This is a genomic window from Microtetraspora niveoalba (genome assembly GCF_001570405.1).
In the GTDB taxonomy this organism is placed as follows: domain Bacteria; phylum Actinomycetota; class Actinomycetes; order Streptosporangiales; family Streptosporangiaceae; genus Microtetraspora; species Microtetraspora niveoalba.
The window spans coordinates 171,745-228,909 of record NZ_BBYM01000011.1; the positions used below are offsets into that span (position 1 = coordinate 171,745).

The 57,165-nt window shown below is 72.0% G+C and carries 41 protein-coding genes (1 of these 41 only partly in view); 13 read left to right on the plus strand and 28 right to left on the minus strand.

Annotated elements, in window-relative coordinates:
- Positions 1 to 50: the final stretch of a uracil-DNA glycosylase gene (locus tag AWQ70_RS12065; RefSeq protein WP_067174360.1), read on the plus strand. Its footprint begins 628 nt before the window's first position; 50 of the gene's 678 nt are visible here — the last part of the coding sequence; its start codon lies off the left edge, out of view; it ends in the stop codon at positions 48 to 50.
- A 24-nt stretch (positions 51 to 74) separates the two neighbouring features.
- Complete coding sequence (locus AWQ70_RS12070; protein ID WP_067174363.1) at positions 75 to 413, plus strand: hypothetical protein; 339 nt, start codon at positions 75 to 77, stop codon at positions 411 to 413.
- Positions 414 to 719: 306 nt separating this feature from the next.
- Here the strand turns inward: AWQ70_RS12070 and AWQ70_RS12075 are convergent, their stop codons facing one another.
- From AWQ70_RS12075 to AWQ70_RS12140, 15 genes are all read right to left on the minus strand, one after another.
- Positions 720 to 1,652, minus strand: coding sequence for a hypothetical protein (locus AWQ70_RS12075; protein WP_067174366.1), 933 nt, complete (start codon positions 1,650 to 1,652; stop codon positions 720 to 722).
- Between the two features lie 139 nt (positions 1,653 to 1,791).
- Entirely contained in the window at positions 1,792 to 2,880 is a 1,089-nt protein-coding gene (locus AWQ70_RS12080) for a hypothetical protein (RefSeq protein WP_067174370.1), read from the minus strand.
- A 402-nt stretch (positions 2,881 to 3,282) separates the two neighbouring features.
- The gene (locus tag AWQ70_RS12085) at positions 3,283 to 4,512 is read right to left on the minus strand and encodes a PqqD family protein (RefSeq protein WP_157530020.1); all 1,230 of its coding nucleotides are present in this window, start codon (positions 4,510 to 4,512) and stop codon (positions 3,283 to 3,285) included.
- A 200-nt stretch (positions 4,513 to 4,712) separates the two neighbouring features.
- Positions 4,713 to 5,816 (minus strand): HesA/MoeB/ThiF family protein, encoded by a 1,104-nt coding sequence (locus AWQ70_RS12090; protein WP_084516890.1) that lies wholly within the window; start codon positions 5,814 to 5,816, stop codon positions 4,713 to 4,715.
- A gap of 362 nt (positions 5,817 to 6,178) precedes the next feature.
- A complete protein-coding gene (locus AWQ70_RS41975) occupies positions 6,179 to 6,313 on the minus strand; it encodes a hypothetical protein (protein ID WP_281196900.1) in 135 nt (44 codons plus the stop codon).
- Between the two features lie 129 nt (positions 6,314 to 6,442).
- Complete coding sequence (locus tag AWQ70_RS12095) at positions 6,443 to 7,678, minus strand: MFS transporter (RefSeq protein WP_169808651.1); 1,236 nt, start codon at positions 7,676 to 7,678, stop codon at positions 6,443 to 6,445.
- Between the two features lie 331 nt (positions 7,679 to 8,009).
- Positions 8,010 to 8,801: a lysoplasmalogenase gene (locus AWQ70_RS12100; protein ID WP_067174382.1), complete on the minus strand. Its 792-nt coding sequence runs from the start codon at positions 8,799 to 8,801 to the stop codon at positions 8,010 to 8,012.
- 268 nt (positions 8,802 to 9,069) lie between these two features.
- Complete coding sequence (locus tag AWQ70_RS12105; protein WP_067174385.1) at positions 9,070 to 10,878, minus strand: vWA domain-containing protein; 1,809 nt, start codon at positions 10,876 to 10,878, stop codon at positions 9,070 to 9,072.
- A gap of 1 nt (position 10,879) precedes the next feature.
- On the minus strand, positions 10,880 to 11,941 hold the full coding sequence (locus AWQ70_RS12110; RefSeq protein ID WP_067174387.1) for an ATP-binding protein: 1,062 nt from the start codon (positions 11,939 to 11,941) through the stop codon (positions 10,880 to 10,882).
- Between the two features lie 124 nt (positions 11,942 to 12,065).
- A complete protein-coding gene (treZ, locus tag AWQ70_RS12115) occupies positions 12,066 to 13,769 on the minus strand; it encodes a malto-oligosyltrehalose trehalohydrolase (protein ID WP_067174390.1) in 1,704 nt (567 codons plus the stop codon).
- A gap of 42 nt (positions 13,770 to 13,811) precedes the next feature.
- Positions 13,812 to 16,136 (minus strand): malto-oligosyltrehalose synthase, encoded by a 2,325-nt coding sequence (treY, locus tag AWQ70_RS12120; RefSeq protein ID WP_067174530.1) that lies wholly within the window; start codon positions 16,134 to 16,136, stop codon positions 13,812 to 13,814.
- A gap of 206 nt (positions 16,137 to 16,342) precedes the next feature.
- Positions 16,343 to 18,460: a glycogen debranching protein GlgX gene (gene glgX / locus AWQ70_RS12125; RefSeq protein WP_245646921.1), complete on the minus strand. Its 2,118-nt coding sequence runs from the start codon at positions 18,458 to 18,460 to the stop codon at positions 16,343 to 16,345.
- Positions 18,461 to 18,591: 131 nt separating this feature from the next.
- Positions 18,592 to 19,839, minus strand: a complete 1,248-nt coding sequence (locus tag AWQ70_RS12130; RefSeq protein ID WP_067174395.1) for an alkyl sulfatase dimerization domain-containing protein — start codon at positions 19,837 to 19,839, stop codon at positions 18,592 to 18,594.
- Between the two features lie 204 nt (positions 19,840 to 20,043).
- Complete coding sequence (locus tag AWQ70_RS12135; RefSeq protein WP_157530021.1) at positions 20,044 to 23,277, minus strand: ATP-binding protein; 3,234 nt, start codon at positions 23,275 to 23,277, stop codon at positions 20,044 to 20,046.
- A 163-nt stretch (positions 23,278 to 23,440) separates the two neighbouring features.
- Positions 23,441 to 24,136 (minus strand): DUF305 domain-containing protein, encoded by a 696-nt coding sequence (locus AWQ70_RS12140; RefSeq protein WP_067174401.1) that lies wholly within the window; start codon positions 24,134 to 24,136, stop codon positions 23,441 to 23,443.
- A gap of 380 nt (positions 24,137 to 24,516) precedes the next feature.
- Between AWQ70_RS12140 and AWQ70_RS12145 the strand changes: the two genes are divergently transcribed.
- Together AWQ70_RS12145 and AWQ70_RS12150 are read left to right on the plus strand one after the other, a co-directional pair.
- The gene (locus tag AWQ70_RS12145) at positions 24,517 to 25,521 is read left to right on the plus strand and encodes a LacI family DNA-binding transcriptional regulator (RefSeq protein ID WP_067174403.1); all 1,005 of its coding nucleotides are present in this window, start codon (positions 24,517 to 24,519) and stop codon (positions 25,519 to 25,521) included.
- The gene (locus AWQ70_RS12150) at positions 25,508 to 27,328 is read left to right on the plus strand and encodes a serine/threonine-protein kinase (RefSeq protein ID WP_157530022.1); all 1,821 of its coding nucleotides are present in this window, start codon (positions 25,508 to 25,510) and stop codon (positions 27,326 to 27,328) included. Before AWQ70_RS12145 ends, AWQ70_RS12150 begins: the two co-directional genes overlap by 14 nt.
- 22 nt (positions 27,329 to 27,350) lie before the next feature.
- Here the strand turns inward: AWQ70_RS12150 and AWQ70_RS12155 are convergent, their stop codons facing one another.
- Entirely contained in the window at positions 27,351 to 28,979 is a 1,629-nt protein-coding gene (locus AWQ70_RS12155) for a glycosyl hydrolase family 8 (RefSeq protein WP_084516896.1), read from the minus strand.
- 301 nt (positions 28,980 to 29,280) lie between these two features.
- Here AWQ70_RS12155 and mscL point away from each other — a divergent pair, with 301 nt between their 5' ends.
- A complete protein-coding gene (gene mscL, locus AWQ70_RS12160) occupies positions 29,281 to 29,703 on the plus strand; it encodes a large conductance mechanosensitive channel protein MscL (RefSeq protein ID WP_067174409.1) in 423 nt (140 codons plus the stop codon).
- 196 nt (positions 29,704 to 29,899) lie between these two features.
- On the opposite strand, the gene AWQ70_RS12165 is transcribed toward mscL, so the two are convergent.
- The 6 genes from AWQ70_RS12165 to AWQ70_RS12190 form a co-directional block, all read right to left on the minus strand.
- A complete protein-coding gene (locus AWQ70_RS12165; RefSeq protein ID WP_067174411.1) occupies positions 29,900 to 31,540 on the minus strand; it encodes a glycoside hydrolase family 13 protein in 1,641 nt (546 codons plus the stop codon).
- Between the two features lie 57 nt (positions 31,541 to 31,597).
- Positions 31,598 to 32,596 carry a carbohydrate ABC transporter permease gene (locus AWQ70_RS12170; protein WP_084516899.1) on the minus strand — a complete coding sequence of 333 codons (999 nt, stop codon included), beginning with the start codon at positions 32,594 to 32,596 and terminating at the stop codon, positions 31,598 to 31,600.
- 15 nt (positions 32,597 to 32,611) lie between these two features.
- Positions 32,612 to 33,538: a carbohydrate ABC transporter permease gene (locus AWQ70_RS12175; RefSeq protein WP_067174414.1), complete on the minus strand. Its 927-nt coding sequence runs from the start codon at positions 33,536 to 33,538 to the stop codon at positions 32,612 to 32,614.
- A 205-nt stretch (positions 33,539 to 33,743) separates the two neighbouring features.
- On the minus strand, positions 33,744 to 35,117 hold the full coding sequence (locus tag AWQ70_RS12180; protein WP_067174416.1) for an ABC transporter substrate-binding protein: 1,374 nt from the start codon (positions 35,115 to 35,117) through the stop codon (positions 33,744 to 33,746).
- Between the two features lie 312 nt (positions 35,118 to 35,429).
- Positions 35,430 to 36,446 (minus strand): LacI family DNA-binding transcriptional regulator, encoded by a 1,017-nt coding sequence (locus AWQ70_RS12185; RefSeq protein ID WP_067174539.1) that lies wholly within the window; start codon positions 36,444 to 36,446, stop codon positions 35,430 to 35,432.
- Positions 36,447 to 36,651: 205 nt separating this feature from the next.
- On the minus strand, positions 36,652 to 37,656 hold the full coding sequence (locus AWQ70_RS12190) for a LacI family DNA-binding transcriptional regulator (protein WP_444543111.1): 1,005 nt from the start codon (positions 37,654 to 37,656) through the stop codon (positions 36,652 to 36,654).
- A gap of 115 nt (positions 37,657 to 37,771) precedes the next feature.
- On the opposite strand from AWQ70_RS12190, the gene AWQ70_RS12195 reads away from it, so the two are divergent.
- A complete protein-coding gene (locus AWQ70_RS12195; RefSeq protein WP_067174419.1) occupies positions 37,772 to 38,149 on the plus strand; it encodes a DUF8711 family protein in 378 nt (125 codons plus the stop codon).
- A 184-nt stretch (positions 38,150 to 38,333) separates the two neighbouring features.
- Here AWQ70_RS12195 and AWQ70_RS12200 read toward each other — a convergent pair whose 3' ends face one another.
- From AWQ70_RS12200 to AWQ70_RS12210, 3 genes are read right to left on the minus strand one after another with little or no spacing between them, the layout of a single operon-like run.
- Positions 38,334 to 38,642, minus strand: coding sequence for a helix-turn-helix domain-containing protein (locus AWQ70_RS12200; protein WP_067174422.1), 309 nt, complete (start codon positions 38,640 to 38,642; stop codon positions 38,334 to 38,336).
- 6 nt (positions 38,643 to 38,648) lie between these two features.
- Positions 38,649 to 38,879 (minus strand): DUF6158 family protein, encoded by a 231-nt coding sequence (locus tag AWQ70_RS12205; RefSeq protein WP_067174426.1) that lies wholly within the window; start codon positions 38,877 to 38,879, stop codon positions 38,649 to 38,651.
- Between the two features lie 10 nt (positions 38,880 to 38,889).
- Positions 38,890 to 39,102, minus strand: coding sequence for a hypothetical protein (locus tag AWQ70_RS12210; RefSeq protein WP_067174428.1), 213 nt, complete (start codon positions 39,100 to 39,102; stop codon positions 38,890 to 38,892).
- A 120-nt stretch (positions 39,103 to 39,222) separates the two neighbouring features.
- Between AWQ70_RS12210 and AWQ70_RS38775 the strand changes: the two genes are divergently transcribed.
- The 7 genes from AWQ70_RS38775 (at position 39,223) to AWQ70_RS12250 (ending at position 48,851) form a co-directional block, all read left to right on the plus strand.
- Positions 39,223 to 39,372 carry a hypothetical protein gene (locus AWQ70_RS38775; protein WP_157530023.1) on the plus strand — a complete coding sequence of 50 codons (150 nt, stop codon included), beginning with the start codon at positions 39,223 to 39,225 and terminating at the stop codon, positions 39,370 to 39,372.
- Between the two features lie 128 nt (positions 39,373 to 39,500).
- The gene (locus AWQ70_RS38780) at positions 39,501 to 42,914 is read left to right on the plus strand and encodes a S41 family peptidase (RefSeq protein ID WP_157530024.1); all 3,414 of its coding nucleotides are present in this window, start codon (positions 39,501 to 39,503) and stop codon (positions 42,912 to 42,914) included.
- A gap of 69 nt (positions 42,915 to 42,983) precedes the next feature.
- Positions 42,984 to 43,481 carry a PH domain-containing protein gene (locus AWQ70_RS12230; RefSeq protein ID WP_218004504.1) on the plus strand — a complete coding sequence of 166 codons (498 nt, stop codon included), beginning with the start codon at positions 42,984 to 42,986 and terminating at the stop codon, positions 43,479 to 43,481.
- The gene (locus AWQ70_RS12235; protein ID WP_067174437.1) at positions 43,478 to 45,463 is read left to right on the plus strand and encodes a PH domain-containing protein; all 1,986 of its coding nucleotides are present in this window, start codon (positions 43,478 to 43,480) and stop codon (positions 45,461 to 45,463) included. The genes AWQ70_RS12230 and AWQ70_RS12235 overlap by 4 nt, the downstream gene beginning before the upstream one ends.
- Before the next feature lie 16 nt (positions 45,464 to 45,479).
- Complete coding sequence (gene speB / locus AWQ70_RS12240; protein ID WP_067174440.1) at positions 45,480 to 46,505, plus strand: agmatinase; 1,026 nt, start codon at positions 45,480 to 45,482, stop codon at positions 46,503 to 46,505.
- 296 nt (positions 46,506 to 46,801) lie between these two features.
- Positions 46,802 to 47,665, plus strand: coding sequence for a D-alanyl-D-alanine carboxypeptidase family protein (locus AWQ70_RS12245; protein WP_218004505.1), 864 nt, complete (start codon positions 46,802 to 46,804; stop codon positions 47,663 to 47,665).
- A 106-nt stretch (positions 47,666 to 47,771) separates the two neighbouring features.
- Positions 47,772 to 48,851 (plus strand): DUF2293 domain-containing protein, encoded by a 1,080-nt coding sequence (locus AWQ70_RS12250; RefSeq protein WP_245646923.1) that lies wholly within the window; start codon positions 47,772 to 47,774, stop codon positions 48,849 to 48,851.
- 21 nt (positions 48,852 to 48,872) lie between these two features.
- Here the strand turns inward: AWQ70_RS12250 and AWQ70_RS12255 are convergent, their stop codons facing one another.
- Genes AWQ70_RS12255 through AWQ70_RS12265 form a run of 3 tightly spaced genes read right to left on the minus strand, consistent with a single transcriptional unit; the run spans position 48,873 to position 56,941 of the window.
- The gene (locus AWQ70_RS12255) at positions 48,873 to 54,137 is read right to left on the minus strand and encodes a DNA repair ATPase (protein ID WP_245646924.1); all 5,265 of its coding nucleotides are present in this window, start codon (positions 54,135 to 54,137) and stop codon (positions 48,873 to 48,875) included.
- 37 nt (positions 54,138 to 54,174) lie between these two features.
- On the minus strand, positions 54,175 to 56,367 hold the full coding sequence (locus AWQ70_RS12260) for a flotillin family protein (protein ID WP_084516905.1): 2,193 nt from the start codon (positions 56,365 to 56,367) through the stop codon (positions 54,175 to 54,177).
- Between the two features lie 13 nt (positions 56,368 to 56,380).
- Positions 56,381 to 56,941: a hypothetical protein gene (locus tag AWQ70_RS12265; RefSeq protein ID WP_067174442.1), complete on the minus strand. Its 561-nt coding sequence runs from the start codon at positions 56,939 to 56,941 to the stop codon at positions 56,381 to 56,383.
- Between the last annotated feature and the right edge of the window lie 224 nt (positions 56,942 to 57,165).

A 57,165-nucleotide genomic window follows, 5' to 3' on the forward strand; every position in this document is an offset into this window, starting at 1 on the left:
AGCTCCTCGTACAGCAGGGCGCCGCCCCTGTCGAGTGGAAGCTTCCCTGACCTCTGCCACTAGGATCAACCACCATGAGCGATGAAACGGATACCGGACGCTACCTCCGTCTGACGGTCGACCTTGTCGTCGAGGTCCAGGATGTCAAGGCGTTGCAGGCGGCGGCTCTGGCGGAGATCCGCCACCCGGACGCCGAGTTGGACGAGGACGAGCGCCGCGAGCAGATCGAGTTGGTCAACGCGGACGACACCGGGGCGGCGGCCCTCCAGTGGCTGATCGAGCCCGACCACGTCCTCGGCCTGGTCGAGCACGTCAGTGATGTGGAGCCCCGCGAGGCGATGCTCGGCGTCGAACCGTCTGACGGCATCCTCGAAGACGAGGACGAGCACGACCACGACGACCACTCGCACTGAGAACTCACCCAGAACCACCCGAAAACCCCGGCGCACCGGTCGCCGTCGGATCTCCGGCACACCCGTAGCCGTCAGATCCCCGGCACCGGTCCCCGTCGGCCAGCCGCATCGCATCCGTGCGTGCGCACCGGCACCGCCTCCCGGGCACCCGTCCCGGGACGCAACCCCGGCGGACCCAGGCTCGCTGTGCAGGTCCGGGTCCCCCGGCGCACAAGCAGCCGGCGGACCCCAGGGAGCCCGCACAGGTGGGGCCGGCGAGTCTGAACAGAGGTGCGAACAGCAGCGCGAACGGTGCGCCGAAGACGATCAGGCTCCGAGAAGGTTCTCACGACGGGCGGCGAGGGCTTCCCGTTGCCGTGCCAGCTCCTCGCATTGAGCGGCGAGCCGGCCGAGCACGCCGTCGATCCAGCGGGCCACCTCCTGGACCTCCTGTCCGGTCCGCATGATCTTCTGATGCTTGTACATGTCGAAAATGACGTTGTCGAAGATCATGTCGGCGAACCAGCGCGTGTCCACTTTGGGAAGCTGAGGATTCGCCGCCACCCCCACGTCGGCGAGCTCCCGGGAGAACGCGTCGAGCGCACGCTGCGCCTGCCAGGCGGCCTGATCGGCGTCCCGGAGGTGGCCGTGCTCGATCATGTCGGCGATCCCACCCCCGCCGAACACGTCCCAGGTCGACGCTCCGCGCGCCCCGCCGAGGGACCGCAGAACCTGCCCGACGGCGTTGGCCGCCACCATCCCGGCCTGCCGCGCTTCCCCGTGCTCGCGCAGATCGGCGTCGACATGCGCGAGTCTCTCGGCGATCTCGGCGAGCTCCCTGCCACGAGGGTCGTCGGAGTCGAGCAGCATCCGCTCCTTGCGTGCGAGGAGCGCGGCCAACTCTCCGTCGGCGTTCGCCACCTCGGCCAGGCTCGCGTCGGTGGAGCGAAGATCGGTCGCCAGCCACTCCAGCCGAGTCCGCTGGCCGTGGACACGTTGCCGTACGGCTTCCGCCTCGGCGCGCTCCCGGGCGAGCCGCTCTTCCTTGGTGCCGAAGAGCGAGGCGAAGAATCCGCCCCGCTCCAGCTTGACGACGTCGTGATCTTCCTTGGCCAGCTCTCGCTCCAGCTCGGCGAGCAGCTTGCGGACCTCGTCGAGCTGCCCGGTCAGGGTGGCGCGCTGCCTGCTCAGCCGCTCCCGGCGACGCGCCCGGTCCCTGGCGTCACGGATCTCTTCGTCAAGGGCGTCAAATGCGGTCACACTTCACAAGACGTGCAAGCGACGGTCAACGTTCCCCCACGCTCAAGGCGACCCGTTCTCCCGAGGCCTCCGGCTCTCGAAGCCACGCGCTCTCCCAGCACGCACTCTTGAGGCACCCGCTCTCGACGCCACCCACGGCTCAGGCGGCGAGTAAGCCGGGGGTGCGGCAGAGCCAGTCGTTGAGGGTGCCGGTGAAGCCGATCGGCGGGCCGACGCTGAGGCAGGAGCCATCGGCGGCACGGCTGCCGAGCCGTACACAGAATGGGCGTTGATCGAGATCAGGGATTCCTGAGTCTCGGGGCACATGACCATCGTGGTCGGGGATTCCTGCCCCTCGGGACACGTGGCCATCGTGGTCGGAGGTTCCTGAGCCTTGGGAGACGTGGCGATCGTGGTCGGGGATTCCTGCCCCTCGGGACACGTGGCGATCGTGGTCCGGGGTCCCGGACACTCGCGACGGACGGTGATCGAGGTCAGGCGGGCCGGAGGCGCACACAGGCGCGCCCTCGCCTGTCGTCCCTCCTATCCACAGGTGCTCGCCGATCGTGCGGCGCCTCGCCTCCGGACTCGCGGCGCTCCATGCGAGGTGCCCGGCGAGCAGGCGCCCCGCGACGGCGCGGAGCAGGGAGACCGTGCAGAGGCCGTGCGCACAGGCGGCTCCCTCCAGCATGACCTCGGGCAGGCCGAACCGTCTGAGGCCGCGAGTCGTGACGGTGAGGCAGGTGCAGGCATCGGTCGCCGCCGGATCCCACGGCGGGCAGGAGCCCTCGGAGCCGATCTCCGTGCTCCAGCCGAGCCAGTCGTCCTCTAGCCGGAACTCCACCGGCTCCGTCTGGCACCCGGATTGATGAGGGACGATGCCGCCGGTGAGCACATCGACGATCACGCCCCGGCAGGCGTCGGCGACGCCGCGCGCCACGGCCCTGGCGACCTGCGCGGCCTCGGGCTGCTCGGCGAGGGACGCGGTGGCGGTGACCACGACATGGTGGCGGGCCCCGCGCACCGCGTCCCGTCCCTCGTCGCCGAGGCTGACCCGCCGCCATGGCGACTGGGCGGCGGGAAACACCCGCATGCCCAGCCGAGGCGTGCCGAGCGCCCGCGCGGCGGCCCTCCTGTGCGGCCCGCTCATCCGCCAGGGAACGATCGAGTCCAGCTCAGCCGGCGGGCGTTCGGCCGCGACGACGAACACCGAGGTGGTCTCGGCCGGGACGGGATAGGTGATCTTCATGGGTCCTCCTGTCGGTCCTGGGCTGTCCGGCGTGCCGTGACGCGGCGGCACGGCCTGCGGCGTGAACCCAAGCCTGGGGTCAGAGCCGGCCGTCCCGCTGCACCGAACGCCACTCTGTGGATAACCCTGCTTGTCCACACCCTGACGGCCCCTTATCCCGGCCCCCTCAGCCCTCGACGGCCGGTCACCCGCCGCCGGCTCGGCGCACCTGGCGTCACCCACCCTTCCCATCCCCGTCAACAGCCCCGAATGCCGGAGGCCGACACCCGCCGACCAGCGCGCCCGGCGTCGACGAACCCGCCCCGGGACGTGTAGGGCCCCGGCAGGCGAACCCCCGCATGCTCGATGTCCTGCTCCGCCCGTCCCCGGTCAGGCGGAGCCGCGACAAGTACGGGCGAGCCGTCACCCGCCCCGTACGGCGCCGCTCAGGAGCGCGGCGGCCGAGGCGGACCACCGCCTGACCTTGGGCCCGTGCCTGCGCCACCAGGTCCGCACCCAGAGCCCCTGTACGCCCGCCAGCACCGCGACCACTATCGCCGCGTCGACGACCGCCGGCGCGTCGCCGCCGTTCAGCAGGGTGGCGAACGCCGGCAGCGCGATGGCCGCGAGGGCGGGGATCACGATCGTCCCCGCGACCGCCAGACACACCGCCGTCCCCAGCACGAGCAGCAACGTGTACAGCCGCACCGCCGAACGCTCACGCCGGGAGAAGCGCGCCAGCGGGCTCACGCCGCCCCTGCCCGTGAGGCGCCCGATCAGGAACCGTCCGTACGCCACGCCGTCGCCGTACAGGTTCCTGCATCCGGCGAGATCCTGGGCGACGAAGTAGAGGTCGGTCCGCATGAAGATGAGGAGTTGGAAGCTCATCGCGTCGATCTGGGTCAGCACGACGATGGAGAGGGCGGTGTGGACGCCACCGCCCGGAGGAACGACGCACAGCAGGACGAACCCGGCAGCCGCGATGGCGGCGTCCAGGGTCATGCCGGCGAGGTAGACGGTCATCCGGACGTGCTTCTCCTCGCCCCAGACGCCGGATACGTCGGTCTGCACCACGAGGAACTGCAGGCGCGATCCAAGGGTGATCCGTCCGGGCACGCCGGCGGCCCGTGCGGTGCACAGATGCGCGAGCTCGTGCAGCATGACCAGGGACCAGGTGATGGCGATCTGGGTGAGCAGCGAGACGGTGCCGAAGCGGCTCCACGCCATGACGCTCGGGCTGGGCATGATCTCGGGCCGTACGGCGAGGGCGGCCAGCCCGCAGAGGATGAGCGCCACCAGCCCGGCGCGCACCCCCGGACGCAGGGTCCAGCGGACGTGACGGGGTTTCAACCAGGGAAGCGACGGGCTTTCCCTCCCGTCGTCGCCGGTCGGCCTGCCGTCGATCTCGGCGACGAAACCCACGCCCATGAGCGCCGCCACGAAGTCGGCCACGTCGACGTCCGTCCCGGTCTCGGCGGTGAGGCGTTCCGCGACACCGTCGACGGGGCGTCCCTCGGCCAGCAGCTCGATGACCCGCTTGCCGATGTCCGGGAAGGCGACGAACTCTCCCGTCTCCACCCGTCCGACGATCCAGTCGGAGCCGTCGCGGCGCGTACGGAGCGGGTGAAGCCGCACCCGCGACGTCCCGGTCACGACGTGCATACGAGGCCCCCCGCTTCGCCTCGCCGCAACGAGATCCCCGCCATAAGGCACATATGAGGCACCCGACTGCGCCGCGCGCGGACGACGCCTCCCTCGAAGCACACATGCGAGGAACCCCGCTTCACCACGCGGGCCCCCTCACGGCGCACCTGTACGGCCTCCCGTTCCACCGTGTGGAAAGGGCGTGCCGGTCACACCGCGCATGTGCGACATCCGGCTTCGCCTCGGGGGAACTCGGCATATATCGGCTGCTGCGGGGCGATGAGGTTGGTGCCCTGGATGAAACCGGCGATGATCGCGGGGACGCCGGTGATGACGCGGAGAACGCCGTGGGCGACCAGGTTGCCGCACAGTCCCGCCGACGTGGCGATCGCGCCGCCCCCTCCGAGATCGACCGGACGGTTCGGGGCGCCGGTCCGCCGGTCCCCGGGCGGGATCCGCTTCCGGTCCTCGATGCGCTGCATGCACTCGTAGCAGGCTCCGCGTCCCGGAACGAAGACACCGGTGGTGACGAGCGGCCCGCTGTAGCCACCGCCCACCCACGGGATCCCGGCGTCGAAGCAGGCCCGGCTGGCCCACACCCGGATGCCGTCCTCTCCCTTGGGCTCGTCGGCGCACAGGGCCAGCACGTCGAACCCCGGCAGCAGGTCGGCCAGCTCATGCTCGCTCCGGACGCGCGACGAGGCGCCGGTCACCTCGATGTCGGAGTTCAGTGCTTTCAGCCTCTCCACGGCGGCGTCCACCTTGGGACGGCCGACGTCCTCCTCGGCGTAGAGGAGCTGCCGGTTGAGGTTGGACAGTTCGACCCGGTCGTCGTCCACCAGGTGCAGGACACCCACCCCGGACGCCGCGAGGGCCAGCGCGGTCGACGCGCCCGCGCCGCCCACGCCGATCAGCAGGACCCGCGACCGGCGCAACCTGAGCTGGGCGTCCCAGCCGTGCTCGCGCGGCGTGAGGTCCACCCACCGGAAGAAGGCGTGACCGCGGCTGTAACGGTCGCGCTCCCGCCTGCTGAGCTCGGGGGCCTCCGTCGCCCCGGCGTCCTCGATGTGGCCGGTGCCGACGAGCTGGGCGACTATCGCGACCGCGTCGTGCCGGGTCAGTTCCGGAAATCCCGACCGCACCACTTCGGCGACGTCGGCGCACGTACGCGTGCCGTTCATCGCCTCGAGAGCCGTCCACACCCAGCCGTGTGGGTCGTCGATTTCGTGGGCCAGCCCGTAGATGTCGCCTCCGATGCGTATCCGGCCGTCGTCGAGGCGATAGGCCGCGTGCTCGGGCTTTATTCTCGGCAACCGCAATCGGGCCTCCGGTAAAGATGGGAATCCCCCCGACCATTTCTCCCCCGTTTCGCTTCCATGTCTCTTGCGTTTCGTTTCCGCATCTCTTCGGCACCCCTTCCGCACGCTTTCCCCACCGGCCCCTGCTGTTTTCCGCGCCGTTTCCGCGGCGCGCTCGTACGCCGTCCTCCATCGGACACGGGAGGGCCGGGGCGGACGGAAGGCGGGTAAAGGCGCCGGAGGCGGCGGAAACCAGAGAAGGGGGCGGCGGGAGACGCGGTGAGGGGCGAAGACGTGGGCCCGGACCCGGGAAACGCGCAGAGCCGCGATCGGGCGCCGCGATGGCCTCCGCTCGTGGCTCCGGCCGCGCCGGGGAATCAGTTACCGGTGGAGTTGCTCAGCCGCTCGGTCGTTTCGAGCCGGTCGAGCCTGCGAATCTCGATCTTGACCGCTCCTTCGGCGGACCCGTTTTCCGCGGGCTTGTTCTCGTCGAGGTCCCTGAGTTCGCTCACGAGCTTCCTCTTTTCATCGGTTCGCCGCATTGACATTGGCGACCAATTGGCAGTTGTCGCGGTTGTCAGGTTAGATCATCGGCAACCCGAGGGAAAGGTGTGATTTTCCAGGGGATTGCGAACCGCATGTCAGGGTGCTTTCAGCGACGTCGGCGCCTCCTCCGCCGCCGCCCGGTCCCGCCCCACCGGGGCGACGCCGCTGTGGAAACGCGTCATTCCGCGGAAAAAGAGGGCGGCGAGCGGAACGGCGAAACCGCCGATCGTGCCGATCACCAGCAGTGCCGACCGGCCGATCGCCGTACTGACCGGGCCGGTCAGCGCGAGCCCGAGGGGCATCATCACCGAGGAGGCCAGCCAGTCGACGGATGTGACCCGGGCGAGCCGTTCCGGAGGGATCTCCCGCTGCAGATTCATGACCCACTGCACCGCGAAGATCTCCAGTCCCAGCCCGGCGACGATGTAGCAGCCGTACAGAAATCCGGACGACACGGGCCAACTGAGCGCGAGCGGCACGGCACCGTACAGCGCGAGGCCGATGACACCGGTCAGCCCGGCCCGGCCGGGTTTCCATTTCATGCTGATGAGTCCGCCGGCCAGGCCCCCGACCGAGAGCAGGGCGAGCGCGGTCCCGTACACGGCGTCGCCGCCGAACGTGTCGCGCGAGATGAGGGGCAGCAGGACCTGCGCCGGCGCGACAGTGAGCATCAACTGGAGTGCGACGGCGATGATGACGCCGGTCACCCACGGCCGCCGCCACACTTCGGAGAGGCCGTCCGCGATCTCCCGTACGGCCGATGCCCGCGGGGCGGCGGCGACCGCCGGTTCGCGCAGCGGCAGGAGCAGGACGAGGCCGAGCATGTAGGCCGCCAGCACGGCGAGGAACCCGATCCGGGGCGACCAGACGGTCACCACGTACGCGCCGAGGCCCGGTCCGACGATCGCGCCGATCCGCCAGGAGACCGCGCCCATCGCCACGCCGGCAGCGCGCTGGTCCGGGGTGAGCACGGACGACAGGCAGGCCTGGTACGCGGGCCGGTGGAACGCCTCCGCCGCCCCCACCAGGAAGACCAGGAACGCGAGGAGCAACGCGGGGGCGTCGCCGCGCAACCCCACGGCGACCACGCAGCACTGGAAGCCAAGGGAGACGATCATCACCGTTCTGCGGGGCAGCCGGTCCGCCCACAATCCTCCGAGCAAGGCGAAAAGGACGAGCGCGATCCACCGTCCGGTGAATATCGCCCCCACGGTCGACGCGGTCCCGCCCGAGTTGAGTGCGGCGATGGTCACCGTGACCGGGAAGATCTGGTCGGCCGCGACCGACATCGTGAAACTGAGCCACAACAGACGGAACTCGCGATTTCGCACCAGGGATCCGTCGGCGGGACGGGCCGAACGAATGAGGTTTCGCAAACGAGTGCGCATGTCACGAAATCATCCCTGCCAGGGTGAATCGTGCAAGAGATGAGATCTGTCACCTGCGTCCCAAACACGAGGATTTCCCCGATTGTCGAGCGATACCGCCCTTCCCGGAAGAGGACCCCTTCCCCACCCGGCGCCGCACCCGAAACCGTCCTTTTCGGCCCGGCACCGCCCCTGCGCCGCCCCGCCCTGCGAAGCTCCACCACCCTTTCCGGCATGGTGGCGCCCCTCGCGCTTTCACGCGAATGTCCGGAGTCCGGGCGCCCCTTCCGGACTCTCAGAAACCGGTGATCGTGCTTCTCCGGCGCACGATCGCGGAGGCGAGGAGATACTGGCCGACGATATAGGTCGCCATGATGGCGAATCCCCGGTACGGGAAATCGAGGTCGGCGATTCCGAACGCGATGAGCGTGTCCGACAGGAAGAACAACGCGCCGCCCACCCCGGCGCGCAGGCCGTACCAGGACGAGGTGATCGCGGTGGCGGTGAGCACCAGCGAGTACGCGGCGACCGGCACCTGAAGCGCGCCGAGCCCGGGCCAGAGCGCGGCGACGAGGACGACCCACACCACCCCGTAGACGGCCACTGCCACCCACGGGCCGCCCGCCCGCCGGCCGCGCACCTCACCCGGGTCCGCGGCTCCGCCGACGGCCGCGCTCCCCGCGTCGCCTCCCGTTCCGGTCGCACCCGCGCCGACCTGCCCGGCCGCGGCGAGGGTCCGGAAGGCGGGCCGCTCCCGTACGAAGAAGGTGATGTAACAGACGTGCGCGACGGCGAAGAACCCCATGCCGGGGACGAACATCCCGTCGATCTCCAGCGCGATGTCCCCGGCGGCCGAGGCCAGGAGGGCGGCCACGATGATCCCGGGGCCGCGCCGGGCGAGCACCCAGAGCGCGAGAAGGGGCATCAGCAGGGCCTTGCTCACCGGGTCGAGCAGGCCGGGCTCGGTGAGCACCGCCACCAGGTGGACCACCGAGCACGCCCAGAAGGCGATCAGCACCGGCCCGGCGAACCTCGCCGGAGCGCCGGGTACGCGGTCTGACTGAACGGCATTCGGTGACTGGTCCATGCCCGGGATCCTAGTGAGCGGGTCTCACGTTAATAAGGCTCCCGAAGCCCGTCTTCGCCCCCTGAAACGGGTGGCGGCAGCCGGACGGTCACCGACGGCGGAGGAATGGACGACCTGTGATCTCCGCGCGACCGCACCGGCAAGCGACGCCGACGCTTCGTGCGGCCCAGCTCATCGGGAAGGCCGGCGCTTCACGCGGCCCAGCTCATCCGCAAAACCGGCGCTTCACCCGGCTCAGCTCATCCAGAGAACCGGCGCTTCACCCGGCTCAGCTCATCCGGAAGACCGGGCCGCGCGGGCGGAACGGGAGGTGGGCCGCGGCGGGGATCAGGAACGCGTGCTCCCTGCGGATCCGCACCACATCGCACGCGCCGTCCGTGATCACCAGGATCGGCCCCTCCGGCGGGAAGTCGTCGGCCCGCTCCAGCAGGTCGATCCCGGGCTGCAGGACCGTGCCGCCCCGGCCTCGTACGCGGACCTTCGCGGCGATGTCCTCCACCGCCAGATATCCGGCGTCGTACGCGGCGGCGTCGCAGAACACCACGCGGGCGCGCGGCACGTCCCTGGCGAGGGCGTAGGACGCGATGGCGCCCAGGGCCTTGCCGAGCAGCTTCACGTCCATCGAGCCGGACGTGTCGAGCACGACGCCGAAGGTCGCCTGCCGTACGACCTCCTCGGGGCGGACCCAGCCGGGGCGCGGGATGTCGGGCGTGGCGGACTGCCGCCGGGACGCCCGGCCGTAGGAACGGCGCCGCTCGACCGCGGGCACGTGTTCCTCGAACCAGCGCGCGAGCGCGGCGTCCCACGGCAGCGGGGGCTGGTCGAGCGCCCGGATCTCCTCTTCGAGCCCGGCGGGGACGTCGCCGCGCCCGCTGGTGCGGTGGTAGACGAGGCCGCTCGCGAGCGCGTTCCGGTAGTAGTCGTCGAGGTCGACGTACCGGCCGGGCGCCCCGGGGCGCGGCAGCGGCTCGCCGAGCACGTCGCCGACCCCGCGCCCGCGCAGGGTCGCGAGCTTGCGCAGGCGGCGCAGGTCTCCGGCGATCCGGTCGTAGACGGCCTCTCCGGACAGTCCCTTGAGCGCGGGGTCGTACAGCAGGCCCTCGGGCATCGTCCCGACGCCCATCTCGACCAGCCAGCCGTTGACGATGTAGTCGCAGGCGACGTTCCACAGGTACGGGTCGCGCCACCCGGCGCGGTCGCCGTGGCGCAGCGCGGCGTGCAGCATCTCGTGGGCCAGCACGAAGCGCCACTCGTCCGTCGTCATCGAGCGCAGCGGGTTGACGTAGATCTCGGCGGCCTGGGCGTTGACGGCGGCCACGGAGATGTTCCAGGCGCGGGCGAGGTCGGCGTCCGCGACGATCGTCATGCCGGTCGCGAGCGCGCCCAGCAGCGGGTACGACGACACGAACCAGCCCAGCGCGAGGTCCCACGGTTTCTTGACGCCGCCACCCCCGGAGCCCCGGCCGCCCGCGGCGTCGATGGCCCAGTACGCGGCGGCCGAGATCCCGATCGCGAACGACCGCTGGAAGTCCACCCGCTTGGCGACGTCCTCCGACCCCACGAAGAAGTCCGGATATTTCGTGGTCTGAAACTCGGCGGGCACCCCCGTCATCCGCCACCGGGCGGCCAGTGCCCGCTCGTCCTCCTGGGGGAACGGCGGTGGCGTCTCGGGCGGGCGGCCGATCTTCAAGGTGTGCAGGAACCGGTCGACGGCCACGCAGCACGCGGCGCGGTAGGCGGCCAGGGGCGCCCGTCGCACCTCGGGCGAGTGCGGGATCTCGTCCCGCCCGAGGTCCTCCTCCCCTGCGGTACGCGGGTCGAGGTGGCCGAACCCGGCGTGCAGCAGGCAGTGGGCGAACACCCAGGCCCACTCGAGCGGGTCCCCGCGCCGCTTCGGGTGGTGGTACACGCTGCCGCCCGCCGTGATGTACGCCCAGCCGTCGCTCGGCAGCCGGCCGTCGGGGGCCTCGTAGAGGTATCCGCCCAGCGACTGGAACAGCGGGTGCGCCCGCACCAGGGCCCACCCAGCGTGGACGGCCTCGCGCCACGGATCGGCCTTCCGCTTGCGCCGCGACATGTCAGCTCCGGGCGGAGGCGAGCCGGGGCAGGTCCCGGCTGACCTCGACGAGGAACCATGAGGGCAGCACCGGAGCGCCGTCGTCGTCGGTGGCGATGACGAGCTGGGCGCATTCGAGCGAGATCTCGGCCAGCTCGACGAGCAGGGTCTTGGCCCGGAACGCGAGCTGCCGCCCGGCCGCCGGGGCGTGCTCCTTCGAGGCGGGCAGCCCGCGGACGAGCCGGGCGCGGAACGTCTCGGCCAGGAAGTACAGCAGGTCGCGGTCCTCGGGCCCGCGCGGCCAGCCCGCGTCGCCCTTGAGCACGGCGTCCAGGTCGTACGCGTGCCGCACCGTCTTGACGTACGCGCGGAACGCCGAGGCGTGCGACGCGGTGAGCGTGCCGTGGGCGAGGACGGCCAGCGTGTCGTCGTCGAGGCCCTCGCCGTACGAGTGGACGGCGTCGGACAACATGTGCCAGCCGCGCGGCGTGGAGAACGGCTCCTCGGTCTTCGGCGCGGGGCTCCACAGGTGGTCGGGCCGCTGCACGAGATAGTCGGCGATCCAGGGGTGGATGCCGTTGCCGGCCGCCCATGTCAGCCAGTCGTCGGCCGAGGCCCGCAGGTGGACGTGCACCATCCGGTTGACCAGAGCGGACGCCATCGGCCTGGCGAGGGCGTTGTCGGACGCCCGGTTGCCCGCTCCGATGACGACCGACCCCTCGGGCAGCTCGTACGCGCCGATGCGGCGGTCGAGGATCAGCGAGTAGAACGCCTTCTGCACCTCGGGAGACGAGGCGTTGAGCTCGTCGAGGAACAGGCAGTACGGCTCGTCGCGCGCGATGGTCTCGGGGGGTGCGAACCGGCTGCGGCCGTCCACGATCTGGGGCACGCCGATGAGGTCCTCGGGGGCGAGCTGCGTGCCGAGCAACGTGACGCAGTCCAGCCCGAGCGACGCGGCGAACGCCTGGACCAGCGAGCTCTTCCCGATGCCCGGCGCTCCCCAGAGGAACACCGGCCGCACGACGGCGACGTGCAGCAGCACGTCGGGAAGCTGCGCCGGGGTCACGGTCACGGTGGCCTGCATGGCGACCAGGCTCCCGTACGACCTACCGGAAAGCACCCGATTTATCGGGACATGCCCGGCTGGCAGAAGCTCAGTGACCGGCTGACAGCAGCCGGGAACGCGACCTGTGCGTCAGACCTGTGTGTCAGACCTGGGCGACGGCGAGGGACTGCGCGGGGAGGTAGAGGTCGCCGTCCATCATCCGGACCGCGTCGTCGGAGGCGAGCAGCACGTGCTTGGCCCCCGGCGAGAGCCGTACGGGGATGGGGAAGGAGCCGAAGTTGGCCGCGACCCGCAGGGACCCCCGGTCCATCACCAGGAAGTGGCGCTCCTCGTCGAAGCGGACCCGCACGCGGTCGAGGCGCGGGTCGGCGAGGTCGGGATGCGTCTTGCGCAGCGCGATGAGGTCGCGGTACCAGCCGAGCAGCGACATCCCGCCGTCCTCGGAGATCTCGCTCCAGTCGAGCTTGGAGCGCAGGAACGTGGCCTCGTCCTGCGGGTCGGGAGCCTTCCAGTCGTAGCCGAACCCCTCGAACTCGCGCCTGCGCCGCTCGGCCTCGCCGTCGGCGAGCGCCGGGTCGTGGTGGTCGGTGAAGAAGTAGAACGGCGTCCGCGCCCCCCACTCCTCGCCCATGAACAACATCGGCGTGAACGGCGAGGTGAGCAGCAGGCCGGAGGCGATCCAGAGCTGCTCGGGCTCCATGCGGTCGCCGAGCGGCCGGTTGCCGATCTGGTCGTGGTTCTGCACGCAGCAGACGAACCGGTATCCGGGGACGCCGTTCGCCGGCCTGCCGTGGCTGCGCCCCCGGAACGACGAGTAGCCGCCGTCATGGAAATATCCGGACGTGAGCACCTTGGCCAGGGCGGACAGCTCGGCGAAGTCGGCGTAGTAGGCGTGCCGCTCCCCCGTCACGGCCGCGTGGACCGCGTGGTGGACGTCGTCGTTCCACGCCGCGTGCATCCCCAGCCCGCCCGCCTCGCGCGAGGTGACCAGGCGCGGGTCGTTCAGGTCGGACTCGGCGATCAGCGTGAGTGGGCGTCCCAGGTTCGTGGACAACGCCTCCACCTCGGCCGACAGCTCTTCGAGGAAGTGCACCGCGCGCCGGTCGTGCAGCGCGTGCACGGCGTCCAGCCGGAGGCCGTCGACGTGGTAGTCGCGCAGCCACTGCAGCGCGTTCTCGATGAAGTAGCGCCGGACCTCGTCGGAGCCGGGGCCGTCCAGGTTGACCGCGTCGCCCCAGTACGACCCCTTGAAGCCGTGCAGGTACGGCCCGAACTTCGACAGGTAGTTCCCCGACGGCCCCAGATGGTTGTAGACGACGTCGAGGATCACGCCGATCCCGGCCCGGTGGCAGGCGTCCACCAGGTCCTTCAGCCCGTCGGGCCCGCCGTACTCCTCGTTGACCGCGTAGAGGTCGACGCCGTCGTACCCCCAGTTGCGCCGCCCCGGGACCGGCGGCACCGGCATGATCTCGACGAAGTCGACGCCGAGGTCGACCAGGTGGCGCAGCCGCTCCGCGACGGCGGCGAAGGTGCCCTCCCGCGTGAACGTGCCGACGTGCAGCTCGTAGATGACCGATCCGCGCAGGTCGCGACCGTGCCAGTCCTGGTCGCTCCAGGTGTACCGGTCGTGGTCGTAGACCCGGCTCGGCCCCTCCACGCCGTACGGCTGCCGCCGCGTCCGGGGGTCGGGGAAGGGCCCCTCCCCGTCCACGTGGAACGCGTAGTCGTCGCCGTGCTCACCTCCGGGGGCGTGCCACCAGCCGCCCGGGCCGGCCGTCATGTCCCGCCTGACGCCCCCCGACTCGACCTCCACGCGTTCCGCCTCGGGTGCCCAGACCTCGAACATGCCTCTCCCGTCGTTGTCGTCGTATATGGGGGAGTCCACGGGTCACCGGCCGAGGATCGCGACCGGATACCAGGACAGAAGGTGCCCCATCGGGACACGTCCGGTGTGCTCGCGTCCCGTCAGCAGGTCGCGCCACCGGCCCGGGGGAAGCATGAGGGTCTCGCCTCCCCAACCGCCGTGCCGTTCGAGCCCCACGGGCAGGCGGGTCGCCACCACCACCGCCTGGTCCCCGCGCGCGAAGGCGACCGCGTGCTCGCCCGCCTCCACCGGCGCGTACGGCGCGACCGGGTCGAGCCGGCTCCGCAGCCGCAACGCGGTGGCGGTGACCAGCATCTTCTGCCCGTCCCAGGTGGTGGGGCGGGCGCCCGGGACGAGCACGTCGGCCAGCAGCGCCCGGCGCGCGCGGAAGTCCACCGGACGCCGGTTGTCCGGATCGACCAGCGAGAAGTCCGTGGTCTCGTTGCCCTGGTAGACGTCGGGGACCCCCGGCATCATGAGCTGGACCGCCTTCTGGCCGAGGGAGTTGACCCGGGCGTACCGGTCCACGACGGCCGTGAAGGCGGCCACCGAGCCGCCGCAGACGTCGATCGCCTCCCGGGCGAACCGCCGGACGCCGCTCTCGTACGCGGGGTCGCGGTTCTGCCAGGAGATCGATGTCTTGGCCTCTCGTGCCGCCTTGAGCAGATATTTCGTGAAACGCTCGGGGCTGATCGGCCAGGACGCCATCAACGTCTGCCAGCCCAGATAGTCGAGCCGGGGATCGAACGCCACCTCGGCCGCCCAGGAGTCCACCGCGAGCGCCCACTCGTCCGGCATCTCCGACAGAACCGAGAGCCGGGCCCGCACGTCCTCCGACCGTTTCGTGTCGTGGGTGGACAGGGTGGTCATCGTCCGCGGCGGCAGCCCGGCGCAGAACTCGTGGAACTCCGCCGCCGACACCCCGAACCGGTCCGGCTCGCCGCCGACCTCGTTGAGAGCGGCCAGCGGGAACCACCGATAGAGCGCGGTGTCCTCCACCCCCTTGGCCATCACCGGGCCGCAGGTCTGCTGGAACCGGGTCACCGCCTCGGCCGGGCCGTACAGGACCAGGTCGGCGGCCCGCGCGACGGCGGCGGGATCGGCGCGTCCGGCCGCCTCCCGCGCCGCCCTCCGCACGATGTGGACCGTCTCCACCGACGGCGGCTCGCCCGGGTCGACGTACGCCCGGTAGACGGGCATCGCGGCGAGCAGCTCGACCACCGCCTCGCGCGGCACCCGCCCGTCCTCGTCCTCGTCCGGGTCGCCGTCCCCGTCGCCGTCCCCGGCGTGCGGAGCGGGCACCGTCATGGCGGCGGTGAGCCGGTCGATCTCGCCGCGGAAGAACAGCTCGACGACGTGCTTCTTCGCCTCGTACCGCACGGCCTCGTAGTCGTCGGTCACGCCCGTGTGCCGGGCGAACGTCTTGACGAGCTCCTCCCGCGACGCCGGGTCCACGAACAGGCGGGTGACCATGTTGAGCGCGTCGTACCCGGTCGTGCCGTCGCACGGCCAGTCCTCCGGCAGCCGCTCGCCGTCGATCAGGATCTTCTCGACCCACAGCGGGCCGGGGACGCGGGGACGCAGCCGCCGGAGATAGCCGTACGGGTCGGCCAGGCCGTCCGGGTGGTCCACGCGGAGACCGTGGAGCACCCCCTCGTCGAGGAGCGTGAGGATCACCGCGTGGGTGGCCTCGTGGACCTCCGGGTCCTCCACCCGCAGCCCTATGAGCGAGGAGACGTCGAAGAACCGCCGGTAGCCGGGGCTCTCGCGCCAGCCGACCAGCCGGTAGTGCTGGACGCGGAGCAGCTCGGGCAGCGGGAGGCCCTCGGTGCCCGGCCTGATCGGGAACTCGTGCTCGTGGTAGCGCAGCACGTCACCGTCCACGGAGAACCCATCGGCCCCGTCCCCGCCCTCGTTACCGGCTCCGGCGGCGTACGGGTCGCCCGCGTCGTCGCCGAGCACCGGGAGCGCGACCGGCCACTCCAGGTCGAACCACCGGGCGTAGGGCGAGGCCGGGCCGTCCCGCAGCGCCGCCCACAGCGGGGCGTTGCGCGACTCGGGAACCGGCACGGTCATGTGGTTCGGCACCACGTCGGCGACCAGCGGCAGGCCCCTCGCGGCCAGGGCGCGCAACCCCGGCAGGCCCCCGAACTCGGCCCGTACGGCGGTGTGGTCGGTGACGTCGTACCCGTGCCCGGACTCGGGCACGGCCTGCAGGATCGGCGAGAGATAGAGGGCGCCGACGCCGAGCTCGCGGAGATAGCCGGTCAGCTCGGCCGCGTCCGCGAAACCGAGGTCGGGGGTGAGCTGCAGTCTGTAGGTCGAGGTCGAGGTCGAGGTCGAGGTCACGGCACCGCCCTTCGTCGGGTCCTTCCGGGCCGGGGCGCGCCCCGCGGATCTCACCGGCCGCCGCCGCGTCGCCGCGCCGGCCCCGGCGCACCCGTCGCCCGGCATCCCCCGTGCCGGGTGGCGCGGCCCCGCGGTGATCCGTACCCCTGGCTCCCGTCTCATAGTGACGGCGCGGACACGTCACCGCCAGGCCATCGCGGCGCGCGTCACCCGGCTCGGCGCAGGACCCGCACCGAGCGGCCGGACACCGGCACCTCCTCACCGGCCCGGCAGACGCGTGCGTCGGCCGCGATCGGCCGCGCCGTGTCGAGCGCGGTCGTCCACATCTCGCCGAAGCCGGTCGGGACGGTGAACCTGATGACCTCGTTGTGGGCGTTGAACAGCAGCAGGAAGGAGTCGTCGGTGATCTTCCGGCCGCGCCGGTCGGGCTCGGTGATGGCGTCGCCGTTGAGGAACACGGCGAGCGCGCGGGCATAGCCGTTGCGCCAGTCCTGGTCCGTCATCTCCGTGCCGGACGGCGTGAGCCAGGCGATGTCGCTCAGCTCGTCGTGCGAGCCGCGCTCCGGCCTGCCGTAGAAGAACCGGCGGCGCCGGAAGACGGGGTGGTCGCGGCGCAACCGCGAGAGCCGCCGGGTGAAGTCCAGGAGCAGCCGGTTCTCCCGGGTGTCGGACCAGTCCACCCAGCTCGTCTCGTTGTCCTGGCAGTAGGCGTTGTTGTTGCCGCCCTGCGTCCGGCCCATCTCGTCGCCGTGCGAGAGCATCGGCACGCCCTGGGAGAGGAACAGCGTGGCGAGGAGGTTGCGCTTCTGCCGCTCCCGGAGCTGCGCCACCGGCCCGGTCGCCGGCCCCTCGACGCCGCAGTTCCACGACCGGTTGTCGTCCGCGCCGTCCCTGCCCTCCTCGCCGTTCGCCTCGTTGTGCTTGGCCTCGTACGACACCAGGTCCTGGAGGGTGAACCCGTCGTGGCAGGTGACGAAGTTGATGGACGCGGCCGGGCGGCGGCTGTCGTCCTGGTAGAGGTCGCTCGACCCGGTCAGCCGCGAGGCGAACTCGGGCAGCGCGGCCGGCTCGCCCCGCCACAGGTCGCGGATCGTGTCGCGGTAGCGGCCGTTCCATTCCGTCCAGCGCGCCGGGAAGTTGCCCACCTGGTAGCCGCCCGGCCCGACGTCCCAGGGCTCGGCGATGAGCTTGACCTGCGAGAGCACGGGGTCCTGCTGGACGAGGTCGAAGAAGACGCTCAGCCGGTCCACCGCGTGCAGCTCCCGGGCCAGCGAGGAGGCGAGGTCGAAGCGGAAGCCGTCCACGTGCATGTCGCTGACCCAGTACCTCAGCGAGTCCATGATGAGCTGCAGCGCGTGCGGGCTGCGCATCAGCAGGCTGTTGCCGGTGCCGGTGGTGTCCATGTAGTACGCCGGGTGGTCCTCCACCAGGCGGTAGTAGTTGGCGTTGTCGATGCCCCGCATCGACAGGGTCGGCCCGAGATGGTTGCCCTCGGCGGTGTGGTTGTAGACCACGTCGAGGATGACCTCGATGTCGGCCTCGTGCAGGGCCTTCACCATCGCCTTGAACTCCAGCACCTGCTCGCCGCGCTGCCCGGAGCTGGAGTACTCGTTGTGCGGGGCGAAGAAGCCGATGGTGTTGTATCCCCAGTAGTTCGTCAGGCCGCGTTTCTCCAGCACGTGGTCGGTGACGAACTGGTGGACCGGCATCAGCTCGATCGCGGTCACCCCGAGCGAGGTCAGGTGGTCGACGATCTCGGGGTGCCCGAGCGCCGCGTAGGTGCCCCTGATCCGCTCGGGGATCCCCGGGTGGCGGATCGTCAGCCCGCGCACGTGCGCCTCGTAGATCACGGTGTCGTGGTACGGCGTCGCGGGCGGCCGGTCGTGCCCCCACCCGAAGAACGGGTTCGTCACGACCGCGCGCGGCATGTACGGCGCCGAGTCGCTGTCGTCGCGGCTGTCCGGCTCGCCGAAGCGGTAGCCGTACACCGCCTGGTCCCAGCGGACGGCGCCCTCGACGGCCTTCGCGTACGGGTCGAGCAGCAGCTTGGCGGGGTTGCAGCGCTGCCCCCGGGCCGGCTGGTACGGCCCGTGGACCCGGTAGCCGTACCGCTGGCCGGGGCCGACGCCCGGCAGGTAGCAGTGCCAGACGAACCCCTCCACCTCGGTGAGCTGCACCCGCTCCTCGGCGTCCTCCTCGTCGAACAGGCAGAGCTCGACCTTCTCCGCGACCTCCGTGAAGAGTGCGAAGTTCGTGCCCGCGCCGTCGTATGCGGCCCCAAGCGGATAGGGGTCCCCCGGCCAAATCTCCCTGCGCTCGTTCACGCACGCCATCGTTCCCACCCTCCGGGGACTTCGACAGTTCGGCGATGTTAAAGACATGTGTCCGGGATTTCCCAGGGAGCGGCGACGGGGTCACCGAGCCGGGCGGGCCGTCGTTCCGGTCCGGCTCCCGGTCAGGCGCCTCCGGCGGCCTTCCGTGACTCCTCGGCCGCCCAGGTGAACACGCCCCTCGCCATCAGGGACGCCTCCGACGCGGCGCGGGCGGCGTACACCCGGGCGCGCACGAGATGCGCCGCGGGATCGTGCGGCGCGGCCTGCGCGGCCATCTCCGCGAAGTGCCCCGCCAGCCGCTGGTCGCCGTCGGCCAGCGCCTTGAGCGCGGCCTCGCACAGCCGCTCCGTGCCTCCCGCCAGCTCGGCCACGGCCGCGGCGAGCACGGCGTCGGGCGCGGGCTTCAGGTGGGCGGGGTTGCCGTCGTACCAGCCGCCGTACAACCGCCAGATGTTGCGCACCACGAACTCCGGATCGTCGTAGTGCGGCCGCAGGTAGGGCCGGTCCGCCAGCCGCGCCGGAGGCCGTACGGCCCGGACGATGTCGTCCAGCCTGGCCCCCTCGTTGAGCATCTCCAGGGAGCGTTCGACGATGCTCTCCAGCCACTCCGCCGTCTCGGTCAGCGCCTGCTCGACCCGGTCGGCGCCGAAGATCGGGGCGCCGTGGCTCGGCAGCATGGTCTCCGCGCCGAGCGCGGCCATCCGGCGCAGCGCGACGGCCCACTCGCGGGGGTAGCGCTGCACCTTCTGCGGGTTGCCGCAGTTGGGGCTCACCCAGATGAACAGGTCGCCGGGAAGCAGGACGCGCCGCGACGGCACCCACCCGACGCTCGCGTCGTCGGTCTCGCCCTTGGCGTGGAAGAGCTCGACGGGCCCGACCGTCAGCTCGTCGCGGTACGTCACGTCGGGGTAGCGGTACTCGGTCGGCCAGGTCAGGTCCGGCACCTGGAACTGCCGCTGGTTGATCACCGCGTTGTAGCCGTTCGTGAGGATGTACCGGTCGAAACGGGCGGGGAGCGCCTCGTGCGCCACCACCGTGGGCCTGGGCCTCGCCGCCGTGTCGGCCTCCGCGTCGAACGGCCCCACGCCCGACACGTGGTCGATGTGCCCGTGCGAATAGATCACGGTCGTCACCGGCTCGTCGGTCCACGCCCGCAGCTCGGCGTGCAGCCGGTCCGCGTCGAAGGGGTTGCCGGTGTCGAACAGCATCACCTCCCCGCCCTCGCGAAGCGCGATCGTGTTGCCGAACCCGCTGCGGAAGCCGACGCCGTCGGCGACCTCGACGAAGCCCTGCCCGGCGAGTCCCGTGTGCACGATGTTGTCGGGGAGCTCGCCCCGCCAGACGCTGTCGGCGTACTCGGTGATGTTCATCGGGAAGCCAGCCTTTCCTTGTCCGGCTCCGGGCGGATGGCGGCGCGGCCGGCGCGCCTCCCCCGGCATGAGCAGTCCCGCGACGGTCGACGCCGTGCCGCACCCCTCGGACGGATCCGCCGCTCGCTGTACCAATGCCCCGTGACCGCCGGTGGCAGCACGCCCGCCATGGCGGCGACCGCGGTGCCGGTGCTCGGCCGCGCGTCAGCCCACCCGGGCGAGGAGCCCGCGTACGGGGACCTCATAGAGCACGGCCCCCGACCTGGCGACGAGGTCGAGCGCGGCCCGGAGGTGCCGGACCGCGGCCTCCCGGTCCCCGAACGCGAGCGCCAGCCGCCCGAGGCACAGGTCGGCCACCGACCAGCCGAGCAGGCGTCCGGCGCTCGGCGCGAGCAGCCGGTAGAGCGCCCGGGACGCCGCGGCGTCCCCCAGCTCCAGGCACGCCTCGCTCAGCAGGTCGGGGATGTACCGGTACACGAGGTCGCCCTCGATGCCGGCGAAGTCGCCGCGCGCCAGCTCCGCGAGGACGTCGGCGGCCTCGGCGCGACGGCCGGCGTCGAGCAGGGCGACGCAGCGCGGGACCAGCCAGCCCGGCTGGCCCGGCCTGACCGCGAGCATCTCCTCCGACAGGGCGAGCGCCGCCGCCGTCTCGCCGCGCGCCCGCAGCAGCAGGAACCGGAAGACCCGCTCCCGCACGGCCGCGTCGTCCCCGCCGAGCGCGCCCTCGGGGTGGACGCGGGCCGACTCCTCCGCCTCGGCGAGCGCCCCGTCCAGGTCGCCCCGTGTGTACGCGCGGACCGCGGCGAGCCACGCCGCGAGGCCGAGCAGGGCAGGCCGGCGGATCCGTCGCGCCGTCTCGCGCAGCCGGTCGAGGAGCGGCCCCGCCCGCTCGTCGTCCCCCTGCCCGGCCAGCTCGACGTAGAGGGCCTCGCGGGCCAGCCACTCGGACACCGGGTCGCCGACGCGCCGGGCCACCTCCGCCATCTCGTCGATGACCGCCCGCCGTTCGGCGTGCGTCGCGACCCCTCGCGAGAGGATCTCGTACGCGCTGAGGCCGCGCAGCAGCGCGTGGTCGTCCCCCGTCCGCCGCGCCTCGCGCACCGCCTCCCGGGCGAGGGCGACACTCTCGCGGACCGGACGGGAGAAGGCGCCGGTGACGGCGGCCGCGGACAGCAGGTGGGACCGCCACGGCGCCCCCTCGCGGGCGTGGGCGCGCAGGACACGTTCGACCCGCCCGGCGAGCGCGTCCCCGGCCGCCCACTCCTCGTACATCGCCCACGCGAGCGGGTCGGAGAAGCCAAGAACGGCGCGGGCCAGCCGCTCGTCGTCCCCGAGCGCCTCGGCGATCTCGGCGGCCTCCTCCAGCGACGCGCGCACCCGCGTGGTCATGCCGGCCGCGGCCTGCGCGGCGGCCAGTTCGAGCAGCAGGTCGCATCTCAGCGCCCGGTCGGTCACCGGAAGCCGCCCGGTCAGCAGGACGGCGTGGCCCAGGTGCTCGGCGGCGTCCTCGTACGCGAACTGGGACGTGGCGTGCGCCGCCGCCCGGCGGGCGTACTCGACGGCCTTGCCCGCCATCCCGGCGATGACCAGGCCCTCGCGGTAGTGGTGGGCCAGCTCGGCCAGGTGGGTGCCGCGCCGTTCGAGCGCGGTGGCCACGCGGGCGTGCAGGCGGCGGCGCCGCAGCGGCGCGAGCCCGTCCCGCAGCGCGTCCCTGACGATGTCGTGGGCGAAGCGGTAGACCAGCCCGCTCTCGGTCAGCAGCCGCGCCTGGACCGCGGCGTCGAGCACGTCGAGCACCTGGTCGCGCGGCGTGTCCACGATGTCGAGGAGGACGCCCAGCTCGGCCTCGCGTCCCAGCAGGGCGGCGGCGGAGAGCACCTCCGGGGCGCCCGGCGGCATGGCCGCCATCCTGCCGCGCAGCACGTCGGCGATCGCGCCGGGCGCGTCCGCGCCGAGGTGGACCACCTCTCCGAGGAAGAACGGGTTGCCGCCCGTCCGCCTGGTCACCTCCGCCGCCCGGGTGGCGTCGGCCCCCGCCCGTTCGAGGTACTCGGCGACGGCCTCCTCCGGCAGGCCGCCGAGGGCGACGCGTTCGACGTGCGGGAGCCGTACGAGCGTGGACAGGGCTCGGGCGAGCGGCTCCCCCACCTCGGTGTCGCGGTAGGTGGCCACCACGGTCAGCTCGGGGCAGGTCCGGGTGACGGCCAGGAACTCCAGCAGGCGCAGCGACGAGGCGTCGGCCCACTGGAGGTCGTCGACGACGACCAGCACCCGGCCGTGCCCGCCGACGAGCCGCGCGAACGCCTCGTAGAGGGCGAACTCCCCGGTCGCCCCGGTGATGTCGGCCAGCTCCCCGGCCCTGCCGGTCAGCTCCCGTACGGCCTGGGCCCACGGCCAGTACGGCGGGGCGCCGGTCCCGTCCCAGCAGCGGGCGAAGACGACCCTGTGGGCGTGGCGGGCGGCGTCCTCGGCCAGGCTGGTCTTGCCGATGCCCGGCTCGCCGGTGACGAGGACGACCCGGTGGCCGGGGGAGGTCACGGCGCGGCGCAGCACCTCCGCCTCGGCCGCCCGCCCGATCAGGCGGCTCGGCAGCGCCCCGGGGTACGGAGCCGGCGCGGGGAGGGCGGACGCTGCCGGGGTCACACGTGTGACGGTTCGGACGGGCATGAGGGCGGGGTCCTGGGAGAGGATCCGCTGTTCCAGCTCCCGGGAACGGGGATCGGGGTCGAGGCCGAGCTCGTCGACGAGCATCCGGCGTCCCTCGGAGAGCACGGAGAGCGCCTCCGCCTGCCGTCCCGCCTGGTAGAGCGCGTGCGCCGTGGCCCGGCGCAGCCGTTCGCGCAACGGGTGGGCGGGCAGCAGCCGGGTCAGCCCCGGCGCGAGCTCCGGCCCCATGCCGAGGAGGAGCTCCGCCTCGGAGGCGTCCTCGACGACCGTGAGCCGCAGCTCGGCCAGGTGGGTGATGTCGTCGCGCGCCCAGGGCTCGTCCTCGAAGCCGGAGAGGGGCTCACCACGCCATTCGGCCAGCGCGCGCCGCAGCTCGCCGGCGCCCCGCGCGTGGTCCCCGGCGCCGAGCAGCCGTCGCCCCTCGGCGATCCGGTCCCTGGCCCGGCCCAGGTCGTAGCCGCCGTGGGGCATGACGAGCGCGTACCCGCCCGGCCTGCTGACCAGCACGGACGGGCTGTCCCTCCGGCTGCGGCCCGGCTCGAAGACGCGGCGGAGCTTGGAGATGTACGCCTGGACGGTGTTGACGGCCCTCGGAGGCCGCTCCTCCGGCCACAGCGCGTCCATGATGCGGGCGGCGCCGATCGGCCGGGGCGCGGCCAGCATGCAGAGGGCGAGCACGGCGCGCTGCTGCGACGGGCCCGTGTCGAGCACGACACCGTCGTCGCCGATCACCGAGACCGGGCCGAGCAGCCGGAACTCCACGTCAGTCACTCTCCTGGTCGCACCGTGCGCCCAGACTTTATCCAGATATGTCGTGATCTCGGGGATCGGCCGGCCGGTGACCGCGTCACTCTCCCGGCCTGACGCGCGCCGGGCCGTCACCCCGGCCCGGCACCGGGCAGGTCACTTCGGCCCGGCTCGACGCCGGGGCACGTCACTTGAGCTTGGCGAGGTAGGCCTTCATCTCCTTGATCTCGGCCTTCTGGGTGGCGACGATCGTCTCGGCCATCGCCTTCGCCTCCGCGAACGCGCCCGACGCCCGCTCCTCCTCGGCCATCTTGATCGCGCCCGTGTGGTGCTTGATCATCATGGTGACGAAGAGCCGGTCGAACGGGGAGCCGTCGGCCTTGGCGAGCTTGTCCATCTCGGCGGCGGACGACATGCCCGGCATCGCGTGGTCACGCGGGAGGGGTTCCTCGCCCCAGCCGTCCAGCCACCCCTTCATGGTCCGGATCTCCGGGTCCTGCGCCTCGGTGATCTTCGCGGCCAGGTCCCTGATCCACTGGTCGCCCGCCTGGGTCCGGGCGAGGCCGGCCATGTCGATGGCCTGGAGGTGGTGGGGGATCATCATCTTCGCGAAGGAGACGTCCGCGTCGTTGTGCCCCGCGGCGCCCGCGGGGTCCGGGGAGGCCGGCGTGTCGTCGGTGGCGGAGGGCGTCTCGGCGGGCGCCTCCGTGGGCGTCTCCGCCGGGGACTCCGACGGCGCGGCGGTCGCGGAGTCCGACGCCGCCACCGAGGCGGACGGGGACGGGGCCGCGGCGTCCGTGCCGGAGCCGGAACACCCGGCGAGCAAGGTCAGCACGACCGCACTCGTGGCGGCGGGCAGAACGATCCGGCTAAAGCTGGTCACTCAGAAGGAACCTTTCTCAGCGGGGCTTGTATGTGATGGACCGAAAGATGGGCATCGGCCGGTCCGTGATCCCTTTGTCAGGACCCTACCGCCCTGAGGGGCCGCCGCTTCGTAACTCAGTTCGACCATGGCGGTAAAGTCGGCGGTCAACCCGCGTTCTTCTCGGCATTCACCACAATGCGTTCGTGTGCTCCGCCGCGAAAATCGCCATTCACCACGGCCGGAAACAGCGCGACGCGCGGCCTCCGACCATACCGAACTCCCGACGAATACTCCGAAAGGTTTCATACGGATGAAACCTCTGTTGACACGCACGAAACAGTGATACGTTCCGTTGGGAGCGCTCCCAAGCCGTAACACTTCGGGCCGAGGAGACCGGAATGGCCGATCTTCCCACCCTCGCCGAGGTAGCCGCCGCAGCAGGCGTCTCCCCGGCGACCGCGTCCCGGGTCCTGACCGGCTCGGTCCGCGTGACGACGTCCACCCGCCGCCAGGTGCACGACGCGATGTCCCGCCTCGGCTACGTGCGGCGTCGCGCGCCCCGCGGTTCCGGAGGCAGGCGCACCGACCAGATCATCGCGGCCGTCGTCTGCGAGCAGACCCCGAGACTCTTCAGCGAGCCCTTCTACGCCAGGCTGCTCTCGGGCTGCGAGGAGGCGCTGGCGGCGCACGGCGTCCCCATGGTCGTGATGACCGCCACACCCGCCACCTCGGCGATCGCCGCCCCGCCGCTCGTCGCCGGGGCGGTGGACGGCGTGCTCCTCGTGAGCTCCAGATCGCGGCACCCGCTCGCGGTCACCCTCGCCGCGTCGGGCGTCCCCGTACGCTGCGCGGGCCGCCCGCCGGACGGCGTCGAGCTGCCGTACGTCGACATGGACAACCGGGACGGCGGGCGGCAGGCGGCCGAGCACCTCCTGCTGAGCGACCGCAGGGTCATCGCCACGATCGCCGGGCCCCCGACGCTCCCCGCCGCCAGGGACCGGCTGGACGGGTTCCGCACGACGCTCCGCGACGCCGGGCTCCCCGAGCCGCCGGTGGCGTACGGCGACTTCAGCCACGCCTCCGGCGCGCACGCCATGCAGTGGCTGCTGCAACGGGCGCCGCACCTGGACGCCGTCTTCGCCGCGTCGGACGTGATGGCCGCCGGGGCGATGCAGACGCTGCGCCGTTCCGGCCGGAAGGTGCCGGACGACGTCGCCGTGGTCGGCTTCGACGACGCGCCGATCGCCCGGCACACCTCCCCCACCCTGACCACGGTCCGCCAGCCCGTCGAGGAGCTCGCCTCGCTCGCCGCCAGACTGCTCCTCGCCTCGGTGGCCGGGGGAGGGACCTCCGAGGGCGACCCGGTGCTGCCCACGGAACTGGTGGTCCGTGAATCGTCCTGAGCTCCGCGAGGGCGACGTCCTGACCCGTCGTTATCTCCTGCAGGAGAGGATCGCGACGGGCGGGATGTCGGTCATCTGGCGCGCATTCGACCAGTCGCTCCAGCGCACCGTCGCGATCAAGGTGCTGGACGGCGCGCTCGGCGGGGACCATCCCGGCCGCGAGCTGATCCGCCGCGAGGCGCGGGCGACCGCCCGGCTGATCCACCCCGACGCGATCGAGGTGTACGACTACGGCGAGACCGTGACGAACGGCGGCCGCCTCGCCGCGTACGTGGTCATGCGGCTCCTGGAGGGACGCTCGCTGGCCGACCGCCTCGCCGAGGGGCCGCTCCCCCTGGCGGAGGCGGCGCCGATCGCCACCCGGCTGGCGCGGGTGCTCGCCGCCGCCCACGAGCGCGGCATCGTCCACCGCGACGTCACACCGGAGAACGTGCTGCTCACCCCCAACGGGGCGAAGCTGCTCGACTTCGGCATCGCCGCCTTCACCGGCGAGGCCGACGACCACCTCGTGGCCGACTTCGGCACGCCGCCGTACGTCGCTCCGGAGCGGTTGCGCGGGATGACCGCCGACCCCGCGGTCGACGTGTACGCCCTGGGCGTGCTGCTGTACGAGATGCTCACCGGTGCCCCGCCGTACCCGGAGACGACGTGGGAGGGCATCGAGGCGGCCCGGCGCGAGGCCCCGCCGCCGATGCCCGACGTGCCGGGCCTGCCCGCCGCGGTCGCCGAGCTGTGCCACCGCTGCCTCTCCCCCGACCCCGCCGTACGGCCGAGCGCCCGCGAGGTGGCCGAACTGCTCGCGCCGGACCCGCCCCCGGGCGGACGGGACGGGGCGACCGATTCGCTCGCGCCGCACACGTCCCGGGGCGGACGGGACCGCTGGGGATGGCGCGCGGCGGCGGCCTCGCTCGCACCCGGCGCTTCGCGCGACCGGCGGCATCGGCGGGGATGGGGCGCGGCCGCCGGGGCGGTGGCCGCCGGTCTGCTGGTGTGGTCGCAGTTCGGCGGGGCGCGGGACGCCGTCGTCTCCGGGGCGCCGCCGCACCCCTCGGTCCTGGCGGTCCCGTCGTCCGGAGCTTCGGGCGTCACCGCGCAGGCGGAGGAGGAACGGCAGGTGACCCGGCCGCCCGGAGAGTCGGGGAAGCCCGGGGAGCCGGGCGGCGCCGCCGAGGCCGGCGGGCACGCGCCGACCGGCTCCGCCCCGGCCGAGACGGCGGCGGCGGACCCGGACCCGCCGTCGTCCCGGAACGGCCTGCCGGAGGCGGGCGGCGACGGTGATGCCGGCGAGACCGTGGACCGGCCCGCGCGGCGGCCCGCCGCGGACGATGGGACAGGCGATGGGACGGGAGGTGGGACGGGCCCGGGTGGGACTCCCCCACCGGACTCCCGGCCCCGGCGGCCCACCCCCGAAGCGTCCACCCCCGGCGACTCCCGGCCGGCGCCGGACGACCACCGCCCGCGCCCGGCCCGTACGCGGCAGGCGGACACGAAGGATCGGGACCCCGGCGTGTCCACGCTGCCGCTCGCGACGTCGAAGCGGGCCTCCCTGGATCGGGCGGTGGCCCGCTTCGACCTGCTCCTCACCGAGGGGCTCTCCCGGGACGAGATCAGCGCGGACGCGGCGCTCGACCTCAGGCAGGTCCTGCACAACTCCGTCACCGGCCGCGACGTCGCCGGTGTGGCCCACGTCAGGACCAAGCTCGGCGACCGGCTGCGCGAGGGCAAGCTGGCCGCCGCGCTGATGCGCCGGCTCGGCACGGCCCTGGACGACGTCCACACCGCGCTGAGCCGATCCCTGGGCACCTGATCGCCGGGACAGCAGGGGCCGGTCAGGGGAGCCAGTAGTTGCCGGAGACGACGATCATCACCTGGAGCTGGATGCTCGCCGAGTAGTAGTCGTTCGACGAGAACGACGTGTTGACCATCTTCGTCCACAGGGCGTCGAGCCACGCCTGGCTGCCCGGGTCCGTCATCGCGGCGACCGCGAACGGGGCGAAGAAGGCGGGCTCGCTGCCGCTGCTGATCTGCGACCCGCTGAGCGAGTATCCGGTGGCGACACTGTTCGCGTTGCCGCCGGTCTTGCTCCTGATCCACGCGTTGATCTTCCGGGCGGAGGCGAGGGACGCGCTGTCGCCGCTGGTCACGGCGTCGGTCCCGATGCGCCACGGGTCACGGCAGGCGTTCCACCAGTACTTGCCGTCGTTCGTGTCCTCCAGCACCTTGCCGGACGGCGGCCTGGGGGTGGTGTCGGTATTGATCACGAAGTCCGCCAGCAGGCCGGTGCTCGGCGCGTAGTTCGCCTGCTGGGAGGTGATCAGGTTCTGGTGGGCCGTCCTGATCGTGTCCCACGCGCTGTCGCCGGTGGCCTTCCTGAACGCGCGGAAGTGGTCGATCAGCCAGTCGGACGACCGGGTCACGTAGTACAGCGAGTCACCCGGAGTGCTCCAGTCGCCCAGCAGCATCAGGTGGGTGGCCGGGTTCACCTCGCTCGCCTTGATCGCGTCGATGTGCCGGACGGCGAGGTCCTTGTAGTTGTACGTGCCGGAGCTGCCCCACTGCCTGTCGGCCAGGAGCAGGCCGAGGGCGACGTCCAGGTCCCCGTCCGTCGCCGAGTCGGAGCCGTTGACGCTCTTGCAGGACGCGTCCTGTTCGGCCGCGAGCAGGTCGCGGTTGTGCACCGACGGGTGGGCGAGCATGTACTTGACCATCCCGTCGAAGACGGTCTTCGCGTTCGGGTCGGCCCCGGCCATGGTGGCGACGACGACCATGCCGTACCCCTGGGCCTCCGCGACGTACGGGTGGTCGGCGTCGGGCGAGATCACCTGGTACCAGCCGTTGCCGCAGTTCTGCCGGACGAAGGCGGCCTTCCACTTGTTGTAGTAGTCGACCACCTTCTGGTCGAGGGTCGCCTGCGAGCCGGTCGGGCGCAACGTCCCCGGCGCGTACGCGAACCCGTGGCTGCCGAAGGGCACGGCGGGGCCGCCGCCGCTGCCGCCGTCCTGGCTGACGACGGTGAGCTTGTCCACGTTCGGCCCGCCGTCCGCGCCGGTCGCGGTGGCCCGGACCGTGTTGGCGCCCGCCCTGAGGGTGACCTGGACCGACGTGTCGGCCCAGGTGTCCCAGCCGCCGGTCCCGGCGAAGGACAGGCCGGTCGCCACCGCGGTCCCGTTCACCGCGATGTCCATCGGGCGGCCGGAGGTCTTGCCGTTGGCGTAGCGGAAGGTCAGCGTGGCGGGGCCGGCCGCGGCCGAGGTCACCGACCACTGCACGTAGCCGCCGGCGGTGTTGTCGTAGTCGGCGAAGCCGGTGCCGGTGTACCCGGTGTGGTTGCTCGCCGCGGACGCTCCCGACAGCGTCGCGTCCTCGGCCTGATAGACGGTGGTGGCGGCGGCGGCCGGATGGGCCGTGATCAGGGGCAGCAGCAGTCCGGCGGCGATGACCAGTGGTCGAATGCGCATCTCATCTCACTCTGTGCACTGAACGGAGTTCCTGGTGGAGGGGCGGGGGAATCGGGAGCGGGGGTCGGCCCGCGGCGACCCGGAGGATCCGGTGCGCGGGTCGGCCGGCCATGACGGGGTGCAAGTTAGGAAAGGTTCCTAACTTTGATTGCCATGGGAACAGCGCGGCGGGCGGCGGTCAAGACCCAAATTCGCGGGAGCCCGACTCGGCGGGTCGGGCACGGGCTGGTGCGGTGCGCCGTGTCGTCGGCGGACGGCGGCTCTTGCACCGGGCCCGGTCGGTGGGATAGGTCGTTGCCGTATGAGCGGATTCAAGAAGTTCCTGATGCGGGGGAACCTCGTCGAACTGGCCATCGCCGTCGTCGTCGGAGCCACGTTCAGCGGCCTCGTCCAGGCCCTCGTCGCGGATCTCATCACGCCGCTGATCGGCGCGGTGACCGGCGGGAAGCAGCCCGACTTCTCGGCGTACTCGTTCACGGTCAACGGCAGCGAGTTCAAGTACGGCGACTTCGTCAACCACGTGCTGACGTTCCTCATCATCGCCGCGGTGATCTACTGGCTGGTGGTCGTGCCGATGAACCGGCTGATCGGCCTCTTCGACCGCGACAAGGAGGCCACCGAGAAGGAGTGCCCCGAGTGCCTGAGCACCATCCCCGTCAAGGCCCGCAGGTGCGCGTTCTGCACCGCGGACCTCACCGCGGCCTCCGAGGTGTCCCCCGCCTGACCCCGCCGCTCCCCGTCTCCCCGGCCCTCGCGTTCCCCCTGCTTCCCCGTACGGGCCGCGCCCCGGGCACCGCGGCCGGATGACGACACGGCCAAGGGGCCCGGCGGGAATCCTCCCGCCGGGCCCCTGACCGCTCACCGGCCACGCCGCGCCCGGTCGAAGGGCCGCCCGCCGCCCGACCGGGTCCCGCCCGGTGTCAGACCAGCCAGGCCGTCGTGTCGGGCAGGAGCAGGTCGCCGTCGACCGGCCCGCTCGCGAGCAGCACCGCCTCATGCCGCGGCAGCCGTACGGGATCGGGGCCGAGGTTGACGACGCAGGTCACGCCGGAGTCGCGGGTGAAGGCGAGCACCGAGTCACCCCTGTCGTCGCCCCTGTCGTCGCCCCTGTCGTCATCCCTGTCGTCGCCGGTGGCGTCGCCCGGGGGAAGCCAGGTCAGGGCGCCGTCGCCGAGCCGCTCCCGCCGGATCCGCAGCGCGGCCCGGTACAGCGACAACATCGACCCGGGATCGGCCCGCTGCGCCTCGACCGTGAGGTCCTTCCAGCCGGCGGGCTGCGGGAGCCACGGCTCCCCCGTGCTGTATCCGAACGGCGGTTCCTCACCCGACCAGGGCAGCGGCACGCGGCACCCGTCCCGTCCCGGCACGGTGTGTCCGGAACGGTGCCACATCGGGTCCTGGCGCAGCTCGTCCGGGATGTCCTCCACCTCCGGCAGGCCCAGCTCCTCGCCCTGGTAGACGTACACGCTGCCGGGCAGCGCCATGGCGAGCAGCGCGGCCGCCCTGGCCCGCCGGTATCCCAGCTCGGAGTCGTACGGCGCGCCGTCCCTGCGGTCGGCGTTGTCCCAGGACGTGTCGGCCCTGCCGTACCGGGTGGCGGGGCGGGCGACGTCGTGGTTGGACAACACCCAGGTCGCGGGGGCGCCCAGCGGGACGTGCGTCGCCAGGGTCAGGTCGATGGCCCGGCGCAGCGCGCCCGCCTCCCACGCGGAGGACAGGAAGTCGAAGTTGAACGCGGTGTGCAGCTCGTCCGGCCGGAGATATCGCGCGAACCGCTCCTGATCGGGCAGCCACACCTCGCCGATGAGCGCGCGGCCCGGGTACTCGTCGCAGACCCGGCGCCACTCCCGGTAGATGTCGTGCACCCCGTCGTGGTCGGTGTACGACTCCTCGACGCTGTCCAGATCCTTCACCAGCACGGCGGCCGAGTCGACGCGGAAGCCGTCCACACCCCGGTCGAACCAGAACCGCAGGATGTCCAGGAACTCGGCGCGCACCTCCGGTTCGTCCCAGTTGAAGTCCGGCTGCTCCGGTGCGAAGAGGTGCAGGTACCACTCCCCGTCCGGCACGCGGGTCCAGGCGGGCCCGCCGAAGATGGACCGCCAGCCGTTCGGCGGCGCGTCGCCGTCGCCCCGGCGGAACCAGAACCGCTCGCGGGCCTCCGATCCCGGACCGGCGGCCAGCGCCTCCTGGAACCAGGCGTGGCGGTCGGACCCGTGGTTGGGCACGACGTCGATGATCACCCGGATGCCGTGGCCGTGCGCCTCCTCGATCAGCCTCTCCGCCTCGGCGAGCGTCCCGAAGACCGGTTCGATGCCCCGGTAGTCGGCCACGTCGTACCCGCCGTCGGCCATCGGTGACGGGTACCACGGGTTGAGCCAGATCGCGTCCACGCCGAGATCGGCGAGGTACGGCAGGCGGGCCCGCAGCCCCGCCAGGTCACCGGTGCCGTCGCCGTTCCCGTCGGCGAAGCTGCGCAGGTACACCTGGTAGATCGCGGCGCCGCGCCACCATTCTCCTTCGGTTTGCGGAGTCGTCCCCCGAGAGGCACTGCCGGACATGCTGCACACAACTCCTTACACAAATGATGTCGGCCGGCCGAGACGCGCGCCGGCGCGTCAGCCCTTGAGGCTTCCAGCGGTGAGACCGGCCATGATGCTGCGCTGGAAGAACAGGAAGACCACGATGGCCGGGACGCTCGCGATGACGAGCGCGGCCATGAGCACGTTCTGCGGCATCTGCGCCGAGAGGGAGGAGATGCCGACGCTGATCGGCATGTTGTCGGTGTCGGGCTGGACGAGCAGCGGCCAGACGAAGTCCTTCCAGACGTTCACCACCGCCAGGATGGAGACCACGCCGAGGATCGGCCGCGATACCGGCAGCACGATCGACCACAGGATCCGCGCCGGGGTCGCGCCGTCCATCTCGGCCGCCTCGATCAGCTCCCGGGGGATCGAGTCGAAGAACCGCTTGAGCAGGAAGATGAAGAACCCGTTGGCGGCGGCGGGCAGCCAGATCGCCCAGGGTGTGTTCAGCAGGTTCCAGCCCAGGATCGGCAGGTCTTTCACCGTCAGATAGGCGGGCAGCAGGATCACCATCGGCGGGATCATCAGCGTGGACAACATCATGGCCAGGACCGCCTTGCCGAGCACCGGCCGCAGCTTCGACAGCGCGTACGCCGCCGACACGTCCACGGCCAGCGTGAACAGCCAGGCCCCGGCCGCGTAGACGACGGTGTTGCGCAGGAACAGGCCCAGGTCGAGCTGCTCCCACGCCTCCTCGTACACGCCGAAGTCGATCGTGTCCGGGAAGAGCGAGGGCGGGATCTGGGCGATCTCCTCCGGGGACTTCAGGGCGCTGGTGACCATCCAGTACAGCGGGAACACGAAGACCGCGGTGAAGACCACCACCACCGTGACCAGGACGATCCAGTAGACGGTCCGGCCGCGTGCGGTGTTCAGCGTGTGCGGCGAGATCAGGCCGCGGACCGCGCGCCGCTCCGCCGTCCGTCCCCGCCGCCGGAGCCCGCGCCCCGGCCTCCCCCTCCCCGGGTCGCCGGACGTCGGCGGGGCGGGACGGACGGCCCTTCCGGGCGCCTGCGCCGTGCTGTTCGACATCGGTGCCACTCCCTCTCAGTTCTGGTCGTCCCGCGAGACGCGCAGGTAGACGGCGGAGAACACCATCAGCACGATCATGAGCATCAGGCCCAGCGCGCCGCCGCCGCCGAAGTTCCCGAAGCTGAAGGCGTACTGGTACATGAGGTAGGCGACGGTGACGGTCGCGTTCTCCGGCCCGCCCCCGGTCAGCAGGTACGGCTCGATGAAGACCTGCATGGTCGCGACGATCTGGAGCAGCAGCATCACCAGGAGGATCAGCCTGGTCTGCGGGATCGTCACATGCCAGACCCGGCGCAGCAGTCCCGCGCCGTCCAGCTCCGCCGCCTCGTACAGCTCGCCGGGGATGCTCTGCAGCGCGGCGAGGTAGATCAGCGTGCCGGTGCCGAGGTTCATCCACGTGGACACGATGACCAGGGAGATCAGCGCCGTGCTCGTCGAGTCGAGCCAGCTCAGCCCGGGCAGGTGGACGAGGTCGAGGATCTGGTTGAACAGGCCGGGCCCCGGGTCGTAGAACCACTTGAACAGCAGCACCGCGACGGCCGGGGGCAACATCACCGGCAGGTAGACGACGAACCTGAGGTACGCCTTGGCGTGCCGCAGCTCGTTCAGCACCAGCGCGATCACGAACGGCACGGCGTACCCGGCGACCAGCGCGAGCACGGTGAACAGCGCCGTGTTGATCCAGGCGGGCGCGAACGCCGAGTCCTCCATCACGGTGCGGAAGTTGTCCAGCCCCACCCACTCGGGCGGGCCGACGAAGTTCGTCTTCTGGAAGCTGAGCAGGAACTCCCGGACCATCGGATACCAGGAGAAGAACGCGAAGCAGATGAGCGCCCCGCAGAGGAAGCCGTACGCGGTGAGGTTGCGGCGCACGGCGCGGCGCACCGCCTCCCGGTTCCGCCACCGCGATCCCCGCGGCTCCCGCACGGACATTGTGGTCATCGAATCTCCTGGATGCATCGGTGCCGCGCTTCGCACGCGACGGATGCGAACGAACGAACGAAGGAACTCGGGCGTGACCGGCGGGGCGCCTGCCCGCGCCCCGCCGGCCGCGATGACGGCTCGACCTGTGCCGGCTCGACTCGTGTCGGTCTGACCCGTGCCGGTCTGACCCGTGCCGGCTCGACCTGTGTCAGCTCGACCTGTGTCAGCTCGACCTGGCGAGGATGTTGTCGACCTTCTTCTGCGCGTCCGAGAGGAGCTGGTCGATGTTCGCGTCCTCCCTGGTCAGCACCGCCGACATCGCCGTGTCGAGCACCGCGTAGATCTCCTGAGCCTTCGGCGGCTCCAGCTTGAACGCGATGTTCGCCGAGCCGTCCACGTAGGACTGGAAGTGATCGACCGGGACGGTGGCGAACTGCCTGCGATCCTCGTTGATCTTCGCGCCGGGTGCGGCCGAGCCGTACAGGTCCGTCTCGGGCAGCCCCACCGGCAGGCCGTCGGCCTTGGCCCGCTCGTAGTCGAACTGGCCCTGGCCGGGCGTCAGGAACTTGAACTCCAGCCACTGCAGGCCGGCCTTGATCTGCTCGGGCGTGGCCTTGGGGTTGAACATGTAGCCGTCGCCGCCGCTGAGCGATGACTTGGCCTCCGGCAGCGAGGTCACGCCGTAGTCCTCGAACTTGCCCTTGAAGTCGTTGTTGACGGCCTTCACGACGTCGGGGGCGCCGATCATCATGCCGAGCTTGCCGGAGCCCATCATCCGCATCAGGTCCTCCCACCGGAGGAGCTGCTTGGTGCCCATGCTGTCGTCGGTCCAGCGCATCTGCTTGAGGTTCTCGAGGACGGCCTTGCCCTCGGGGCTGTTGAAGGCGGCCTTCTTGCCGTCGGGGGTGACCATCTCGCCGCCCCGGCCGTACAGGGCGGAGGTGAAGTGCCAGCCGCCGGTGTTGCCCGCGCTGTACTCGCCGTACCCGACGTAGCCGGGGCCCAGCGCGGCGATCTTCTTGGCGGCCTCCCGGACCTCGGCCCACGTCTTGGGCGGGCTGTCCGGGTCGAGTCCGGCCTGGGTGAACAGCTTGCGGTTGTAGACCAGGCCGGTCGAGTAGTTGGTGCGCGGAACGCCGTAGATCTTCTCACCGCTCTTGAAGACGCTGAGCACGTCCGGACGCATGTCCTTCAGCGTGGTGATCGTGTCGATGTACGGCGTGATGTCGGCGGCCTGTCCGGCGGCGATGATCCGCTGGACGTCGGTGTAGTAGACGTAGAAGACGTCCTCCATCTCCCCGCCGGCCAGCTTGGCCTGGAACGTCTCGGGGACGATGCAGGGGAACGGGTCCTTGCTTTCGATCGTGATGTTCGGGTGCAGCTTCTGGAACGCGGCGACGTCGGCGTCCCACTGGGCGCGTTCCTTCGGGTTGCTCTTCGGCGGCTGGCAGCCGACCGTGATCGTGACCGCGGCGTCGGCCCCGGCCGACGCCGCGGGCCTGCCGCCGCCCTTCGCGTCGTCATCGCTGCTGCCGCAGGCTGCGACGGTGAGGGTGATGCCTGCCGCCAGCAGTATCGAGAGGTTGCGGGATTTCATGTTGTTCCCTCCTGGAACGGCACACCACGACCCGTCTTGGCGCTCCCACTCGCCCACCGCCCCATCAGACGGTGACGAGCCGGACATTTGCGAGAAACATACAAAGCGATGCATAGGAGAGCAAGACTCCTATGCGCTCGATGCAAAAAAGTGACAGCCGATCGGATCTTGGCGGCAACCCGCGACACCCCTCGATCCGACCCCGCCTCACGCCCCATCCGACCCGATGCTCGGCCGCGCGCACGCCCCGTACGGCCACGCCGGGGCGCCTCCCAAACCGGGCCTCGTCGGCGGACTTCGTTGTGCGGGGGCTTACGCCGCGCCCGCAGGGGCCGGGCCGGTGGAGGACCGTACGACCAGTTCGGGCTCGAACAGCAGCTCGTCGCCCGGCACCGCGAGCGCGCGGATCTGCGAGACGAGCAGTTCGACGGCCGCTCGTCCCATCGCCTCGATGGGCTGCCGCACGGTCGTCAGCGGCGGGTCGGTGCAGTTCATCAGGGCCGAGTCGTCGTAGCCGACGACGGAGACGTCCTCCGGCACCGACAGCCCGGCGCGGCGGGCGGCGCGGATCGCCCCGAGGGCGAGCACGTCGCTGGCGCAGACGATGCCGGTGACGCCGCGCCGCACCAGCCGGGCCGCCGCCGCGTGGCCGCCCTCGATGGAGAACATCGCGTGCTCGACCTGCTCGGGACCCAGCTCCAGGCCCTTCTCCTCGGCGAACGCCCGGAACGCGGCGAGCTTGCGCCGGGACGGCAGGTGGTCGGGCGAGCCGAGCAGGATTCCGACACGGCGGTGGCCCAGGGCCAGCAGGTGGGCGAGCGCCATCTCGGCGGAGGCCACGTCGTCACAGGAGACCTGCGGGAACCGCAGACGCTCGACGGCGGCGTTGACCAGCACGATCGGGAGCCCTCGTTCCCGCACCCGCTCGTAGTGCGCGTGCGACGCGTTGGCCTGCGCGTACAGGCCGCCGGCGAAGACGATGCCGGACACGTGCTGCTGGAGGAGCAGGTCCACGTAGTCGGCCTCCGAGACGCCTCCGACGGTGCGGGTGCAGAGGACGGAGGTGAATCCCCGCTCGGCCAGCGCACCCCCGACGACCTCGGCGAACGCCGGGAAGATCGGGTTCTGCAGCTCCGGGAGCACCAGGCCGACCAGCCGCCCCCGATCGCCGCGCAGCCGCGAGGGGCGCTCGTACCCGAGCACGTCGAGGGCGGTGAGCACGGCTTCCCTGGTCGCGTCGGACACGCCGGGCTTGCCGTTGAGGACACGACTCACCGTCGCCTCGCTCACGCCCACTTTCTTGGCCACTTCCGCAAGCCGTCGCGTCATGAGCGCAAGCATACGACAATTCGCGTAAAAATTTGCGTGCGCTTGCGCGGCGCGAGAGCACCCGATGCTCGTCCGCGTTCAGGGGCCGGGCGTGGGGAACACCGGCGGCGGGGACGGACGCGTGGTGGGCGGGACGGGACAGGGCGCCGCCCGCCCTTGTCCCGACGGCCCCGGCGGTCGGCGGTCAGCGTTCGTCGGTCAGCGGTCAGCGTTCGTCGGTGCGGACGCGCGCCGTCGAGGAGCGCACGACCAGCTCGGGCTCGAAGAGCAGCTCGCCGGTCGCGACGGCGGTCCCGTCGATCTGGTTGACCAGCAGCTCGACCACGGCCCGCCCCATCGCCTCGATCGGTTGCCGGATCGTGGTCAGCGGCGGGTCCACGCAGGTCATCAGCGCCGAGTCGTCGTAGCCGATGACGGACACGTCCCGGGGCACCCGCATCCCCTGCCGGCGGGCCGCCCGGATCACTCCGAGCGCGAGGGGGTCGCTCCCGCAGACGATGCCCGTCACGTCCCGCGCGAGCAGCTTCGCCGCCGCCGCGTGGCCTCCCTCCAGCGAATGCATGGTGTGCTCCACCAGCTCGCCGCCGCACGCCCGGAACGCCTCCAGCTTGCGTACGGACGGCATGTGGTCGGCGGGGCCGGCGACGAGACCGATCCGCTCGTGCCCCAGCGCCCGCAGGTGGCCCACGGCCTGCTCGACCGCGATCGAGTCGTCACATGAGACGCGGGGGAACTCCCAGTGGTCCGCGGCCGCGTTCACCAGGACCGTCGGCAACCGCCGGTCGATCAGTCTGAGGTAGTGCTCGTGCACCACTCCCGTCTGCGTGTACATGCCGCCCGCGAAGACCACGCCGGACACCTGCTGCTGCAGCAGAAGGTCGACGTAGTCCGCCTCCGAGATGCCTCCGACGGTGCGGGTGCAGAGCACGGGTGTGAACCCCTGCTGGGCGAGCGAGCCGCCGACGACCTCGGCGAACGCCGGGAAGATCGGGTTCTGCAGCTCCGGGAGCACCAGTCCGACCAGCCGGGCGCGTTCCCCTCGGAGTTGTGTGGGCCGCTCGTAGCCGAGCACGTCCAGCGCGGTGAGGACGGCTTCCCGTGTCGCGTCCGAAACGCCCGCCTTGCCGTTGAGGACACGACTCACCGTCGCCTCACTCACCCCCACTTTTTTGGCAACTTCGGCAAGTCGTCGCGTCATGGGCGCAAGCATAGGTCTGGCAAAGCCAGTACTTTACGATCTCCCGCGCTTGTAAGCGCGTTGTAAGCGACTCGCAAGGGGGCGTTCCTAAGGTCGCTCCTCGTCAAGATCACCAGGAAGGCACGTAATGAGCATCGTCCGGAACTCCCTCGCCGTCGTCGCGGCGTCCACCGTTCTCGCCCTGACCTCGGCCTGTGGAGGGGGCGCCGACAAGGTGGCCCTCTGCGCGGAGGCGACCAAGGCGATGACGGACTACCAGGGCGCGATGGCCTCGGCCGGCACGAACTTCGACGGGTTCAACAAGGCGAGCGCGGACTTCGCGGCCAAGCTCAAGGATCTCGCGGGCAAGGCCGACGGCGACCTGCAGACCGCGCTGACGAAATTCGGCGACTCCTTCGCCGAACTGAAGATCGACCCGTCGGACTCCGGCGCGGCGACCAAGGTCGCCGAGTTCAGCAAGAAGGTCACCGAGGCCGGCACGGCCTTCGCCAGCGCCTGCGCGTAGCGGCACGGTTCGTGGCGGCACGGCTCGTCACCGCCTGACACCCGATGCCGCCAATGACCACGGGCGGGGAGACTTCCTTGGCAGAGTCCTCCCCGCCCGTGTTTCCGTTTCTCTCCGGCTCCTCGCCTGCCCCTCGCCGGTCTCGGTGACGGAGTCGACGTCGAGCCGGGGTGCCCGACGTCGTTCAGTACTCCAGGCCCCAGTCGTGGGGGCCGACCAGGTAGGCGCCCCGGCGGCGTACCAGCCACCCGTCGGCGACCAGGACGTCCAGGCTGTGCCGTACGAACTCGTCGGGGAGGTCGGCGAGCCTGGCGATCTCGGCGACGGTCGCCGGGTGCCGGTCGACGTTCAGCGCGGCGACGGTCTCGTACACACGCATGTCGTCGTCGTGGACGCTCTGCACGTCGGCGAGGGGCCGGGGAGCCTGGACGGGCCCACCGGAGCCGTCACGGGTGGGCCCGTGCGACCTCGGCCCTGTCGCGGTCCTGCCCACAGCCGCTCACCTCTGCCGGGCCCCGCTGCGCAGACGTTCGGGGTCCACGTCCCGCTCGGGATAGCGCTTGAGGTACTCCTCCTCCAGTTCCCTGGTCCGGGACGTGTGGCGCTCCAGCGCGTCGTCGGACCCGTGCAGGAGGGTGTCGGTCCGGGTCTCGTGGAGATGACGCATCTCACGAAAGAGATCGTCGTCGTCGAGATCCCGGGGGTCGACCCCCATCATTCCGGTCGTCATCTCTGCTCCCTCAGACCTCGGTCGGCTTGTCCCAGCGCTCGTCGGGCTCGCCGTCCGAGGCCCGCGCGTTCGCCGGGTCGGTGTCGGACGGCGTGTGCTCCTCGGCGAAGTCGGGCTCGTCCTCGATTTCGGCGCCACGCCCCGTGTCACGCCCGGTGTCACGCCCGGCGCCGCTCCCGATGCCGTCCTCGGGGATGTGCTCACGGTCGTTGTCGCGTCGCATGTCGCACCTCTGCCCGGTCTGGAGTCAGCAAACCTCGTCACCGCGTGACAAATAACCGGATTGGGTATTAATCGCTTTGATGCGCACGATAGCTCGCATCAAGGCTCAAACGGGGGAAAAATGGCTGAAACACCCAAGAAGAAGGCGGCGAAGTCGACGGGCAAGGCCAAGAAGTCGGCCATCAAGCAGGCCCGCTCGGCCAAGCAGTCCAAGAAGTCGTCCGGATCGAGCGGCTCCGTGGACCAACGGCCGACGACCGAGAACGAATAGCTCACCGAAGGGCCGGGCCACACGATCCGGGCCCGGCCCCGGACGCGCCACGCCGCGCCCGGCACCGGCGAAGCACGCCCAGGTTCGGCGTGACCTCCGGACACATCCGCGACACTCGGCGAGGCGGCATGTCTGGATATTTCCGCTTTCCCACAGTCTTTCGCGACGTGATCGTCTTCGCCTGCGAGGACGATCTGTGGATGGTGCACGCGGACGGCGGCCGCGCCTTCCGGCTCACCGCCGGCGTGGCGGAGGCGGCGTACCCCCGCTTCTCCCCCGACGGGACCAGGGTCGCCTTCGTCGGACGCGAGGAGGGGCCGGAGGAGGTCTACGTCATGCCCGCGGCCGGCGGGGCGACCCGCCGGATCACCTTCCACGGCGCCAGCTCCGTCGTGACCGGTTGGGACCCCGCGGGCGCCGTCGTCTACGCGAGCGACGAGTGCCAGCCGTTCGACGGCTATCGGTGGCTGCACCGGGTCCACCCCGGCGACGTCCCCGAGCGCCTGCCGTACGGCCCGGCCGGAACGATCTCGTACGGGACTCCCGTGCCGGGCCAGGGGCGGTACGGCATGGTGCTGGGGCGCAACACGGCCGATCCCGCGCGCTGGAAGCGGTACCGGGGCGGCACGGTCGGGGACCTGTGGGTCGATCCGACCGGGCGGGGGGCGTTCCAGCGGCTCATCCTGCTTCCGGGGAACCTCGCCTCCCCGTGCTGGGTCGGCGACCGGATCTACTTCCTGTCCGACCACGAGGGGATCGGCAACGTCTACTCCTGCACGCCGCGGGGCGAGGACCTGCGACGGCACACCGACCACGGCGACTACTACGCGCGCAACCTGTCCTCGGACGGTCACCGCCTCGTCTATCACGCCCACGGCGCCGTCTATCTGCTCGATCCGGCGGACGGCGAGGCCCGGCAGGTCGAGGTGCAGCTCGGCAGCTCGCGCACCCAGCGCAACCGCAGGTTCGTCCCGGCGGCGGAGTACCTGGACACCGCCACGCTCAGCCCGGACGGCAGCGGGCTCGCGATCACCTCGCGCGGCAAGGCGTTCTCCTTCGCCGACTGGGAAGGGCCGGTACGCCGCCACGGCGAGCAGGACGGCGTCCGCTACCGCTTCCTGACCTGGCTGAACGACAACCGGCGGCTGATCGCGGCGGCGAGCGACGACGGCGACCGCGAGGTGCTGGTCATCCTGACGGCGGACGGCGAGACGGAGCCGGTCCGGCTCGACTCCGCCGACACCGGCCGGATCAGCGAGCTGGTCGTGTGCCCCGCGGGTGACCGGGTGGCGATCACCAACCACCGCAACGAGTTGCTCGTCGTCGATCTCACCCCCCTCACGACCGGGCCCGCCGAGGCCGGGTCCGCCGAGGGGGCCGAGGAAGTCGAGGGGACCGAGGGGACCGAGGGGACCGGAACCGCGCCCGCCGACGCCGAAGCGAAAGCCGCCGAACCCGCCGAGCCCGGGACCGCCGAGGCGGGGCCCACCGAGTCCGCCGGGGCTGAGACCGGGGCCGCCGAGGGGACCGGGAATGTCGGGTCCGGGGCGGCCGAGGGTGGCGGGCCCGGCGAGCCGGCGGTACGCGTCATCGAGGTGGAGGCGAGCCTGTTCGGAGCGATCGACGATCCGGAGTGGTCGCCCGACGGGTCGTGGCTGGCCTACGCCTGCCCGATCTCCCCCCAGGCGACGGCGATCAAGCTGTTCCACGTCGAGACCGGCGGGACGTTCATGGCGACGCTGCCGCTGCTGGTGGACCACCGGCCGTCGTTCGACCCGGGAGGGCGCTACCTCTACTTCATCGGGCAGCGGGCGTTCAGCCCCGTCTACGACGAGCTCCAGTTCGATCTCGGCTTCCCCCTGGGCACCCGCCCGTACGCGATCGCGCTCCGGTCGGACGTGCGGTCGCCCTTCGTGCCCGAGCCCCGCCCGCTCTCCGACACACCGGCGGAAACGGGCGGCGGGTCCGAGGAGGCCCGGACGCCCCTGGTCATCGAGACCGCGGGACTCACCGACCGGATCATCGCCTTCCCCGTGCCGGAAGGCCGGTACGGCCGGATCGCGGGGCTGGACGGCAAGGTCGTCTACACGACGTTCCCCATGCTCGGCGGGCCCGCCACCCTGCGCTGCTACGACTTCGCCAAGCAGAAGGCGGAGGTCCTCGTGACCGGGCTGACCGACTTCCGGCTCGGCCGCGACCGGAGCACGCTGCTCTACCGGGCGGGCGACCGGCTGCGGGTCCTCAAGGCGGGCGAGGAGCCTCCGGACGACGACACGCCGAGCCGTACGAGCGGGTGGATCGACCTGAACCGGGTCAAGGTCTCGGTGGCGCCGGACGCGGAGTGGCGGCAGATGTTCCGCGAGGCGTGGCGGTTGCAACGGGAGCACTTCTGGGACGAGGACATGACCGGGATCGACTGGGAGGCGGTGTATGACCGCTATCTCCCGCTGGTCGATCGGGTGACCACGCGGGGCGAGTTCTCCGACCTGCTGTGGGAGCTGCTCGGCGAGCTGGGCACCTCGCACGCGTACGAGACGGGCGGGGAGTACCGCGAGCGGCCGCACTACTGGCAGGGGAAGCTCGGCGTCGACTGGTCCTACCGCGACGGCCGCTACGTCATCGCGCGGATCGTCTCCGGCGACCGCTGGGACCCCGGCGCGACCTCACCGCTCAACCGCGCGGGAGTCGACGTACGGCCCGGCGACGCCGTCATCGCGATCAACGGGCAGCCGCTCGGCGTGCACACCACTCCGAACCAGCTCCTGGTCAACCTCGCCGACGAGGAGGTTGAGCTGACCGTCGAACGCGACGGCGCGACCCGGACCGTGATCGTGCGGGCGCTCGCGGACGAGATGCCGGGACGGTATCGCGACTGGGTGTCCGCCAACCGGCTCCTGGTCCACGAGCGCACCGGGGGCAGGATCGGCTATCTACACATCCCGGACATGGGACCGCACGGCTTCGCCGAGTTCCACCGCGGATATCTCGCCGAGTACGACCGCGAAGGACTGATCGTCGATGTCCGCTTCAACGGCGGGGGCAACGTCTCCGCCCTGCTGCTGGAGAAGCTCTCGCGCCGCCGCCTCGGGTACGACTTCCCGCGCTGGGGCGTGCCCGAGCCGTACCCGCCGGAGTCGCCGCGCGGGCCGCTGGTCGCGGTGACGAACGAGTGGGCCGGGTCGGACGGGGACATCTTCTGCCACACCTTCAAGCTGCTCAAGCTCGGCACCCTGGTGGGCAAGCGCACCTGGGGCGGGGTCGTCGGCATCTGGCCCCGGCACCACCTGGCCGACGGCACGGTCACCACGCAGCCCGAGTTCTCGTTCGCGTTCGACGACGTCGGCTGGCGGATCGAGAACTACGGCACCGATCCGGACATCGAGGTGGACATCACGCCGCAGGAGTACGCGCTGGGGGTGGACAGCCAACTGGAGGTGGCCATCGACGTGGCGCTCGAACGCCTCGCCATGTCGCCGCCGCACACGGCGAACCCCGCGGACCGCCCCCGCCCGGTCACGCCGACGCTGCCGCCTCGAACATGACATTTGTCCTGAAGAAGCGAGGATCGGGGGCGGGCGTGCGCCGTTGGGTGGTCTGGCAGAGTAATTGATGTGCAAACCACCCCCACCCTCCGCCCGCCGCTGCACCGCGTGAGCCGTACCGCGATCTGGTACTGGACCGTGCGGGCGGCCCTCGGCTGGCTGGTCGTCGCCGCGGCGCAGGTCGTCTGGATGGTGGCGGCCGGAGGCGACCATGCCGTCCTCCGCGTCACGGCGCTCGCCGGCACCGCCGTACTGGCCGCGGCGCATCTGATCGTCATGCCGCGGTGGCGATACCGCGTGCACCGGTGGGAGACCACGCCGGAGGCCGTGTACACGTTGTCGGGGTGGTTCAAGCAGGAGTGGCGCATCGCGCCGGTCTCGCGCATCCAGACCGTGGACAGCGAGCGCGGCCCGCTGGAGCAGCTCTTCAAGCTGGCCAACGTCACCGTGACCACCGCCTCGGCGGCCGGGCCCATCAAGATCGGCGGCCTGGACCGCGAGACAGCGGACCGGATCGTGCACGAGCTGACCGCGAGCGCGCAGGCGACAGCCGGTGACGCCACATGAGCGACGCCTCCATGCCCGGCGGCGTCCCTTCGGGCTCCACGCCCGCCGAACGCACGGGCGGCGCCGCCCCCGGCGCCGCTGCCGAGGGCGCCACTGGCGAGGGCGTCATCGAGAGCGGCCTCACGCCGGACGGCGGCATTCCCGGCGCCGGCGCTTCGGGAGGCGTCGCCCCCGGTGAGGTGTGGCGGCGGCTCAGCCCGCGGATGTTGATCGTTCACCCGTTCCAGGTGGCGGTGCGCGCGGTGCCCGCGCTGCTCGGACTGTTCGTGGCCGGGTCGAGCAAGGGCGTCCCCGGCCACCTGTGGAGCCTCGGCGGCCTGGTACTGATGGTCGTGATCGGCGTGCTCCATTGGTTCACCACCACGTTCCGGATCACCGACGAGCACGTCCAGGTGCGCAAGGGCCTGTTCCGCAGGCAGGTGGTCACGGTCCCCCGTGACCGGGTGCGCACCGTCGACGTCACCTCGCACATCCTCCACCGCGTTCTCGGACTCGCCCGGGTCGAGATCGGCACCGGCCGCTCCGACCAGAAGGGCGGCGGAGCGGTGAAGCTCGACGCGCTCGGCAGCGCGGAGGCCGCCCACCTGCGCGAGGAGTTGCTGCACCGCCAGCTCGCCCCCACGGCGGCGGGCGGCCCGCTCACCGCCGCACCGGGCCCGGCGGCCCCGGCGGTCGCCGCGGGAGTCGGCCCGGGACCCGCCCCCGAGGCCGTCGCCGACCCCGTTGTGAGCCCTGCGCGGGACACCGCCCTCGGAACCGCCGCCGGAACCGCCGCAGGCCCCGCCCTCGGAACCGCCGCGGGCCCCGCCGTCGGAACCGTCCCGCCGGCCGGGGCCGCCTTCCCGAAGGAGGAGGAGACCGAGCTGGCCCGGCTCCGGCCGCGGTGGATCGGGTACGCCCCGTTCACGCTGTCGGGCATCGTCGCGGTCGGCGTCGTCGCCGGATTCCTGTCGCGGCTCGCCAACGAGGGCGGCGTGGACCTCATGCGGCTCGGCGCGCTCCGCGACGGCTGGGAGTGGTTCACCGGCATCCCCGTATGGACGGCCGCCGCCGGGGCCGTCATCGCCTTCGTCGTCTTCGTGGCCGTCGCGTCCACGTTGGGGTACGTGTTGTCGTTCTGGGGCTTCCGGCTGACCCGCCACTCCGGGGGCACCCTGCACGTCACCCGGGGTCTCGTCACCACCCGGGCGACCACCATCGAGGAGCGGCGGCTGCGCGGCGTCGAGGTCAGCGAGCCGCTGCTGCTGCGTGCCGTACGCGGGGCCCGGCTGATCGCGGTGACCACCGGCCTGCGGGTCGGGCGCGGCGCGCAACGGGGAGGTTCTCTGCTCCTGCCGCCCGCGCCCGTCGCCGAGGTCGAGCGGCTCGCCGAGCGGATCCTCACCCCCGATGCCGCCGGGCGGGTCCCCGTCCCGGGACCCGCCGGGCAGGCCGCCGCGCCGGACGAGGCGTCGCCCGTCACCGGTCCGCTCGTCCCGCACGGGCCCGCCGCGCTGCGCCGGCGCTTCACCCGCGCCCTCGGCGCGAACGCCCTGGTCGTGGCGGCACTCCTGGCGTTGTCGGAATGGGCCGGCACGCCCGCCTGGACGTGGATCGCGGCCCTGGCGTTCCTCCCGTTCGCGGCGCTGCTCGCCGCCGACCGCTACCGGAGCCTGGGGCACACGATGACCCGGGAGTACCTGGTCACCCGCTGGGGGTCGCTCGCACGCAGGCGGGTCGCCCTGGAACGGGACGGGATCATCGGCTGGAACGTCACCCGGTCGTTCTTCCAGCGCCGGGCGGGACTCGCCACGCTCACGGCGACCACGGCGGCCGGCAGACAGGGCTACCGTGTGTCGGACGTGGCGATGAGCGAGGCGGTCGGCATCGCGGCGGCCGGCATCCCCGGCCTGCTCGACCCGTTCCTCGTCGCCCACGAGACCGCCCCCCAGACCGCCCACGAGCCGACACCCGTGTCACCCCCCGAACGGCCCGCCCCCTGACCTGGAGTGATCCCCCGTGACCCGTTACGGCCAGATGTTCGGCCCCGACATCACCTTCCTCGGAGTCGACCGCTGCGACCTGGACGACCCCGGAACGTACGCCGACGCCGACGTGGTCATCCTGGGCGCCCCCTTCGACGGCGGCACCTCCCACCGCCCCGGAGCCCGCTTCGGCCCCAACGCCATCCGGCAGACCTGCTACCTCGCCCACGACGGCACCCGGCCCAGCCTCGCCATGCGCGTCGACGCCCTGCGCGACATCCGCGTCCTGGACGCGGGCGACGTCGAGACGTACTCCGGCGACGTCGAGGGCAGCCTGCGCGCCATCGAGGACGCGGTGGCCCGCATCTCGGCGTCCGGCGCGATCCCGATCGTCCTCGGCGGCGACCACACCATCGCCCTCCCGGACGCCACCGGCGTGGCGCGCCACCACGGCTTCGGCCGGGTCTCCATGATCCACTTCGACGCGCACGCCGACACCGGCCACATCGAGTTCGGCCACCTGCACGGCCACGGCCAGCCCATGCGGCGGCTGATCGAGTCCGGCGCGATCCGCGGCGACCGGTTCCTGCAGATCGGCCTGCGCGGCTACTGGCCCGGCCCCGACATCCTGGACTGGATGGCCGACCAGCGGATGCGCTCGTACGAGATGACCGAGATCGTCCACCGCGGTCTCGACACCTGCCTCACCGAGGCGTACGGGATCGCGCTCGACGACTGCGACGGCGTCTACCTGTCGGTGGACGTGGACGTGTGCGACCCCGGCCACGCCCCCGGCACCGGCACCCCGGAGCCCGGCGGCCTGACCGCCCGGCAACTCCTCGACGCGGTGCGTCGCACCTGCTACGAGCTGCCCGTCGTCGGCGTGGAGATCGTCGAGGTGGCCCCGCCGTACGACCACGCGGACATCACGGCCTACCTCGGCAACCGGGTGGTCCTCGAAGCGTTGTCCGCGATCGCCCGCCGGCGCAAGGACGCCGCCGACGGCACCCGATGGGACCCGTCCCGGCCCCTGCTCGACGGCCGCCGCCCGCGGCGATGACGCGGCCGGCCTCCCGCCGCGCCCCGGCGAGCCTTCCCGGCCCCGGGGGCGGCCCCTTCACGCGCTTCGCACGGGTCGCGGTCTCCCTGGCCGTCCCGCTGGCCGCCGTGCAGTTCGGCGCGGGCTGCGCCGCGGCCGAGCCCCCGTCGTCACCCCGTACGGCGTCATCCCGCTCAACGTCATCCCCTGGAGAGGCCACGGACGCCGGGAAGGCGGCGAGCTCCGCCGGCCGGTCCGCCCCGGCTCCCTCCCCGACCCGCTCCGCGGCCCCGCCCCCGGTGCGGGTGCCGTCCGGCGTGACGGCGGGCTACGTGGTCTTCGACCGGCAGGCGGGCAAGGTGATCGCGAATCGCCGCGTCCACCACCGGTTCAGGTCCGCGTCGGTCGTGAAGATCCTCATCGCGATCGACTACCTGGAACGGCGGAAGGGCGCGGTCCCGGCCCGCGACGCCTCGCTGCTCGCGTCCATGCTGCGCGGCAGCGACGACGACGCGGCGACCGCGCTGTGGCGGCTCGGCGGGCAGGGCGACATCGTCCGGCGCATGGCCGGGAAGATCGGCCTGACCGACACCGCCCCGCCACCCGCCGCCAAACCGGGCTTCTGGGGATACACGGCGATCAGCGCGATCGACATCGCGCGTGTCTACCGCTATCTGCTCGACAAGGCCGCGCCCCGCGTACGCGACGGCGTGATGGGTCACCTGCGCCAGGCGCGGCAGTGCGCGACGGACGGTTTCGACCAGTATTTCGGCATCCCACGCGGCGTTCCCCGTCCGTGGGCGGTCAAGCAGGGCTGGTCCGGGTACGGCTCCGTGCCGCCGGTCAAGTGTGTACCCGCCGCGGGCGCCTCGACCGGCCGCGCCGCCGCCCCCTCGGCGGCCACGGCCCCGGTGAGGTGGACCTCGATGGGCGCGACCTCGGCGGCCGCCGCCTTCACGGCCACCACGACCGGCACGGCGACCGCCCGGCGCGGCAACCCGGTGGACTTCGGCCGTCCGGTGCTGCACACCACCGGCGTGATCGGCGACCGGTTCATCATGGTGGTGCTGACGACCCAGCCGGCCGGCGCGTCCTACGGCTCGTCGTCCACCCGGCTGACCGCCCTCGCCCGGGACCTCTACCGCTCCGCGATCAGGCCGCTGTCGAAGCAGCCGTCATGACCCAGGCCCATGCCGTGCGTCATGGCCGCGGAGGGCGCAGGCGCGGCCCCATCCCGCCGAGCCGGAGGCCGTGCCGTACGGCCCGGGGATGGGGCACCCTTGTGCGGTGGGAAACGACGGGACGGCGGGGAACGACGGCGTGACGGGGAGCAGGCTGGCCGGGCGGGTGGCCCGCGCCGCGCACGAGGCGCTGACCCTGCGGGGGCATGTGACGGCGATCGACGTGATCACGGGGCTGCGCTGGTCGTACGTGAGGAACGTCGACACCTGGCGGCAGGGACGCGCCGACAGCCTCGAACGGGTGACGGCGGTGGACGCGGCCAAGATGGCCGACGCCGTGGCGATCCTCCGGGAGTGGGCGCTGGCGCGCGGGCTGGTCCCCGGCGAGTCCGCGTACGTGTCGGGTGGCCGGGACCGGCGCCCGCTTCGCTTCACCGTCGACGGCGACGAGGAGCTGGAGCGGGCGTTCCGGGTCCACTGGTTCTCGCCCGAGCTGAGCCAGGCCAGGCGCGAACGGCTCGCCGAGCGCGAGACCCGGCCGCCGGACCTGACGGTCGTCGTGCCCCTCGAACCGTGGACCTGCGCCGGCTGCGGCGACACCGGACCGCACCACATCATGGAGGACGACCGGCCACACTGCCTGACCTGCGCGGACATGGACCATCTCGTCTTCCTGCCGGCCGGGAACGCGGCGCTGAGCCGCCGGGCCAAGAAGGAGAGCGTGCTCTCGGCGGTGGTCGTCCGGTACAACCGCCGCAGGAAGCGGTTCGAGCGGCAGGGCATCCTCGTGGAGGACGAGGCGCTGGCCCGCGCCGAGGAGCAGTGCCTGGCCGACGAGGAGGTACGGCTCCGCCGCCGCGAGCGGGACCGGGTGCGGCGCGAGGCGGGAGACGTGGAGTTCCAGGCCGAGCTGGCCGGTGAGATCCGGCGGTTGTTCCCCGGCTGCCCGCCCGAGCGGGCGGAGGCGATCGCCCTGCACGCGGGGCTGCGCGGCAGCGGGCGGGTGGGCCGGACCGCCGCCGCGCGGGTGCTCGACGAGCGGGCCGTCACCCTGGCCGTCGTCGCCTCCGTACGTCACCTGGACACCGACTACGACCGGCTGCTGATGGCCGGCGTGCCCCGGCAGGATGCGCGGGACCGGATCCGCGACCGCATCGACCAGGTGCTCACCGCCTGGCGCGCCTGAGACCCCGTACGCGCGGCGGCCTCACGGGCGGGTCGTCGTGCGTTCGATGGCCCGCTCGACGCCCCCCACGCGGTCGGCGAGGAGCCCGATGGCCCCCACGGCGCGGACCATCGGATCGTCCTCCGCGCCGCCGAGGGCCCGGGCGCGGAGATATCCGGCCTTGACCTCGGCCCAGCGCCGTCGCTGCTCGTCGGTCATCCGGCCGCGCAGCTCCGCCAGCTTGAGGAGGTTCGCCTCGGCCTCGGACGTCAACGTCTGCGCCTCGCCCGCGTAGTGGTCGTCGATCAACGCCTCGACCTCGGCGTCGTTCATGACGGGGACGATCCGTTCCGCGAGCTTGTTCATGTTCCGGTACGACCCCTGCAGCCGGAAGGGCGGTTCGGTGCGTGAGGCGTCCGCCTGGGCCGCCGACGCGATGTACGCCTGGTTGGCGGCGAGCACCACCCGCTGGATCCGCGTCAGCTTCCGCAGGACCGCGGTGATCTGGTCCAGCTCGACCTTCTGGTACGGGTGGGCGAGCCGGTCGGCGCGCACGTCCGCGTCGCCGCGCGCCAGCCGTACGAGAAGCTCGACGTCCGCCGGGTCGCGCGTGGACAGCGGCGCGAGGACGGGGTTGGAGGTGAGCGCGTTCTCGATGTAGCTCAGCGCGAACAGGTCCTCCCGGCCGGAGAGCACGTCGCCCAGGTTCCAGACGTCGGCCCGGTTCGCCAGCATGTCGGGGACGCGGAACCGCTGCCCCGACTCCGTGTACGGGTTGCCGGCCATGCAGACCGCGAAGCGCTTGCCGCGCAGGTCGTAGGTCCGGGTGCCGCCGTTCCACACGCCCTCCATGCGGCGCTGCGCGTCGCAGAGCGAGATGAACTTCTGCAGCAGCTCCGGTGAGGTGTGCTGGATGTCGTCGAGATAGAGCAGCACGTTGTTCCCGCATTCCAGCGCGAACGACACCTTCTCGACCTCCTGCCGCGCGGTGGCGTTCGGCGCGTCGGCCGGGTCGAGCGAGGTGACGGCGTGCCCCAGCGCCGGTCCGTTGATCTTGACGAACATCAGGCCGAGCCTGCTCGCGACGTACTCCATCAGCGTGGTCTTGCCGTACCCGGGCGGCGAGATGAGCAGCAGCAGGCCCATCTGGTCGGTGCGCCTCCCCTCCCCCGCCGCGCCGAGCTGCTTGGCGAGGTTGTCGCCGACCAGCGGCAGGTAGACCTGGTCGAGGAGCCGGTTGCGCACGAACGCGCTCATCACCTTGGGCCGGTACTCGTCCAGCCGCAGCCGGGCCCGCTCCCGGTCGAGCAGCTCGCCGCGCTGCTTCTGGTACGCCCGGTAGGCGGGCACCCGCTCGGTCCGGAACCGCCGGGTCCGCGCCAGGACCTCGTCCAGGCGCAGCGTGAGGGTCCGTCCGTTCAGGCGGGGATGCGCCCCGAGGAGCCCCTCCACGGTGACCGTGAGCGACACCGACGACTCACGTCGCGGCAGGTCGCAGAGCAGGACGGCGACGGCCTCGGCCAGATCTCCGGCCCCCGCGTCCTCCGGCGTTCCGGCCCGCGCCCCTTCATCGCGTACGACGCCCGACCCGGCGCCGGGAGGGCACGAGAGGTCGGGAGAGGTGCGCAGGAACGCCGTCAACCACGCCGTGGCGAGCTGGTGCGCGGCGGCCAGATCGTCGCCGAGGGCACGGATCTCGTCGTCGAACTCCCCGGCCGACGTGCCGAGCGCCGCGCGGAACCGCTCGACGAGACGCCGGGCGAGCGGACCCGTCGTGAAACGCACCGCGCCGCTCCCGTCGTCGGTCCCGGCGGCGGCGAGCTCGTCGAACAGGTAGTCCCCCGCCGGATCGGCGTCCTCCGGCCGCAGGCCCCGGTCGCGCAGGAACCCGGCCGCCGCCGACGCCAGTTCCGCCCGCAGCTCCTCTATCGCCCCGCCGACCCCGTCGTCGCGCCCGGCCGCCCCCTCGCCGCCGGTCTCGCCTCCCTCGGTCACCCCGGCGGCGTCCCCGCCGGCTCCGTGCCCGAACAGGGAACGCGCCCTGGCCAGGGACCTGGCCCTGGTGGTCCACGCCTCGCGCCGGGCCTCGTCCGTGCCGAAGCTCCAGAAGAGCTGGGCGACGGCCCGCGCGGACGGCGGGAAGCGCAGCAACCCCGCGGACGCGTGCACCGGGAGCAGCGCGCCGAGGATCGCGGCCGCGTCGTGGTCGTGGACGCCGCGCTCGTACCCCTCGTCGTACCGTGTCTCGGCCACGCGGCGTACGACCTCCGGCAGCCGGCCCTCGGCGAGGGCGGCACGCAGCGCGTCGAGCGTCATCGCGCCGCCGGGGGCCGACTCCGCGAGGTCGAGGATCGACGCGGCCAGATGCTCGGCGCGGTACACCTCGGGAGACTCGGAGACGAGCACCTGATCCCAGAACGCCCTGGTGCGATGGAACACCTCGTCGTCCACCGGCGACCGGTAGTCGGTCCCCGTGATCGCGTACGCCATCCGCCCGTCCACCGGGACCAGCGTGAGATCGACCGGCTGGGTGTTGACCGAGAACCGGTGGCGGCCGAACCGGATGGTCTCGCCGCCGTCGGCGTACAGGTCGAGCCGGTCGCGCAGCGCCCGCCCCGCGTCGAGGCGGGCGGCCTTGACCCGCCCGTCGAGCTCGTCGGCGCGCACCTGGTCCCCGAGGGACCGCAGCTCGTCCGCGACCGCGCGCAGCCGGGCCACCATCGGGTCGGAGGCGAAATAGGTGTTCACCTCGTCGATCGAGCCGAGGGTGCCCGCCCGCCTGCGTACGCTCTCCAGAACGCGGCCGGCGGAGGCGACCAGCCGTTCCGCTCGGCGCGCACGGGCGTCCAGCAACGTCTGCCGCCGCGAGGAGAACGCCTCGTAGACGTCCGCGCGCCTGGCCTCCAGCCGGGCCGTGAAGTCGTCGAAGTCCCCGAACCGGGACTCCAGGTCCTCCAGCCGGAGCAGCAGCCGTCCCATCTGCTCGTCGCAGCTCTCCGGCGTGTCGGCCAGCGCGAGTGCGGCGGTGACGGCCTGGCCCAGCAGGGCGAACTCGGCGGCGAACTCGGCTCTCCCCTCGCCCGCCAGCAGCTCGCGCCGCCGCGCGGCAAGCGTCGCCCGCGCCTGGTTGACGCCGGCGAGCACCTCGGCGACACGTTCCAGGATGCCGGTGCGCACGGTCGCGTCCGCGATGTCCAGCCCGCCCACGACCTCGGTGAGGACCTCCAGGCCCTCGGTCTGCCCGGCGAGGCGCTCCGCGACGGGCCCCGACTCCGCCACGGTGCCGATCGCCTGCGCCTCGGCCGCGAGCCGGTCCACCTCGGCGTGATATCCGGTGAACGCGTCGGCCCCCCGGAGGAACTCGACCGCCCTCCGCGCGGCCTCGCCGATCTCGGCTTCGAAATCGCCCGCGAGCGTGTCCAGCCGCCCGGCGTCGACGTAGCGGACCTCGCGCAGCGTCGCGAGCCGGCCCTGGGCGCGGCGCAGCTCGGCCAGCCGCGCCACCCATTCGCCCGCCGACCCCGGCGCCTCTCCGCGCACCTGCCGTACGAGAAGGGCGACGTGCTCGGCGGCCTCGTCCAGGGCGGCCGTCGCCTGCGCGGTGAGCGTCTCGACCCGCTCGAACTCGTCGAGCACCTGCTCGGCGGTCGCGCGGACCGCTCCGACGGCGGAGCGCAGGTCGTGCTCGTCCAGCCAGTGGTACTGGTCGATGATCCGTACGCACGCCGCGATGAGCCCCTCGAACACCGGCGCGGACGGCTCCATCGCGTCGGCCATCCGGACGACGGAGAGGCAGTCGGAGATCCCGCGCACCAGGTCGGCGTTGCCGATCCGCTCCAGCGGCCCCGTGCCCACCGGCCGGGCCGCGTCGAACACGTCCGACACGTACGGCGTCTGCCAGATCTGCATCGGATGGACCCGGGTCGGCTCCTCGCGGACGACCCTGCCCTGCTCGCCCACGACCGGCGCGGGCATCCGGAAGCACACGAGCGTGCCGTCCTCGAAGAGCGAGTACCCGTGACACGTGATCGGGTTGCTCACCTCCTTGCGGATCACGTTGTACGGCAGCAGCAGCGACCGGCCCTCGGCCCGCGCGTGGAACACGTACAGCACGTCCTCGCCGTTGGGCGAGCGGATGACCCGCTCGAACTCCAGGTCGGTGACGTCGAGGTCGAAGGTCTTCACGACTCCGGTGGTGAGGTGGTATCCGCCGGGGAAGACGATCCCCTGGTCCTCGGGGAGCCGCTGGCAGGCCTGCCCGATGCCGTCGAGGCGTTCGACCTTCCTGGTCCTGGTGTTGAACACCAGGTGGCGCCACTCCTTCTCGTTGTACGGCCGCACGCGCAGCAGGATCAGCGGCCCGACCCTGGCGTAGTGGACGTCGGCGTCGGCCAGGCTCTGCAGCGGTTCCGCGACCGGTTCCCGGTAGATGCCCTCGCCGGTCTCGGTGTTGTTCTCGATCTTGATGGTGAGGTCGCCGCCGACCGTCTCGACGAACACCTCGTCCTCGATCGAGATGTGCGGATGGCGGCCGAGGACGTGGTCGTCCCGGGTGGTCTCGATCCACTCGAAGTCGTGCGACGGCGGGAAGACGTGGTCACGTTCGCCCCGGTTGTCCAGGTAGCGGACGGTGCCGTCGGTCCCGACGCTCCACCGCAGGACCCGGATGTCCTGTGGCCCGGTCTGGAACACGGCCAGCAGCCGTCCCTCCAGCCGCCGGAGCTGCAACAGCCTGGTCTCGCTGTAGTAGCGGTACAGCTCCGCGAAGTCCCGCTCGAAGGCCGGATCGTCGAACAGGCCCGGCACCTCGTCGAACCGGAAGGCGTCCCCGTCCCGGCTGAACCGGTGGAACGAGAAGACGTCGCGTACGGTCGTCCCCGACTTCAGTCCGATGAACACGTTGTAGCCGAACAGCATGACCTCGCCGAGCGAGACGACGTCGCGCGGCACGCAGTTGTTCTCGGTGCGGACGCGGGCGGTGCCGAGCAGCCGGAAGTCCGCTCCGCCGAAGACCTCCAGCCGCCGCGCGTTCAGCTCCTCGGTCCGGCGCAGCAGCTCCCCGGCCTGCTCGGCGAGCCTGTCCCGCAGGACCTCGTACGTGCTGGAGTCCAGCTCGGGCGCTCCGTCCTCCGGCCCGGGCGCGGTCTCTCCCGATCTGTCCCCCGGGGCAGCCGAGGCCGGGGTCGCCGGGGCTCCCCGGTCCGTCGGGGTCGCGAAGCCGGTGGCCGCGGAGCTGGACGGTGCCGTGGCCGCCGGGTCGGGCGGGGTCGTGGGCGCCGGGTCGGACGGGGTCATGGGCATGGTCATGGGTGCGTCACACGTTCCTCGGTGCGGTGTCGCACGGTCAGTGCTTCGCCGAGTTCGCCGCCGCCCCGGCCTCGACGGCCGGGCCGACCTCGACCGGTGAACCGCCTTCCGCCGTCGAGCCGGCCCGCGAACCGACGGCCTCCGCGCTCACCGCCGTACTCACCGTCGTGGTCACCGCCGAGAGCGGCCGGTCCGCGACGCCGAGGTCGCGGGCGGCGCTCAGCAGGTCCTGGAGCTTGCCCGTGTCCGGGCCACCCGCCTTGATCAGCTTCAGCAGCAGGGCGGACAACGTGAGATTCCGTACGTCGGCGGTGTCCACCGAGCCGACGAGGCGCATCAGGTCCGCGGGCAGGCTCGCCGTCCCGTCCAGGTACGGCCCGGCCAGCGCCCGCGCCACCGAGGAGTTCTCGACGAAGCCGTCGACCGCCCTGCCCGCGGTGATCGAGCTCATCAATCGGTCGAAGAAGACGGTGTCGCCGCCCACGATGTCGATGTCGGCCCTCTCCAGACCGGCGGCCAGCACGGTCGCCTGCGCGTCCGCGATCTCCCGCTGGACGTCGATGTTCTTGAGGCGGATCTCCTTCTCGGCCTCCAGCCGCAACCGGTACTCCTCGTGCCCCCGGCTCGCCTCGTCGAGCGCCGCCATGGCCGCGGCCTTCTCCTTGAGACCTTCCGCCTCCGCCTTGAGCCTCTCGCCCACGGCGGCGGCAGCGGCGACGGCCTTCGCCTGCTCTCCCTCGGCCTCCGCCTTGAGCCTCTCGCCGACGGCGAGCGCCGCGGCCAGGCCCTTCTCCCGCTCCACGGCGGCCTCCGCGCGCCCGACCTTCTCGATCGCCTCGGCGTCCCGTTCGCGCACCTGGACCTCGGCGAGCCCGACGGCCGCCGCCTCGGCCCGCAACCCTTCGGCGAGGCGGATCTTGGCCTGGCTGTCCAGCTCGGCCGCCTGCTGCCGCGCCTCTGCCAGCACGAGCTCCTCCCGCGCCTTGAACGCGGCGGCCTGCTCCGCGGCCTCGGCCGCCTTGATGTCCTTGACCAGGTTCTCCTGCGCCTCGGCCTCCGCCTGGATCACCAGCGCCTGCCGTACCCGCTCGGCCTCCTCGACGACGCGCAGGCGCTTGATGCTCTCCTCCTGCTCGGCGACCGTCTTGTCCACGGCGATGCGCTCGCGGGTCACCTCGGCGATGGCACGCCGTTCGACCTCGAGCTCCTTGTCCTTGGCGATGCGCGACAGCTCGGTCTCCCGTTCGCGGGAGATCACCTCCAGCAGGCGGTCCTTCTCGATCCGCTCGCTCTCGATGGCGATGACCCGCTCGCGGTTCTTCTCCGCGACCTGGATCTCCCGCTCCCGGTTCTGGCGCTGGATGCCGAGCTGCTCCTCCGTACGGATGTTGGCCGCCTCGGACTTGAGCCGCTCCTCCGCCTGCACCCGGGCGGTCTCGGCCTCCTCCCGCGCCCGTACGGTGTCGATCTCGCGGCGCTGCTTGGCCTCGGCGTCGGCCTGCCGGCGCTCCAGTTCGAGGATGGCCTCCCGCGCGTCGACGTTCTGGCGGGTGATCTCCTTCTCCTCGTTCCGCTGGTACTCGTTGGTGCGCACGTGCTCGATCGCCGTCAGCTCGGTGATCTTCCGGATGCCCTGGGCGTCGAGGATGTTCGCCGGGTCGAGCTGCGCGAGCGGGGTCTGCTCCAGGAAGTCGATGGCCGCGTCCTCCAGGCTGTAGCCGTTGAGGTCGGTCCCGATCACCCTGATGATCTGGTCACGGAATTCGTCGCGCTTCGTGTACAGATCGACGAAGTCGAGCTGCTTTCCGACCGTCTTGAGCGCCTCGGAGAACTTGGCGTTGAACAACTCCTGCAGGGTCGCCTCGTCGCTCGCGCGTACCGTGCCGATCGCCTGCGCCACCTTGATCACGTCTTCGACCGTCTTGTTGACCCGTACGAAGAACGTGATCCGGATGTCGGCCCGGATGTTGTCGCGACAGATCAGCCCTTCATGCCCGGTACGCGTGATCTCGATGGTCTTCACGGAGATGTCCATCACCTCCGCCTTGTGAAGAACGGGCAGCACGACGGCGCCCGTGAAGGTGACGTCGACCCGCCGCATCTTGGAGACGATCAGCGCCATGCCCTGTTCGACCTTGCGATAGAGGCGGCTGACGACGACGACCGCGCCGATGACGACGAGGAGGAGAACGGCGAGAAGCACACCCGTCCCGGTGCTGATCACATCCATCGGAGATCCCCTGCTAGTGAAGGTCGTAGGGCATGACCCAGAAGAACTCGCCCTCCGGGTCGTAGTCGAAGATCAGGGCGGAGCTGCCGGCACGCAGAGCGTCGTCTCCGGTCGTACGCACCTGGACCAGAGCCGACGAGCCGTCATCGGCCGTGACCTCGGCCTGCCCGAAGTCGGGCCCGACCCGGCCGGTGCGGATCACGCACATACGGCCGACGAAATCGGCCCGGGACGGCGAAGCCACCGCGGGGAACAGGGCGCGCCCCGCCCGCGCGACCAGGCGTGCGCACAACCATCCGGCCAGCAGCGCGACCACGAGTACGGCCGACCGGGCGGGAAGCCCCTCGACCAGCACAACCCCGACCAGGCCGACGAACCAGGCGACCACGACCAGCAGCGACAACGCGACGGCGCCCGGCACTCCCCTCAGGCCGAGAGCGGCCAGGAAATCATCGGGCAGATCCATCCCGAGCCCGCCGAGCAGCACGAGCACCCAATAGACGATGACGACGACCAGCATGAAGCTGAACAGCACCGCCGGGAACTCCAGCACCGCATCGACGAACCGCGCCATTGACTCCCACCGTTTATCCCGGCCCCCTGAGACAACTAAGATTATGGCGTAAAGTCGCAATAAACGTCAGTATAAATTTAATGTGAATAACGGGCACTTTTGGGGAGTTCGCGTCGTTGTTACATAGGGTCCGCGGCTCCCCGCCCCACTCCCCCGCGCGCCCCCAGCGCCCAGGGCCCCCGTTTCCCCGCACCACCCCACTCCCCCGCGCACCCCCCAGCGCC

What these genes read in the sequence shown, in the direction of transcription:
- AWQ70_RS12070 (WP_067174363.1), top strand. Translation starts at nt 75, where the DNA reads ATGAGCGATGAAACGGATACCGGACGCTACCTCCGTCTGACGGTCGAC.
- AWQ70_RS12080 (WP_067174370.1), bottom strand. Translation starts at nt 2,880, where the DNA reads ATGAAGATCACCTATCCCGTCCCGGCCGAGACCACCTCGGTGTTCGTC.
- AWQ70_RS12100 (WP_067174382.1), bottom strand. Translation starts at nt 8,801, where the DNA reads ATGGACCAGTCACCGAATGCCGTTCAGTCAGACCGCGTACCCGGCGCT.
- AWQ70_RS12105 (WP_067174385.1), bottom strand. Translation starts at nt 10,878, where the DNA reads ATGTCGCGGCGCAAGCGGAAGGCCGATCCGTGGCGCGAGGCCGTCCAC.
- AWQ70_RS12110 (WP_067174387.1), bottom strand. Translation starts at nt 11,941, where the DNA reads ATGCAGGCCACCGTGACCGTGACCCCGGCGCAGCTTCCCGACGTGCTG.
- treZ (WP_067174390.1), bottom strand. Translation starts at nt 13,769, where the DNA reads ATGTTCGAGGTCTGGGCACCCGAGGCGGAACGCGTGGAGGTCGAGTCG.
- AWQ70_RS12130 (WP_067174395.1), bottom strand. Translation starts at nt 19,839, where the DNA reads ATGAACATCACCGAGTACGCCGACAGCGTCTGGCGGGGCGAGCTCCCC.
- AWQ70_RS12145 (WP_067174403.1), top strand. Translation starts at nt 24,517, where the DNA reads ATGGCCGATCTTCCCACCCTCGCCGAGGTAGCCGCCGCAGCAGGCGTC.
- AWQ70_RS12155 (WP_084516896.1), bottom strand. Translation starts at nt 28,979, where the DNA reads ATGCGCATTCGACCACTGGTCATCGCCGCCGGACTGCTGCTGCCCCTG.
- mscL (WP_067174409.1), top strand. Translation starts at nt 29,281, where the DNA reads ATGAGCGGATTCAAGAAGTTCCTGATGCGGGGGAACCTCGTCGAACTG.
- AWQ70_RS12165 (WP_067174411.1), bottom strand. Translation starts at nt 31,540, where the DNA reads ATGTCCGGCAGTGCCTCTCGGGGGACGACTCCGCAAACCGAAGGAGAA.
- AWQ70_RS12170 (WP_084516899.1), bottom strand. Translation starts at nt 32,596, where the DNA reads ATGTCGAACAGCACGGCGCAGGCGCCCGGAAGGGCCGTCCGTCCCGCC.
- AWQ70_RS12175 (WP_067174414.1), bottom strand. Translation starts at nt 33,538, where the DNA reads ATGACCACAATGTCCGTGCGGGAGCCGCGGGGATCGCGGTGGCGGAAC.
- AWQ70_RS12180 (WP_067174416.1), bottom strand. Translation starts at nt 35,117, where the DNA reads ATGAAATCCCGCAACCTCTCGATACTGCTGGCGGCAGGCATCACCCTC.
- AWQ70_RS12185 (WP_067174539.1), bottom strand. Translation starts at nt 36,446, where the DNA reads ATGACGCGACGGCTTGCGGAAGTGGCCAAGAAAGTGGGCGTGAGCGAG.
- AWQ70_RS12190 (WP_444543111.1), bottom strand. Translation starts at nt 37,656, where the DNA reads ATGCTTGCGCCCATGACGCGACGACTTGCCGAAGTTGCCAAAAAAGTG.
- AWQ70_RS12195 (WP_067174419.1), top strand. Translation starts at nt 37,772, where the DNA reads ATGAGCATCGTCCGGAACTCCCTCGCCGTCGTCGCGGCGTCCACCGTT.
- AWQ70_RS12205 (WP_067174426.1), bottom strand. Translation starts at nt 38,879, where the DNA reads ATGACGACCGGAATGATGGGGGTCGACCCCCGGGATCTCGACGACGAC.
- AWQ70_RS12210 (WP_067174428.1), bottom strand. Translation starts at nt 39,102, where the DNA reads ATGCGACGCGACAACGACCGTGAGCACATCCCCGAGGACGGCATCGGG.
- AWQ70_RS38775 (WP_157530023.1), top strand. Translation starts at nt 39,223, where the DNA reads ATGGCTGAAACACCCAAGAAGAAGGCGGCGAAGTCGACGGGCAAGGCC.
- AWQ70_RS38780 (WP_157530024.1), top strand. Translation starts at nt 39,501, where the DNA reads ATGTCTGGATATTTCCGCTTTCCCACAGTCTTTCGCGACGTGATCGTC.
- AWQ70_RS12235 (WP_067174437.1), top strand. Translation starts at nt 43,478, where the DNA reads ATGAGCGACGCCTCCATGCCCGGCGGCGTCCCTTCGGGCTCCACGCCC.
- AWQ70_RS12255 (WP_245646924.1), bottom strand. Translation starts at nt 54,137, where the DNA reads ATGACCATGCCCATGACCCCGTCCGACCCGGCGCCCACGACCCCGCCC.
- AWQ70_RS12260 (WP_084516905.1), bottom strand. Translation starts at nt 56,367, where the DNA reads ATGGATGTGATCAGCACCGGGACGGGTGTGCTTCTCGCCGTTCTCCTC.
- AWQ70_RS12265 (WP_067174442.1), bottom strand. Translation starts at nt 56,941, where the DNA reads ATGGCGCGGTTCGTCGATGCGGTGCTGGAGTTCCCGGCGGTGCTGTTC.